The sequence below is a fragment of the Rhodobacter sp. 4.3.4 genome (genome assembly GCF_058724655.1).
Genome location: NZ_CM178967.1, coordinates 3,454,185 through 3,497,710 on the forward strand (window position 1 = coordinate 3,454,185; position 43,526 = coordinate 3,497,710).

A 43,526-nucleotide genomic window follows, 5' to 3' on the forward strand; every position below is an offset into this window, starting at 1 on the left:
GAGGTGCTCGGTCTGGGGTCGACGGCGCGGTTCGACGAGGCGTTCCAGACCCTCTCGACCTGGGACCCGGCGCAGTTCGACGCGCTGAAGCAATCCGCAACCAGCGATCTGGCCGCCCAGCTGGGCAGGGTCCCGGATGACACGCTGTTCGTCGAGACGTTTTTCCGGCATCGCGACCAGATCCCCCCGTCCGTGCTGGCCCCCGGCGTGCAGGTCGCGCTGGCTGATCGGCTCGCGGCGACGGGGTTCTGGCAATCGGCGCGCGACATCCTTTCTGCCGAGACCCGGCGCAGCCCGCCGGGCCGTCTCGCCCTGGCGCGGGCGGCGCTGGCCGGTCGGGATGCGGCGGCGGCCTATTCCTATCTGGGCGATCTGCCCGGCGAAGAGGCCGCAAAACTGCGCGGCGAGGCGATGAGCATGCTGGGCCAGCACAGCACCGCCGAAGGGGAATTCGCCGAGGCCGGGCAGACCCAGGCACAGCTTGACGCCGCCTGGCGTGCGGGGAACTGGACGCTGGTCGCGCAAAAGGGGTCGGAGACGCAGAAACGTTTTGTCGAACTCTTCGCGCCGGAAACGGCCCCGCCCGCGGAGCCGCAGGATGCCGTTCCGCCGGGGCCGTTGTCACAGGCGCAGCAGCTGATCAGCCAGAGCCAATCCGAGCGGGAGGCCTTCGAGAAGCTAATGGAGGAGCTGAAGACCCCGTGATCCGCACCGCGCGGCCCCGGGGCGGATCGAATTGCCGCGCCCGGCCCTGTTGATCACCTCCGGCCTTTCGGTCGCGACGGCTCTGCGCTAGCTCTGCGGGGACCGAAGCCGACCGGAGGGACCGCGATGACGGCCATCACCCCAGAGCAGATCCGCACCGCCCGCGCCCGCAAGCCGCGGATCTATGCCCGCGATTTCGCCGATACGCTTGGCATCCCCGAAGCCGCGCTCTGCGCCGCCTTCGTCGGCACCACCGCGACGCGGATTTCCGCCGATCCGAACCGGATCCTGCCGGGCCTTGCCGCGCTGGGTCAGGTGATGGCGCTGACCCGCAATGACAGTTGCGTGCTGGAAAAGGTCGGCTGCTACGACCGTTATCAGCCCGGCGAGGTCGCCCGGATCGTCAACCCGCCGATTGATCTGACGCTGCTTTGCGCAAAGTGGCAGCATGGCTTCGCGCTGGACGAGGCGGGGCCGAAGGGGCCGAAGCGCTCGATCCAGATCTTCGATGCGGCGGGCGAGGCGGTGCACAAGATCCATCTGCGCGACGAGTCGACTGCCGAGGCCTGGGCGCCGCTGATTGATGCGCTGCGGCTGGCGGATCAGGACCAGAGCTTCACGCCCGCCGCGACCGATCCGGCAGCCGATCTCTGGGCGGATCTGAGCCGGGTCTCCCCCCTGCGCGAGGGTCGCGTCCCGGCGCGTCGGCTGACCAAAGGCGCGATCGAACGGCTGATGGGTCGCGCCGCCGAAACCGGCGTGCCGGTGGATTTCGCGGTCGGCAACCCCGGCTGCATCGAACGGCATTCCGGCGTGATCGTCCGGGTGCTGGAGGCCGGGCCCTGGATCAATGTCCTCGATCCGGGGCTGGAGCTGCATCTGCGCATGGATCACATGGCCGAGGTCTGGGCGCATCCCGATGGCACGGTGGATGCTTTCGGCGCGGCCGGTCAGCTGATCGTGCGGATGTCGGGGGCAGAGGGCTGGGCCGATCTTCTGGCGGCCGAGGGCGATGTCCAGCCCTGAGCCTCAGGGCATCAGCGCGCGAATCACCGCATTGAGCACCGCGCGCCCCTGTGCGGTGGCGCGGATGCGCCCGGCGTCGCGCGCGATCATCCCCATCGCCTCCAGATCTGCCAGGGCCTGCGCGGGCAGCGCCTGCCCCGAGAGACGTTCATACCGAAGCGGGTCGATCCCCTCGGCCAGCCGCAGCCCGAAAAGCAGGAATTCGGTCGCCTGTTCCTGCCGCGCAAGCGGCTCTCGCGGCATCTCGCCAGTGCCCAGACGCTCGACCCGGTCCAGCCAGTCAGCGGGGGCTTTCGGCGCCTCGGTCGCGTGACGGATACCGCCCAGCGTCAGCCGCCCATGCGCGCCGGGGCCGATCCCGGCATAATCGCCATAGCGCCAGTAAACAAGGTTGTGCCGACATTCGGCCCCGGGCCGGGCATGGTTCGACACCTCATAGGCAGGCAGCCCGGCCGCATCGCAGATTTCTTGCGTTTTCAGATACATGTCGGCAGCCAGATCATCTTCGGGCAGATCCCGCAGCTTGCCCGCCGCGAAAAGCCGCCCGAAGGCTGTGCCGTCCTCGATCGTCAGCTGGTAAAGCGAGAAGTGATCGACCGCCATCGAGAGCGCCGTGCGGAGTTCCCGCGCCCAATCGTCCAGGCTTTGCCCCTGCCGGGCATAGATCAGATCGAAGCTGACACGCGGAAAATGCGCCCGGGCGATATCGAACGCCGCCCGCCCCTCGGCCGCGCTATGCATCCGGCCCAGGCGGCGCAGGCTGTCATCGTCCATCGCCTGCATTCCCATCGACAGCCGGGTCACGCCCGCCTGCGCAAAGGAGCGGAACTTGCCCGCGTCGATGCTGGTCGGATTGGCCTCAAGCGTGATTTCCAGATCATTCGCCGTGGGCCAGGTGGCGCGGATCCGGTCAATCACCGCCGCCACCGTCTCGGGCGCCATCAGGGACGGCGTGCCACCGCCGAAAAACACCGTATTGAGCACGCGACCCTGCGTTTCGGCACCGATCCGGTCGATTTCCGCCAGGTAAGCCCGCAGCCAGCGGTCGTGATCGATCGCGGCGGCCACATGGCTGTTGAAGTCGCAATAGGGGCATTTGGCGGCACAAAAGGGCCAGTGGAGGTAAAGGCCAAAGCCCCCGTGCCGCCAGTCGTCGCTCATCCCTTGAAGGCCGTGACTTCGATCTCGATCTTCATCGCGGGGTTCACCAGCCCGGCCACGATCATCGTCGCCGCCGGACGGATCTCGCCAAAGGTCGCCGACAGCGCCGGGATGATCTCTTCCATATAGGCGGCATCGGTGATGATGTAATTCGCCCGCACGACGTTTTCGAGCGAGAAGCCCGCGCCTTCCAGCACCGATTTGATCGTCGCAAGCGTGTTTTGCGCCTGTTCCAGAACCGAGTCGGGGAAGGTCTTCGTCACCGGATCGACGCCGGTCGTGCCCGCGACAAAGCACCAGTCGCCCTGCACCACGGCGCGGGAATAGCCCAGTTTCGGCTCATACGGCGAGCCGCCCGAAATATTGACACGAGTCATTTTGCCTCCATGACCTTGACGAATTTGCGGAACGCATCCGCACGGTGGGAAATCTCGTTCTTTTGCGAGGGCTCCATTTCCGCGAAGGTCACCTCGAACCCCTCGGGCTGGAACATCGGATCATAGCCGTGCCCCTGCGCACCGCGCATCGGCCAGACCAGCTGCCCTTCGGCCTTGCCCTCGAACACCTCGTCATGCCCGTCGGGCCAGGCCAGAACCAGGGTCGAGCGGAACCGGGCCTTGCGCGGAAACGGCGCATTCTTCGCCTCGCATTCGGCCCAGGTCCGGGTCATCGCCAGCACGAAATCGCGCCCGTTCGGCGTTTCCGCCCAATCGGCGGTGTAAACCCCCGGGGCACCACCCAATGCGTCAACCTCGATGCCACTGTCATCGGACAGCGCGGGCAGGCCGGTCGCCTTGGCCGCCGCATGCGCCTTGATCCGGGCATTGCCGACAAAGGTCGTCTCGGTTTCCGCCGGTTCGGGCAGGTTCAGCTCGGCCGCGCCGACCACCTCGACCCCGTAAGGGGCCAGAAGATCGCGCATTTCCGCCAGCTTGCCCTTGTTGTGGGTCGCCACCAGCAGCCGCTTTTCGGTGAAAGCCCTCATGCGATCGCCGCCTTTTGCGCCGCCACCAGCTGCGCCACCCCGGCCTCGGCCAGATCGAGCAATTTCGTCATCTCCTCGCGCGAGAAGGTCGAACCCTCGGCGGTCATCTGCACCTCGACCAGACGGCCGCGCCCGGTCAGGATGAAGTTGCCGTCAACGCCGGCCTCAGAATCCTCGGCATAATCCAGATCGGCGATCGGCTGGCCCGCATAGATGCCGCAGGAAATCGCCGCCACATGATCGATGATCGGATCGGACGCGATCAGCCCCGATTTCAGAAGCTTGTTCACCGCCAGACGCAGCGCCACCCAACCGCCGGTGATCGAGGCACAGCGGGTGCCGCCATCGGCCTGCAGCACGTCGCAATCCACCACGATCTGCCGCTCGCCCAGCGCGGAGCGGTCGATCCCCGCCCGCAAAGCCCGGCCGATCAGCCGCTGGATCTCCTGCGTGCGGCCCGATTGCTTGCCCGCCGCCGCCTCGCGCCGGTTGCGCGAATTCGTCGCACGCGGCAGCATCCCGTATTCCGCCGTCACCCAGCCCAGGCCCGAGCCCTTGAGGAACGAGGGCGCCTTGTCCTCGATCGTCGCGGTGCACAGAACATGGGTGTCGCCCATCTTGATCAGCACCGAACCTTCGGCATGTTTCGTCACACCGGTTTCGATGGAAATGGAACGGATATCGGCAAGATTGCGGCCAGAGGGGCGCATGGGCTGTCCTTTCGCTGGATTTGACCCCATTTGAAACGGCAGAAGACCCGATGCAACCCCGAAGGCACGATTGACGGAAAAGCTTTCACGGCAATAATGCAAAGCGTGGCCATGACGAACCAGACCCAGTTGATCTCGGACTTGAACGACCGCTCCCGCGAAGTGTTTCGCCGGGTGGTTGAAGGCTATCTGGAAACCGGCGATCCGGTCGGCTCGCGCACGCTGACCCGGCTGATGAGCGAGAAGCTCTCGGCGGCGACGATCCGCAACGTGATGCAGGATCTGGAATATCTGGGGCTTCTGGGCAGCCCGCATGTCTCCGCAGGGCGGGTGCCGACGCAGATGGGGCTGCGGATGTTCGTCGATGGCTTCATGGAGGTGAGCGAGGTTCAGGCGACCGACCGTGCCGCGCTGGAGGCCACGGTGGGCGCGGCGGAACCTGACGTGGGATCGCTGCTCGACCGGGTGGGCTCGGCGCTCTCGGGGCTGACGCATGGGGCCAGCCTGGTGCTGGCGCCGAAGACCGAGGCGCCGATCCGGCATATCGAATTCGTCTCGCTGGCCCCGGACCGGGCGCTGGTGGTGCTGGTTCTGGCCGATGGTCAGGTGGAAAACCGCGTCTTCACCCCGCCCGTGGGGCAGACGCCGTCGTCGATGCGCGAGGCGGCGAATTTTCTCAACGCGCTCGCCGAGGGCAAGACGCTGTCCGATCTGCGCCGCGAAATCGCCGCAGAGATTTCCGCGCGGCGGCAGGAACTTGATGCGCTCGCCGCCGAGATGGTCGAAAGCGGTCTGGCGCAATGGGCCGATCAGGGCGAGCCGTGGGAGCGGCTGATCGTGCGCGGCCAGTCAAATCTGCTGGAGCCCGAGGGCGATCTGGACCGGATCCGCACGCTTTTCGACGATCTGGAACGCAAACGCGACATTGCCGAATTCCTTGATCTGACCGAAGACGGCGAGGGCGTGCGCATTTTTATCGGCTCGGAGAACAAACTCTTCTCACTTTCGGGTTCCTCTTTGGTGGTCTCTCCCTATATGAACGCGGATCGAAAGATCATCGGCGCGGTGGGGGTCATCGGCCCCACCCGGCTCAACTACGGGCGGATCGTGCCGATCGTGGATTATACGGCGCAACTGGTCGGGCGGATGCTCGCTGGCCGGGGCAAAGGGTGAAACGGATGACCGAGAAGAAGGACGAAATGGCAGAGGATCAGGCGCAGCTGGACGAGGCACTGGCCGCGGCTCTGGGTGACGAGCAGGACGAGCTGGAAATGCTGCGCGCCGAACGCGACGAGCTGCGCGACCGCTTCATGCGGGCGCTGGCCGATGCCGAAAACGCGCGCAAGCGGGCGGACCGCGACCGGCGTGAGGCCGAGCAATATGGCGGCTCGAAACTGTCGCGCGACATGCTGCCGGTGTTCGATGCGCTCAAGCGCGCGCTGGATGCGGCGGGCGAAGAGGTCCGCGCGGCGGCACCCGCGCTGATCGAAGGGGTCGAGCTGACCCAGCGCGAGCTGCTGAACGTCTTCGCGCGGCACGGGATCGTGGCGATCCAGCCGAAGGTGGGCGACAAGTTCGACCCGCTGCTGCATGAGGCGATGTTCGAAGCGCCGCTGCCGGGCACGGTGGCGGGCGACATCATTCAGGTGATGGACGACGGCTTCCTGTTGCACGACCGTCTGCTGCGCCCGGCGAAAGTCGGCGTCAGCTCGATGCCGAAAGCCTGAGGCAAGCCGGGGGCTTTGCCCCCGGACCCCCAGGATATTTTCAGCAAGATGAAGGTCAGTCCTTGAGAAGGGCGCGCAGCGCGTAAAGCGCGTCCATCGCTTCCCGGGGCGTCATCTCGTCGGGATGCAGGCCGCGCAACAGGTCTTCAACCGCGGATTTCGCCGGCGGGGCCGCGGGCGCGGGCGGCGGGGCCAGCGCGAAAAGCGGCAGATCGTCGATGATCGCCTGTTTCTTGCCGCCCTCGCGTTCGCCCTTTTCCAGCGCCTCCAGCACGACCCGGGCGCGGGCGACGACGCTTTCGGGCAGGCCCGCCAGTTTCGCCACCTGCACACCATAGGAGCGGTCGGCCGCGCCTTTCTTCACCTCGTGCAGGAAGATCACCTCGCCGTGCCATTCCTTGACCGCGACGGTCGCGTTTTCGACGCCCTCGAGCTTGGCCGAAAGCGCGGTCATTTCGTGGTAGTGCGTGGCGAAAAGCGCGCGGCAGCGGTTCACCCCGTGCAAATGTTCGAGCACCGCCCAGGCGATGGAAAGCCCGTCATAAGTCGCCGTACCGCGGCCGATTTCGTCCAAAATCACCAGCGCCCGGTCATCGGCCTGATTGAGGATGGCGGCGGTTTCGACCATCTCGACCATGAAGGTCGACCGGCCGCGCGCCAGATCGTCGGCGGCGCCGACGCGGCTGAAAAGCTGGCTGACAAGGCCGATATGGGCCCGCCGCGCGGGCACGAAACTGCCCGCCTGTGCGAGCAGCGCGATCAGCGCATTCTGCCGCAGGAAGGTCGATTTGCCCGCCATGTTCGGGCCGGTCAGCAGCCAGATCGCCGGGGTGGCGCCCGCGGTCAGGGCGCAGTCATTGGCGATGAAGGGCTCGCCCTGCCGTTTCAGCGCCGCCTCGACCACCGGATGACGGCCGCCCTCGATCTCGAAAGCGTGGCTTTGATCGACGGTGGGTTCCACCCAGTCCTCAGCCGCGGCCAGATCGGCAAAAGCGGCGGTCAGGTCGATTTCGGCCAAGCCGCGCGCGGTTTCGGAAATCGGCCCTGCGGCGGCCAGAATAACGCCTTTCAGGCTGTCATAGAGCCGCTTTTCGATCTCCAGCGCGTGATTGCCCGCGTTCAGAATCCGGGTTTCCAGCTCGCTCAATTCCAGCGTCGTGAAGCGGACCTGATTGGCCGTCGTCTGCCGGTGAATGAAGCGCGCGGAAAGCGGCGGGGCGAGCATCTTTTCGGCATGGGTCGAGGTCGTCTCGATGAAATAGCCCAGCACGTTGTTGTGCTTGATCTTCAGCGACGAAATCCCGGTTTCGCTGATGTAATCGGCCTGCATCCGGGCGATGACACCGCGGCCCTCGTCACGCAGCTGCCGGGTCTCGTCCAGTTCCGGCTCGTAGCCCGTCGCGATGAAGCCGCCATCGCGAGCCAGAAGCGGCGGTTCCGCCACCAAAGCGGCATCCAGCAGCGCCACAAGGTCGTCGTGGCCCAGAAGTCGCTGCCCGGCCTCGGCCAGAAGTGGCGGCGCCTCGGTCTCGGCCAGACGATCCGCGATGCGGCCCGCCTGCTCCAGACCGTTGCGGATCGCCGCCAGATCGCGGGGGCCGCCGCGGTCAAGCGCAAGGCGGCTCAGCGCCCGGTCGATATCGGGGCAGCGGCGCAAGGCCTCGCGCAGGTCTTCGGCAAATCGACCCTGTTCCAGCAGAAACCGCACCGCATCATGGCGCGCATGGATCTGCGCGAGGTCGCGCGAGGGGGCCGAAATGCGCCGTTCCAGAAGCCGCGCCCCCGCCGCCGTCACGGTGCGGTCGATCGAGGCCAGAAGCGAGCCCTCGCGCCCGCCCGACAAAGCCTGCGTCAGCTCCAGATTGCGCCGGGTCGCGGCGTCGATCTGCACAAGGCTGCCGGCCTCTTCCCGCAAAGGACGCGCCAGAAGCGGCAGTTTCCCCCGCTGCGTCAGGTCAAGATAATCGACCAAGGCCCCCATCGCCGAGATTTCGGCGCGCGAAAACGCCCCAAAAGCATCAAGCGAGCCCACCGCGAAAAGATCGCACAGCCGCTTTTCCGCGCCCTGACTGTCGAAACTCGACCGGGCGAGCGGGGTCAGCGACGCGCGCAAATCAGAGACTATTCCGGCACAATCCGCCTCTTTCGCCTCGCTGACCAGCACTTCGCGGGGGGCCAGCCGGGCCAGCTCGGGGCCAAGACGGGAGAGCGGACAGGGCATCACCCGGAATTCGCCCGTGGAAATATCGGCCCAGGCGAGCGCGCCTTCGTCGCGCAGCTCGGCCCAGGCGGCCAGGTAGTTGTGCCGCCGCGCCTCCAGCAGGCTTTCCTCGGTCAGCGTGCCGGGCGTGACGAGCCGCACCACGTCGCGCCGCACCACCGATTTCGAGCCGCGTTTTTTCGCCTCGGCCGGGTCTTCCAGCTGCTCGGCGATCGCCACCCGAAAGCCCTTGCGGATCAGCGTCAGCAGATAGCCCTCGGCGGCATGGATCGGCACGCCGCACATCGGGATTTCCTCGCCCAGATGCAGGCCGCGTTTGGTCAGCGCGATATCCAGCGCCGCCGCCGCCGCGACGGCATCGTCAAAGAACATCTCGTAGAAATCGCCCATCCGGTAGAACAGTAGCGCCCCCGGATTCGCCTGCTTGATCGCCAGATATTGCGCCATCATCGGCGTCACGGTTTCGTTTGCCATGCTTTCCCCCTGCCCGGCGCAACTTATTAAACGCCGCACCCCCGTGCAAACCGATTGAGGCAGCGCCGCAAGGGGGATAAGGAAAAAGCGCCCACTGGAGGAGTTCGGCCCATGTCCACCAAGAACCGCGTCACGCCCGAAGAGGCGCTGGCCTATCACCTCGACCCCGTGCCGGGGAAATATGAGGTCGTCGCCTCGAAGCCGATGACCACGCAGAGGGATCTGAGCCTGGCCTATTCCCCCGGCGTTGCGGTTCCGGTCGAAGCCATCGCCGAACGCCCCGAAACCGCCTATGATTACACCAACAAGGGCAATATGGTGGCGGTGATCTCGAACGGCACGGCGATCCTTGGCCTGGGCAACCTTGGCGCGCTGGCATCGAAGCCGGTGATGGAAGGCAAGGCGGTGCTGTTCAAGCGCTTTGCCGATGTGAACGCGATCGACATCGAGCTGGCCACCGAAGACCCCGAGGAAATCATCAAGGCGGTCAGCCTGATGGGCCCGACCTTCGGCGGCATCAACCTTGAGGACATCAAGGCCCCCGAGTGCTTCATCATCGAGCAGCGGCTGAAAGAGATGATGGACATTCCGGTGTTCCATGACGATCAGCACGGCACGGCGGTGATCTGCGCGGCGGGCTTGCTGAACGCGCTCGAAATCTCGGGCAAGAAGATCGAAGACTGCAAGATCGTGCTCAATGGCGCGGGGGCGGCCGGGATCGCCTGTCTTGAGCTGATCAAGACCATGGGCGCGCGGCATGACAACTGCATCATGTGCGACACCAAGGGCGTGATCTATCAGGGCCGCACCGAGGGCATGAACCAGTGGAAATCGGCGCATGCGGCCAATACCGAGGCGCGCACGCTGGAAGAAGCGATGGTGGGCGCGGACGTGTTCCTGGGCGTTTCGGCCAAGGGGGCAGTGACGCCGGAGATGGTCGCCTCGATGGCGGACAATCCGGTGATCTTCGCGATGGCGAACCCGGACCCGGAAATCACCCCGGAAGAAGCGCATTCGGTCCGCCCCGATGCGATCGTCGCCACCGGCCGGTCGGACTATCCGAACCAGGTCAACAACGTGCTGGGCTTCCCCTATCTGTTCCGCGGCGCGCTGGATATCCATGCCCGCGCGATCAATGACGAGATGAAGATCGCCTGCGCCAGGGCGCTGGCCGCGCTGGCGCGCGAGGATGTGCCCGACGAGGTGGCGATGGCTTATGGCCGCAAGCTGACCTTCGGGCGCGACTACATCATTCCGACGCCCTTTGACCCGCGGCTCATTCATGTGATCCCGCCCGCCGTGGCCAAGGCCGGGATGGATACCGGCGTCGCCCGGCGTCCGATCATCGACATGGAGGGCTATGCGCAAAGCCTCAAGGCGCGGATGGACCCGACGGCGGCGATCTTGCAGGGCATCCATGCCCGGGCGCGGCAGGCGCAGGCGCGGATGATCTTTGCCGAGGGCGACGATCCGCGGGTGCTGCGCGCGGCGGTCGCCTATCAGCGCGGCGGCATGGGCACGGCGCTGGTCGTCGGCCGCGATTCGGATGTGAAGGAACAGCTGGAAGCAGCCGGGATCGGCGATGCCTTCCGCGAATTGCAGATCGTCAATTCGTCGAATTGCAAGCACATGGATACCTACAAGGACTTCCTGTACCGCCGTCTGCAACGGCAGGGGATGGACCGGGAAGATGCGCACAAGCTGGCCACCCGCGACCGGCATGTCTTCGCCGCGCTGATGCTGGTGCATGGGCATGGCGACGGCATGATCACCGGGGCGACGCGGAAATCGGCGCATGTGCTGGAACTGATCAACAAGGTGATCGACGCCAAGCCCTCGGATGGCGCCGTGGGGATCACCGCGCTGCTGCACAAAGGCAAGGTCGTCTTCATCGGCGATACGCTGGTGCATGAATGGCCCGACGAGAACGACCTGGCCGATATCGCCATGGCGGGCGCGCGGGTGGCGCGCGGTCTGGGCATCGATCCGCGGGTCGCTTTTGCCTCGTTCTCGACCTTTGGCTATCCGGTGTCGGAACGCGCGATGAAGATGCATGTGGCGCCGCAGGTGCTGGATGAACGCGGCGTCGATTTCGAATATGACGGCGAGATGGCCGTCGATGTCGCGCTGAACCCCGAGATGATGAAGCATTACCCGTTCTGCCGTCTGACCGGGCCGGCGAACATCCTTGTGGTGCCCGCGCGGCATTCGGCCTCGATCTCGGTGAAGCTGATGCAGGAAATGGCCGGGGCGACGGTGATCGGCCCGATCCTGACCGGCATCCAGCATTCGGTGCAGATCTGCTCGAACCGCGCGACGGTGAACGACATCCTGCATATGGCGGCGCTCTCGGCCAGCCGTCTGGGGCTGAAACGCTGAAAACGCTTCCGGGCCGGGGCGTCTCGGCCCGGGTCGAGCCCCCCGGCCCGGAGAAACCCGATGACCATCTTCAACCTCGGCTCGATCAATGCCGACCACTTTTACCGCCTGCCACATCTGACCCAGCCCGGTGAGACGCTGGCCGCGACCGCCTATGACCGGGGGCTGGGCGGCAAGGGGGCGAACCAGTCGGTGGCGGCGGCGCGGGCCGGGGCTGTCGTGCGCCACATCGGCGCGACCGGGGCGGATGGCGCCTGGATGCGGGCGGAACTGGCCGCTGCGGGCGTCGATTGCGCCCATGTGGCGGCGGTCGATCTGGCCTCGGGCCATGCGATCATCATGGTCGATGCCGCGGGGGAAAATTCGATCGTGCTGTTTCCGGGCGCCAACCGGGCGGTGCCGCTGACGGTGCTGGAAGAGGCATTGGCCACGGCCCAGGCGGGCGACTGGCTGCTGCTGCAAAACGAGACCTCGGCCCAGCTTGAGGCGGTGGCTTTGGCAAAGGCCCGCGGCGTCCAGATCGCCTATTCCGCCGCGCCCTTCGAGGCGGAAGCGGTGCGCAAGGTGCTGGCCGATCTGGATTTGCTGCTTCTGAACGCGGTCGAGGCGGCGCAGCTGTGCGAAGCGCTCGGCACGACGCTGGACGCCCTGCCGGTCAAGGCAGTCTGCGTGACCCATGGTGCCAAGGGGGCGGTCTGGCACGATCTGGAAGCCCGGACCGCGCAGGAGCAACCGGCTTTCAAGGTCACGCCCGTCGATACCACCGCCGCGGGGGATACGTTCGCGGGCTATCTGGTCGCCGGTCTGGCCGAGGGGATGAGCCCGCCCGAAGCCCTGCGGCTGGCCGCCGCCGCCTCGGCGCTGAAAGTGACGCGGGCCGGAACGGCCGCCGCCATCCCGACCCGCGCCGAGGTCGATGCTTTTCTGCAGGGCCGCTGATCAGCCGAGGCTGTAGCCGGTGCCGCGCACGGTGCGCACCGGATCGGCGCCGCCATTCACCATCAGCGCCTTGCGCAGCCGCCCCACATGCACGTCGATGGTGCGGGTGTCGACATAGATGTCGCGCCCCCAGACCCGGTCAAGCAGCTGATCGCGGGTCCAGACCCGGCCCGGCTTTTCCATCAGCGTCGACAGAAGCCGGAACTCGGTCGGACCCAGTTTCAGCGGCTGACCGTCGCGGAAGACCCGGTGCTCGGCGGCATCCAGAATGATGTCGTCAAAGACCAGCCGCTCGCCCATCGTGGCCGGGCGCGTCCGGCGCAGCTGCGTGCGCAGCCGGGCCATCAGCTCCACCACCGAATAGGGCTTCACCACGTAATCATCGGCGCCGGTTTCCAGCCCCCGCACCCGGTCGCTTTCCTCGGACCGGGCCGAAAGCATGATGATCGGGATCGAGCGGGTTTCCGGATTGGCCTTGACCCGGCGGCAGATCTCGATGCCCGAGACATTCGGCAGCATCCAGTCGAGCACGACAAGATCGGGCTTTTCCTCGCGCAGGAACAACAACGCCTCGTCGCCATTGACCGCCATCACCACCCGGAAGCCCTCGGCCTCCAGGTTGTATTGCAGAACTTCGCGTTGCGCCGATTCGTCCTCGACCACCAGCACGCAGGGCTGTTGCGCAGGACTCATCGATCAACTCTCCAACGGTTTGACGGCCACCACGCCATCGGATTTCGGCCGCGGCTCCTCGGGCATCTGGCCGGTCACCAGATAGGTCACCTGCTCGGCGATCGAGGTGCACAGATCGCCCATCCGCTCGATGTTCTTGGCGATGAAATGCAGATGCATGCAGGGCGTGATGTTGCGCGGATCTTCCATCATGTAGGTCAGGAATTCGCGAAACAGCGCATTGTACATCTGGTCGATGGCGACATCGCGGGCGCGGACATCGGCGGCCAGTTTCGCATCGCGCTGGATGAAACTGTCGATCGAATCCTTCAGCATCCCCTCGACCTCGGCGGCCATGCGCCGGATCGCCCCGGAAGAGCCGTTGATCGAGGGCAGGTCCGCAATCACCTTGGACCGCTTGGCGATATTCTTCGAATAATCGCCGACGCGCTCCAGATGGCCCGCGATCTTGATCACCGTCAGCGCGATGCGCAGATCGGTGGCATGCGGCGCCCGCAGCGCGATCAGCCGCGCGGCTTCGGTGTTGATCTGCTCTTCCAGCGCATCCACCTGCTTGTCGCGCAGACGCACGGTCTCGGCCAGATCCTCGTCGCGTTCTTCCAGCGCCTGGGCGGCATCGAGAACCTGGGTTTCGACAAGCCCCCCCATCTTGACGACCATCGCCTGAACCGACTCGAGATCCCGGTCAAAGGATGAAACGATATGCTGTGACATGGGGTCTTTCCTCAACCGATGCGGCCGGTGATGTAGCTTTCCGTGCGGGGATCGCGCGGATTGGTGAAGATCTGCCCAGTCTCGCCGAACTCGACCAGATTTCCAAGGTGGAAGAAGGCCGTGCGCTGGCTGACCCGGGCGGCCTGCTGCATCGAATGGGTGACGATGACGACCGAGAAATTGGTGCGCAGCTCGTCGATCAGCTCTTCGACCTGGGCGGTGGCGATCGGGTCAAGCGCCGAGCAGGGTTCGTCCATCAAGAGCACCTCGGGCGAGGTGGCGACGGCGCGGGCGATGCACAGGCGTTGCTGTTGCCCGCCCGAAAGCCCGGTGCCGGGGGCGCCCAGACGGTCCTTGACCTCGTTCCAGAGCGCGGCCTTGCGCAAAGCACTTTCGACGACCTCGTCCAGCTCGGCCTTGTTGCGGACCAGACCGTGGATCTTCGGCCCGTAAGCCACGTTATCATAGATCGATTTCGGGAACGGGTTCGGCTTCTGGAACACCATCCCCACCCGGGCGCGCAGCTGCACCGGATCGACCTTCTTGTCGTAGATATCCTCGCCATCCAGCTGGATCGCGCCTTCGACGCGGCAGATGTCGATGGTGTCGTTCATCCGGTTCAGACAGCGCAGGAAGGTCGATTTCCCGCAGCCCGAGGGGCCGATGAACGCCGTCACCGTCTTGTCGAGGATGTCGATGTCCACATCCTTGATCGCATGCGAGGCGCCATAATAGACCTGCACCTTGCGGGCGGTGAATTTCGTCACATCGGTGGTCACGGCTCTCTCCGTCAGTCGCATGTTGTTCATTTCTTACCACCGCCGTTCGAATTTGCGCCGCAAGATCACGGCAAGGGAGTTCATCACCAGAAGGAAGACCAGCAGCACGATGATCGCCCCCGAAGCCCGTTCGACAAAGGCCGGGTCGGCGCGCTGCGTCCAGTTGTAGATCTGCACCGGGATTGCCGAGGCCGGATCGAGGATACCCTCGGGCGGGGCGGCCGGATAATCTTTCACGAAGGCGACCATGCCGATCAGCAGAAGCGGCGCGGTCTCGCCCAAGGCCTGCGCCAGGCCGATGATCGCCCCGGTCAGAATGCCGGGCACAGCGAGCGGCAGGACATGGTGGAAGATCGTCTGCGTCTTCGAAGCGCCGACCCCCAGCGCGGCCTCGCGGATCGAGGGCGGCACGGCATTCAGCGCAGCCCGGGTCGGAATGATGATCCGCGGCAGGGTCATCAGCGTCAGCACCAGCGCGCCGACGAGCGGCGAGCTTTGCGGCATGCCGGCGAAGTTGATGAAGGCGGCAAGGCCAAGGATACCGTAGACGATCGAGGGCACGGCGGCGAGATTGGCCACGTTCACCTCGATCAGGTCGGTGAAACGGTTCTTCGGCGCGAATTCCTCGAGATAGATCGAGGCGGCAACCCCGATCGGCAGCGCCAGGCACAGCACCAGCACCATCATGTAGAGCGAGCCGAGGATGGCAACGCCAAGGCCCGCGGATTCGGGCCGCAGTTCCGAGGCATCCGGGTTGGTCAGGAAGCCGGTGTTGAAGGCCAGTTTCAAAAGCCCCGCGTCGCGCAGCTTTTCGGCCAGTTGCAGCTGTTCGGGGGTGATGTTGCTATCCAGCGCGGCGCTTTCCATCGTCACCCGGCCCTTGAAGAAGCCATCGACCCGGCCCGAGGCCAGCACGTCATAGGTGATCGTGGTGCCGACCAGATCGGGATTGGCCAGAACCCTATCGCGCAGCCCGGCGGGCGCCTCCTTGGAGACCAGCGCACCGATGTCCTTGGTCTTCATGCCCGGGGCCAGGTTCTTTTCGATCACTGCGGCTTCCAGCGCCTTGGTGATCAGCTTGCCATAGGTGACGGTCGTCGCCTTGGCCATCTCGGCCGGGTCGCGGTTGCCCTTGGGATCAAGCATCTTGGCGTCAAGCGTGATCGGCAGGCTCAGCACGGTCTGCCGGAAGGCGCCCAGACCCGAGCCAAGCACCGAGGAGAGCAGAACCACCAGCGCCAGCAGGCCGATGACGACGGCGGTAATGCCATAGATGCGGAAGCGCTTTTCGGCGGCATTGCGGGCCTTGGTGCGGGCATCGGCGGTGTAAAGCGACCGCGGCGCGGAAGTCTCGACCATGGTCATTCGTATTGCTCCCGGTATTTGCGCACGATCACCAGCGCAAGGACGTTCAGCACCAGCGTGAAGATGAACAGCGTCAGCCCCAGCGCGAAGGCGACAAGAGTTTCAGGCGAGGCGAATTCGGTGTCGCCGGTCAGCTGGCTGACGATCTTCACCGTGACGGTGGTCATCGCCTCGAACGGGTTCATCGAGAGTTTCGCGGCGGCGCCAGCGCCCAGAACCACGATCATCGTTTCGCCGATGGCCCGCGAGGCGGCCAGCAACACGGCGCCGACGATGCCGGGCAGCGCCGCGGGCAGGATCACCTGTTTCACCGTCTCGGATTGTGTCGCGCCCATGGCGAAGGAGCCGTCCCGCAGCGACTGCGGCACCGCGTTGATGATGTCATCGGACAGCGAGGAGACGAAGGGAATGATCATCACCCCCATCACCAGACCGGCCGTCATCACCGAGGAGGAGGAAGAGCCAAGCCCCAGCGGTTGGGCGACCCAGTCGCGCAGCAGCGGCCCGACGGTGATCAGCGCGAAAAGCCCGTAAACGATGGTCGGGATGCCCGCCAGCACCTCCAGAAGCGGCTTGGCGATGGAGCGCACCTGTTTCGAGGCATATTCGGCCAGATAGATCGCCGCGAAAAGCCCCACCGGCACCGCCACGGCCAGCGCGATGAAGGAGACGTAAAGCGTGCCCCAGACCAGCGGCCAGATCGACAGATCGGACCCGCCGCCGAATTTCGGGTTCCAGCTCAGCGAGAAGAAGAAGTCCCGGAACGGATAGAGCTGGAAGAAATGCACGGTCTGGAAGACCAGCGACAGCACGATGCCGACCGTGGTGCCGATCGCCACCAGCGAGGCGGCGATGAGCAGCCAGCGCAGGAAGGTTTCAGAGACGTTGCGGGCGCGGAACTCGGGACGGATGCGCAGGATCGCGAAGGCAAAGCCGCCGAGCGACGCGGCCAGCGTCAGCGCCGTCATCGCGAGGCGCCCGAAACCGGTCAGATGGCGCCAGTCCTTGGCGGCCTCGAAGATCGAGGGCTGCACATGCGCGCCCAGCGCGACGCCGACATCGGCCATGCGCGAGCGGATGTCGCTGAAATCGGCACGCATGTCGCGCAGATCGGCCTCGGTCAGGGTTCCGCTGGCCAGCATCAGATCGATGCCCCCGGCGATGCGGCGCACATCGGCCATGACAAGATCGCGGCTGGAGCCCTGCGGCAGATCGGCGGCAGGGATCATCGCGGAAATCCGGCTGTCGATCACCACCGGCTGCGCCAGCAGCCAGGCCGCCATCAGCGCCAGGGCGGGCACGGCGGTGAACAGCGCCACCGTCTGGCCATAGTAACCGGGCAGGGAATGCAACAGGCGCAGATCCTTGCCGACCAGTTGCAACGCCCGAAAGCGGCCCAGAAAAAAGCCGCCGCAGGCAAGGGCGAGCACGATCAGCGCAAGAAGACCGGGGGTCATGTGTTCATCCGCTACAAGGGAAGGGAGGCGCCCGCAGGCGCCCCCCGATATCAGATTATTTCAGCGGCGCCATCGGGGTTTCCGCCTCGACCATCGCCTGGGTCGCGGCCAGTTCCGGGTCCGACACAAGGCCGTAAGCGGCGAGCGGGCCTTCCGGGCCGGCCATCTCGTCCGAGACGAAGAAGGTGATGAATTCCTTCAGGCCGGGGATCACGCCCAGATGCGCCTTCTTGACGTAGAAGTAGAGCGGACGCGACACCGGATAGTCGCCCTTGGCGATGCTCTCGGTCGAGGGGACGACGCCATTGATGGTGGCGACGCGCAGCTTGTCGGTGTTGTTCTGATAGAACGACAGTCCAAAGACACCGATGGCGTTCTTGTTGGCGTCGATGCGCGACAGCGTCTCGGTGTAGTCGCCGTCGATGTCCACGGCCACGCCATCGGTGCGCAGCGCGCCGCATTTCTTCACGACATCTTTCTTCTTCGCATCCTCGTCGGCGCCTTCGGCCGTCGCCATGTAAAGATCATAGGCGCCGGTGGCCTTGCAGCCTTCTTCCAGCACTTCGATGTCGAAGACCTCGCGGGTGCCATGTTTGGTGCCCGGGATGAAGGTCAGGATGTCCTGCGCGGGCAGCTTGGCGTTCACCTCGGCCCAGGTCTTGGCGGTGTTGTCGACAAGCTTGCCGTCCTTGACCACCTTGGCCGAGAGCGCGCCGAAGATGTCGGCGGGGGTGAAGGCGAAGTCCGGGCCTTTGATGTCGCTGGCGAAGACGATGCCGTCATAGCCGATGCGGACTTCCATGATCTCTTCGACGCCGTTCGACTTGCAGGTGTCGATGTCGGATTGCTTGATGCGCGACGAGGAGTTGGCGATGTCGATGGTGTTTTCGCCCACGCCTTCGCACAGCTTCTTGCGGCCAGCGCCCGACCCGCCGCCTTCGACGACCGGGGTCTTGAAGTCGAAGTTTTCGCCGAAGGCTTCGGCGACGATGGTGGCATAGGGCAGGACGGTCGAGGACCCGGCCGCCTGAATCTGGTCACGCGCGGCGGCACCGGTGGCCGAGGCGGCAACGATGGCAAGCGCCGAGACGCCGAATTTCACGAAAGTCATGGATCACTCCTGAAGATCTGGAAGGGCCGTTAAGACCTTGGCAACCCCTCTAGGCTCGGGTCGTGACGCTTATGCAAAAGATATATGACAGCTGTGTGACAAACGCTCTCAGGCGCGGCGCAGCGCGGCGGCGATCAGATCGGCGACCTCGGGCCGTTCGCCGATGGCGGGCAGCAGGCGGCCGCGAAACCCCGCCAGGGCAAGCGCTTCGGGAATGTCCTGCGCGACATGACCGGCGCGCAGGGCGAAAAAGGGCAGACAGATCGCCTCGGGATGCTGCGCCGCAATGTCGCGCAGATGCGGATCTTCCTCGAGAAAGGCCGCCGCGATGCGCCGCACGGGCAGATGCGCGCCGATTCGCTCCGCCATCGCCATCGTCGCCATCCGCGAGCTGCGCGCCACCTGCGAGCCATGCGCGCAAAGGATCAGATCGCCCGGACCGGCCTCGGCCACGGTCTTGATCACCAGCGCGGGCAGGCCGGGATCGGCCCCGAAGGGCGAGAGGATCTCGGCCCGGCTGCCCAGATCGGCCAGCCGTCGCGGCAATTGCCGCGAGGTGAACCAGCCCTCGGCCATGAAGAACGGATAGATCCGCGCCCGGGGCAGGGTTTCCAGCACGCGGGCCAGCGCCCCGGGTTTCGCCAGCGTCGCCGCAAGCACCCGCCCCCCGGGCAGGCGCGCGCCGACCTGTTGCGCCAGCGCGGCCAGCGCGGCCTCGGCCGGATCGGGGTTCGAGGGGAAGCCATGGGCGACGAGGATGAAATCGGACATGGGTGAGAGCTAGCGCGAAAGCCCTCCCTGACAAGGCTGCCCCCCAACGCCACCCCCGCACCGGCCCGACAGGGTTAACCAATCCCCGCGAACAAGCCCCTGAACTTGCATCGAATTGTTCGGACTGCGCGATTGCGGGGAATCACCCGTTCCCCTAGAAAGGGTGTAACGGCCAGTATGGCCAGGACCCGAATACAGTTTCACGTGTGGTGCGTAGGGGAGCACGTGGGGTGAAGGAGGGTCCTGGTAGGGGTGCCGGGACCCTCCGGTTTTTTCGGGGGGCGTTTGCGTTTTTGGCCGGAGGATCGCGGCCCGCTCCGCTCAGGGGTCAACCCCGCCCAACTCGCAGATGATCTTCCATTCCTCTTCCGTCACCGGCTGCACCGAGAGCCGCATCGAGGTCACCAGCGCCATCTGCGCCAGCCGCGGATCGGCCTTGACCGTGGCCAGCGTCACAGGCCGGGCCAGCGGCCGCACGGCGCGGATATCGACGCAATCCCAGCGCGGGTCATCGGTGGTCGAATCGGGGTGGCTCAGCGCGCAAACCTCGACGATGCCGACGACTTCCTTGCCGATGTTGGAATGGTAGAAGAACCCCTGATCCCCCAGCTGCATCGCCCGCATATTGTTGCGCGCCAGATAGTTGCGCACCCCATGCCACTCTTCACCCTCCGCGCCCTTGGCCACCTGCATGTCCCAGGACCAGACATCGGGCTCGGATTTGAAGAGCCATTTCGCCATCAGCCGACCACCTTCTTCCATTCGGTGACGCTGACGCTTTCGAACAGCCCGGCTGCCGCATAGGGATCGCCCGCGGCCCAGGCCCGCGCGGCGTCAAGGCTGTCACAGTCCAGAATCACCAAAGATCCGCACATCTGCCCTTCCTCCAGAAACGGCCCGGCCATCTTCACGATTCCGGTCGCCTCGATATAGGCCAGATGCGCGGCGCGGGTGTCGAGCCGCGTTTGCAGCGCCCCGGGCTTGTCCTTGCAGATCACGGCGTAAAGCATTCATTCCTCCTTCAGCGGGCGAGAGAGCAGCGCCGTAACGGCGTCGGCAACGGAAATCTTTTGCGCGCAAAGCGCGGCGATCATCGCGGCAATCGGCATCTCGAGGCCGTGGTCCCGCGCCAGTCCGGTAACGGCCCGCGCCGTGGCGGCACCTTCGACCGTCACGCCCGGATCAAAGGCCGAGCCGCTGCCCAGCGCGATTCCGTAACGAAAATTGCGCGATTGCAGAGAGGTGCAGGTCAGCACCAGATCGCCGAAACCGGAAAGCCCCATCAGCGTCTCGGGCCGGGCGCCCAGTTTCATCGCCAGCCGGTTCATCTCGGCAAAGCCGCGCGTCATCAGCGCGGCACGGGCGGAATCACCCAAATCCGCCCCGATCACCACCCCGGCCGCAATGGCGATGACATTCTTCAAGGCTCCGCCCAGTTCGGCGCCGATCGTGTCGGTGGTGCGATAGAGCCGCAAGGTCGGGGTCGAAAGCTGCGCCTGCAGATCGGGCGAATCCCTCCGGCAGGCCAGCGTCAGCGCCGTGGGCAGGCCGCGGGCGATATCGGCGGCGAAACTTGGTCCGGTCAGAACGGCGGCCGAAGCGCCCGGACAGGCCGCCTCGATCAGCGCCACCGAGCCGCGCCCACTCGCCAGATCGATCCCTTTCGAGCAGGAGACCAGCACCTTGCCGTCAAGCAACCCGGCGTTTTCGCGCAAAAACCCGCCCATCTTCTGCATCGGCACGCCGAGCAGCACGATATCGCAGCCCGCGGCATCCTCGATCCGGTCGGTGACGGTCAGGCTGTCGGGCAGCACGGCCCCGGGCAGACGGCGCTCATTGCGGCGGCTTTCCCGCATCTCGCGCACATGGGCGGCATCGCGGGCCCAAAGCAGCACCGGCCCGCGTTGGGCCAGCGAAATCGCCAGCGCCGTGCCGAAAGCGCCCGCCCCCAAAACCGCAATCGTCATGCCTTGGCCCCCTTCTTGCCCGAGCCAAGCATCGCCGGCGCCGCAGCATCAAGCGGCCAGCGCGGCCGGGCGATCAGATCGGCCTCGGTCGCAATCCCCAGCCGGAACCGCTCGATCCCCGCCCAGGCGATCATCGCCGCATTGTCGGTGCAAAGCCGCAGGGGCGGCGCGGTGAAGCGCACGCCCTGCACGGCACAGACCTGTTCCAGCGCCGCGCGAATCGCCTTGTTCGCCGCCACCCCCCCGGCCACGGCCAAAGCGGGCTGATCGGGCGCGGTCTCCAGATAAACCGCCAGCGCACGGCGGGTTTTCTCGGCCAGAACATCGGCAATCGCCTGCTGAAACCCGGCACAAAGATCGGCGCGGGTTTGCCGGTAAAGCCCGCCATGGGCGGCAATTTCCGTATCGCGGGCGCGCAGAAGCGCGGTCTTCAGCCCGGAAAACGACAGATCGCAGCCGGGACGGTCGAGCAGCGGACGCGGAAACCGGAAAGTTTTCGGATTGCCCTTGGCGGCTTCCGCCTCGACCGCGGGGCCACCGGGTTGCGGCAGGCCGAGAAGCTTCGCCGCCTTGTCGAAAGCCTCGCCCGGGGCATCGTCGATCGTGCCGCCAAGGCGGGAAAAACTGTCCGGCCCGCGCACCAGCAGAAACTGGCAATGCCCGCCGGAAACGAGCAGCATCAGATAGGGGAAGGCGAGCCCGTCGGTCAGCCGCGGCGTCAGCGCATGGCCCGCCAGATGGTTCACCCCCACCAGCGGTAGCCCGGTCCCGGCCGCCAGCCCCCGCGCGCACATCACCCCCGACATCACCCCGCCGATCAGCCCCGGCCCCGAGGTCACGGCAATGCCATCCAGATCGGCGAACGAAAGCCTGGCCTCGGCCAGGGCCTCCTCGACACAGCTGTCCAGCTTTTCGGCATGGGCGCGCGCGGCAATCTCGGGCACGACGCCGCCAAAGGGCGCATGCAGGGCTGTCTGACCGGCCACGACCGAGGCCAGAACCGTGCCGTCCCCACGCACCACCGCGGCGGCCGTGTCGTCGCAGCTCGATTCAAGACCAAGGAAAGTCAGGGAGCCAAGGAAAGTCAGGGGTCTGGTCATGCCGATGTCGTTGCGCGGGGTCCTTCCTGCAGGTAACACCGGCTCAGGCATCGTACAACCCGAGGCTCCGATGAGCACAGTTTCCCGTCCGCCGCTTTTGCTGACCCGTCCCCGCGCCGGGTCCGAACGATTCGCCGCGCAGTTCCGGGCCCGGATGGGCGCCGACTGGCCGGTTCTGATCGCCCCCCTGCTGGAAACCGAGCCGACGGGCGCCGATCTGCCTGCGGCGGATGCGCTTGTGCTGACCTCGGAACAGGCGGTCGGCCCGGTCGCCGCAAGCGCCCTTGCGGGCCATCCGGCCTTTTGCGTCGGCGAACGCACCGCAGAGGTGGCACGCAAGGCGGGCTTTTCGATTCTGGGCATTGCCCCCGATGCGGTGCATCTGCTCGAGCTGATCCTCGCCGCGCCCGATCCGGGCCAGATCCTGCATGCGCGCGGCAATGAGGCGGCCATGCCGGTTGCCGAACGGCTGACGGCGGCGGGGCGGCGCGCGGCCGAGGTGATCGTCTATGCCCAGGTCCCGCGCCCGCCCAGCGCGGAGATGCGCGCGCTTCTGGCGACGCCCGGCCCGGTTCTGGTGCCGATCTTTTCGCCCAACAGCGGCAAGCTTCTGGCCGCGGCGGCACGGGAGGCGCGCGCCGAGCTGCGGCTGGTGGCGATTTCCGAAAATGCGGCGCAGACCTGCTCCGGCCTTGCTGCGACAAAGCTGCAGATTGCAGAGCGCCCCGATGCCGAGGCGCTGCTGGACGCACTTGTCGCACAGGCCTGAGAGCAGTTGAGGTTGAGCAGCACCGAGCCGCTCAATAGACTGCGGCAAAATGAAGACATCGCGCCGCGTTGCGCGACTTGGAGGAGTGTCCATGGCGAACCCGGACGAGACGGAGCGTGACAGCACCGCAGAAACCGCTGCGCAAACCCCTGAAATGTCTGACAAAGACGCAGGCGGCCCGGAGGCGGACGTGACCGGGGCCAAGACCGAGGCCGCAGCGCAGGCGGCGCCCGCACCGGCGCCGAAGCCCGCGACCGAATCAGCCCCGGCGAAGCCGAAACCCGTGCAGCCACCGCCGCGCGGGGGCATGTCGGTGGTCTGGGGGGGCATCATCGCCGCGGTGATCGGCTCGGTGGGTACGCTGGTCGTGCTGCCGAAACTGCCGCCGGAGCTGCGCGACAAGGTGCTGCCGGGCGCGCAAAGCGCGGTGGAAAAGGATCTTGCCGAGCAGGCAGCGAAACTTGAGGCCGTGGTGAAGACGATGGCCGAGCTGCAGGCGGGCAATGCCGGCGTCGCGGCGCTGCAAACCGCGGTGGGCGAGCTTTCCGGCAAGGTCCAGGCGCTGGAAGCGCAGGGCGGCACCGCCCCCGCCGCGCCGGTCGATCTGTCCGGCGTGCAGGGGCAGATCGACGCGCTCAAGGCGATGGTCGAGAAGAGCCCGGCCTTTGCCTCGCAGCAGCAGCTTGAGGTGGCGACCGTCGAAGCCAAGGCGAAGATCGCCGCGGCCGAGGCCGAAACCGCGAAGCTCCGCGCCGAATCGGAGGCCGCGGCGAAAAAGGCGATCGCCCAGGCGGCGGTGGCCCGGTTGTTGGCGGCCTTTGAAACCGATGCGCCGATCGATGGCGCGCTGGGCGATGTGGCGGCGGCGGGCGTTTCGGTGCCCGCGGCGCTGAAGGGCGATCTGCCCTCGGTCGCGGCCCTCAAAGCGGCCTTCCCCGAGGCGGCGCGCAAGGCCCTGACCACGGCGCGCAAGGTCACGGCGGGGGAAACCATGGCCGACAAGCTTGGCTCGTTCCTCTTGGCGCAGACCGGGGCCCGGTCACTGACGGCGAAGGACGGCAGCGGCCCGGATGCGGTGCTGTCGCGGGCGCAAACCGCGGTCGATGCGGCGCAATTCGACGCGGCTCTGGCCGAAATCGCGGCCCTGCCCGAGGCGGCGCAGGCCGATCTGCAATCCTGGAAGGACATGGTGGCCCGGCGCGCAGCCGCGCGGACCGCCATCGCCGACCTGACGCAATCCGTGCAATGAGGGGACGGCGATGATCTGGTCTTTCATTAAAATCTCGCTGTTCGTCGCCGTCGTGGTCGGGCTCGCCTTTGGCGCCGCCTGGCTGTCGGATCTGGGCGAAACCATCCGAATCATCGCTTTCGGGATCGAGCTGAACCTGGGCGCGCTGCAGGCGGTGATCCTGATCGGGCTGGCCATCCTGACGATCTGGCTGGCGCTGAAGGTGCTGGGCTTTGTCTTTGCCTTCATCCGCTTCGTGACCGGCGATGAAACCGCGATCAGCCGCTATTTCGACCGCAACCGCGAGCGCAAGGGCTACGAGGCGCTGGCCGAGGGGATGCTGGCCGTCGCCTCGGGCGAATCGAAGCTGGCAGCCTCGAAGGCGAGCAAGGCCGAGCGGTATCTGCGCCGTCCCGAGCTGACCAACCTTCTGACCGCGCAGGCGGCGATGATGAACGGCGACACCCGCAAGGCCGAAGAGGTCTATCGCAAGCTTCTGGCCGATCAGCGCACCCGGTTTGTCGGCGTGCAGGGGCTGTTGTCGCAGAAACTGGCCGAGGGCGACACCGATACCGCGGTGAAGCTGGCGCAAAAGGCCTTTGCGCTCAATCCGAAGAACCTCGAGGTGCAGAACACGCTGTTCAAGCTCCAGACCGAGGTCGGCGACTGGAAAGGCGCGCGCGACGTGCTTTTGGCGAAGATGCGTCAGGGGCAGCTGCCGAAGGACGTTCACAAGCGTCGCGACGCCGTTCTGGCGCTGCAGGAGGCCAAGGCGGTGCTGGATGGCGGCACCTCGATCGAGGCGCAGGAAGCGGCGATTGCCGCGGCCAAGGCCTCGCCCGACCTGATCCCGGCGGCGGCGATGGCGGCCAAGGCGCATTACGACAAGGGCGATGCGAAATCGGCGACCCGCGTGCTGCTGAAAGCCTGGGAGGCGCAGCCGCACCCGGATCTGGCCGCCGTCTTCGCCTCGATGGTGCCGGGCGAATCAGCGGCCGAGCGGCTCAAGCGCTTTGAAAAGCTGCTCTCGCTGCGCCCCGATCACGAGGAAACCCGGCTTTTGCGCGCCGAGCTTTGCATCGCGGCCGAGGATTTCCCGGCGGCGCGGCGGGCATTGGGCAATCTGGTCGAGGACAACCCGACCTCGCGCGTGCTGACGCTGATGGCGGCGATCGAACGCGGCGAGGGCGAAGATGACGCGGTGGTCCGCGGCTGGCTGGCCAAGGCGCTGACGGCGCCGCGCGGCAAACAATGGTGCTGCGACAAATGCCAGAACATCCAGTCGCAATGGGGGCCGGTCTGCGACAATTGCGGCGGTTTCGACACGCTGAGCTGGCGCGAACCGGCGCATAACAACATGCCCCTGCCCAATGGCGCCGAGATGCTGCCGCTGATCGTGGCCAAGGGCACGAAAGCCAATGCGGGCGCAACCCTTGAAGGAACCGCACGCGCTTTGAGCGAACGCGAAAAATAGGGCTACACATCCCCGCAAGGGCGTGCTATCCGCGCGCCACAGTGCCGGTGTAGCTCAGCTGGTAGAGCACGTCATTCGTAATGATGGGGTCGGGGGTTCGAGTCCCTTCACCGGCACCACTGAACAGAAAAGGCTGGCAACCCCGCGGTTGCCAGCCTTTTCTTTTGCCAGGTCGGAACGGCTCAGTTCGAATCCTGCCGGGCGATGTCCGAGATCAGCACGTTCAGCACCAGATCGCCCAGAACGCTCTGCGAAGCTTCGGTCAGGGCGCGGCGCAGATCGGTCATGTTGGCCGTATCGGTGAAGGAGCCCTCGAAGCCGCCCGCATTGGCGTGATCGAACAGCACCTGCAGCAGCACATCGCGCAGCTTCGGCTCCGCGGCATAGACCTTTTCGGTGCTGCCCACCGTCACCTCAAGGCTGAGCGACATGACGACGAGCGAGGCGACCGCGCCCTTCTTGATCACCGGAATGACGAACTGGTTGTTCAGCTTGACATATTCGATGGTCGGAGCGGCCTCTTCGCCCTCGGCGGCTTCGCCCTCGGCGGCCTTCTCGGGCGCGGCCTTCGGGGGTGCGGGCTTGGCCGGGGCGGCTTCGCCCTCGGCTCCGGCTTCGGTCGCGACCTCCTCGGGCGGCGGCGGCGGCGGGCGCAGGAAATACCCCGCCGCCCCGCCTCCGGCGAGACCGATCACGGCAAGCACAACGGGAAGAATGATCTTCAGCATGGCACCCTCAGAACGGAAGAAGGATATCGGAGACCTGCTGGCCGTAGCGCGGCTGCTGCACGTCGGTGATCTGGCCGCGGCCGCCATAGGAAATCCGCGCCCCGGCGATCTTGTCGTAGGTGATCTCGTTCTGGCGGCTGACATCCTCGGGCCGCACGAAGCCGGTGACGATCAGCTCGCGCACTTCGAAATTGACCCGGACTTCCTGGCTGCCCTGGATCCGCAGCACCCCGTTCGGCAGCCGGTCCAGCACCGTGGCCGCCACCCGCAACGTCAGCTTTTCCTTGCGCGCCACCGAGCCGTCGCCCTTGTAGGACGAGGACGAGCCGGTTTCAAAGGCATCGGCCATGGTGGCGCCTTTGGGCAATTGCGCGTCCAGCCGCTGCGGAATGCCGAACAGCGACGGAATCCCCATCGTGTCCGAGCTTTTCCGCGACCGGCCCGAGGTGTTCGAAATCTCGGCCTTGTCGTCGATCTCGATCACCACCGTCAGGATGTCCCCGCGCGTCGCCGCCCGCCGATCACCCAGAAGCGAGCCACGGTTGCCCGACCAGAGCGAGGCTTCCTGCGCATCGGTCCGGCGCAGCGCATCTTCGGGCAGCGGCGGGCTGCTCATCGCGAAAAACTCGTCGCTGCCTTCGACGGTGTTGAAATCCGGGGCCTTGCCGACCTGTTCGAGCCGACCGCAGGCCGCCAGCGAAAGGGCGATGAAAACGAAAAGGAGGGAACGCATGAGACAGGCTTTCAGTGAGGTTGGACGTAGGCGACGCCATCGGCGCCGAGCTGGGCGAACAGCGTCGCCTTGGACGTGACGTTCATCACCCGGATCGTGTCGCCCACGGCGCCGCGATCAAGCGCGCGGCCCTCGGTGAGAATCGAGAGGCTGCCGTCGCGATAGGCCAGCGGCACCATCTGGTTGCGTTCGATCACCGCGGGGGGGGCCAGATCTGCGGCGCTGATCGGCTGCTGCGGATAGATCGCGGTCCGGGTCTCAAGGCCGATCGCCGCGCGCGGATCGCTGAGCGCCCCGGGCACGGTCTCTTCGGAGAGCGCCAGATCCGATTCGGTGATCACGGTCTGCGCCCGCAGGGTGCGCGCGGCGACGACCGAACCGGCCTCGGCAAGGGCGGGCAGCGTCGCCAGAACAAGGGCAAGGGTCAGCCGGATCATCAGCGCACCTGTGTCGTCGCTTGCAGCATCTCGTCGGCGGCGGTGATCACCTTGGCGTTCATCTCGTAGCCGCGCTGCGCCTTGATCAGTTCGGTGATCTCGCGCACCGCATCGACCGAGCTTTCCTCAAGATAGCCCTGCTTGATCACCCCAAGCCCGTCGACGCCCGGCGTGGACACGGTCGGCGCGCCCGAGGCTTCGGTTTCCAGAAACAGGTTCGAGCCGATCGCCTCGAGCCCTTTTTCATTGGTGAACCCGGCCAGCGTGATCTGTCCCAGCAGCTGCGGCTGCACCTGGTTGGTGAAATAAGCGTAAACCTCGCCCGCGGCATTGATCGAAATCGTCGTCGCATCATCGGGCAGGGTGATCCCCGGCACCACCGGATAGCCGTCCGAGGTGACGATCTGCCCGTCGGCCGAGCGTTTGAGACCGCCGTCACGGGTATAGGCAGAGGCCCCCGAGGGCAGGGTCACTTCAAGGAAGCCATAGCCGTCGATCGCCAGATCGAGATCGCCGCCGGTGGAGGCCAGCGGCCCCTGCGCCAGGGTGATGCTGACCGCGGTCGGGCGCACGCCCAGACCGATCTGCACACCCGCGGGAACGATGGTGCCGTCGTTGGCGGTGATCGTGCCGGGGCGGGTCGCCTGCTGATACATCAGATCGGCGAATTCGGCGCGGCGGGCGTTGTAGCCCGTCGTCGACATGTTGGCGAGGTTGTTCGAGATGACTTCGACCCGCATCTGCTGGGCGCTCATCCCGGTGGCGGCAATCTGCAGGGCGCGCATCGGGTGTTTCCTTTACTTCAGCGTCGAGATGACGCTGCGAATCCGTTCGTCCTCGCGGTCGAGGAAGGTTTGGCCCAGTTCATAGGCCCGCTGCACTTCGACCATCCGGGCGATTTCCCGCACCGGATCGACGTTCGACTGTTCGACCACGCCCTGCATGACCCGGGCGTTTTCGGCCGGAACGGTGCCCTCCGGCACGGCGAATCGGGTGCCCGCCTGCAGGCTGATCGTGGTGGAATTCTGCGGCTCATAGAGGCCAAGCTGCGCCAGCGGCTGGCCCTTGGCGGAAAGCGTGCCATCCTCGCCGACGGCGATCGGGCCCTGATCGGCGGGCAGGAAGATCGCCGAACCGCCGTTGTCGAGCACGCGGAAGCCTTCGGGCGTGACCAGCTCCCCCTCGGGCGAGCGCAGGAAACTGCCCGCGCGGGTCAGCTGATTGCCCTCGGGCGTCTCGACCATGAAGTAGCCCTTGCCCTGGATGGCGAAATCGAGCTGGTTTCCGGTCGAGGCGATCGCCCCATCCTCGAAATCGATGGTGCGGCCGCTGGCATGGGCCATCGAAAGCGAGGCTTCGTTCCCGTCGAGGGAATCGACATATTCCGAAAACACCACCCCCTCGCGGCGGAAGCCGGTGGTGTTGACGTTGGCCATGTTGTTGGCGACGACCTGCATTTCCTGCATCAGGCCGGATTGGCGCGCCAGGGCGGCATAGATCGTGTTGTCCATGGCTCAGCTTCCGACGATGAGCGGGATGATCCCGGAGGTGAAGAAATCGACGAGGGTTTCGGACATGAAGGACATCGACACCCAGTAGACGACCAGCATGGCGCCCACCTTCGGCACGAAGGTCAGGGTCATTTCCTGAACCGAGGTAAGCGCCTGGAAGAGACCGATGGCGACCCCGGCGACGAGTGCCACGACGAGCATCGGCGCCGAGATCATCACTGCTATCCAGAGCCCTTCCCGCATCGCGTCGAAAAAGACGAGATCGGGCATCTTACACCGGCATCCGGAGGATTTCCTGATAGGCCTCGACGACCTTGTTGCGCACCGTCACCGCGGTCTCGACCGCAAGTTCGGTCTGGGCGAGCGCCTGCACGAGCGTATGCGGATCGGCATTGCCGAGCATGGCGGCTTTCGCCGTATCCTCGCTTTGCTGCATCGTCTCGAGGAAGCTCGTGGCGATCTTGCCCAGCCCCCCATCCCGATCCGCGTTGGAATTTCCGGCAAGCGGATTGGCCGCCGAACGCGCCTGGGCATAGCCCTGGGTCGCAAGAGAAGTCTTGATGTCCATTCTGGACCTCCGTCTTCAGGTTTCAACGACGCAGCAGCTCCATCAGCGCCGACGACATCTGCCGGGTCTGATCGAACATTCTGAGGTTCGCCTCGTAACTGCGCTGCGCTTGACGCGCGTCTGCAATTTCGACCACCAGATCGACATTCGAGCCGTCGTAGTAGCCGTTCTCGTCGGCCAGCGGGCTGCCCGGGTCATAGATCCGGGCGAGTTCCTTCTGGTCGAGTTCGACAGGACCGAGTTCGACCCCGGTTGCCCCGCCGTCCTTCTGCGCCGCAAGCTCCTCGAATCGGACCACCTTGCGGTGGTAGCCGGGGGTGTCGGCGTTCGCGATGTTCTCCGAGACATGGCGCAGGCGCATCGATTGCGCCTTCAGGCCGGATGCGGAGACCGAAAGAGTGGAAGTGAAATCGCCCATGATCAGCTCCGGCCAAGGCTGGCGCGCAGCACGTTGAGGGAGGATTTGTAGATCGCAAGGGCGCGGTCATGCTGCCGCTTCACGTCGACGGCCTTGACCATCTCATCCTCGATCGACACCCCGTTGCCATCGGGCGAGGTGGAATCGGGGGCCGGATCCTTGATCACGGAGACGGTATAGGCACCATTGGCGCCGATATGGCCGGGCCGGGTCGCCCGCATCGGCTGCGCATGTTCCGTCCGGTAGCTGTCGGCGAAGGACACCACGTCCCTGGCCCGGTAACCGGGAGTATCGGCGTTGGCGATATTGGTCGCGACCGCCCCTTCACGCAGGGCCGCATGGCGGGCCATGGCCTGCGACATCTGGAAGACTTCGAGTTTTTCGAACATCGGGGTTTCTCCTCCGAGCTATCAACCAAGGCTTAAGAGAGAATCGTTTAGAAAACGTTTCGAGAACACCGAACCGAAGACACGGGGGCCAGAATGGCGTTGAACGGACTCGAACGGCTGCAGGCGGAAATCGCGGATCTGGGGGCAGTGCACCCGGTCGGGCGGGTCTTCGAAGTGGGCAAGGGCACGATCGAGGTCAGCGGCCTGACGGCGCGGGCGGCGCTGGGCGACAGGGCGCGAATCCATGCCCAGTCCGGTCCGGTCTTCGGGGCCGAGGTGATCGCGCTGCGCCGGGGCGCAGTGACGCTTCTGGCCGATTGCGCCGTTGAGGGCGTCGCCATCGGTGACCGGGTCGAGGTGCTGGGCCAGACCGGCATCGCCCCGGATGACAGCTGGGTCGGGCGCATCGTCGACCCTTTCGGACGACCGCTGGATGGCCGCCCGCTGCTGCGCGGCGGCGAGGACCGCAACATCCGCGCCACCCCGCCGCCCGCCGCCTTCCGCCGCCGTCTGGGCGAGCGTGTGGAGACAGGCCTTGATGCGTTCAACACCCTGTTGCCGCTGGTGCGCGGGCAGCGTATCGGCCTCTTTGCGGGCTCGGGCGTCGGAAAATCCTCACTGCTGGCGAAATTCGCCAAGGGGGTGGCGGCCGATGTGGTGGTGATCGCCCTGATCGGCGAGCGCGGCCGCGAGTTGCGCGAATTCGTCGAGAAGACGCTGGGGCCGGAGGGCATGGCGCGGTCGGTGATTGTCGCCGCGACCTCGGACCAGTCGCCGCTGGTGCGCCGTCGCTGTGGCTGGGCGGCGATGACGGTGGCCGAATACTTCCGCGACCAGGGCAAGCATGTGCTGTTTCTGGCCGACAGCGTGACCCGCTTTGCCGAGGCGCATCGCGAAGTGGCGCTGGCGGCGGGGGAACCGCCCAGCCTGCGCGGCTATCCGCCCTCGACCTCGCATCAGATCATGTCGCTTGCGGAACGCTCCGGTCCCGGGATGGAGGGGGCTGGTGACATCACCGCGGTTTTTTCGGTGCTGGTGGCGGGATCGGACATGGAGGAGCCGGTGGCCGACATCCTGCGCGGCACGCTTGACGGCCACGTGGTTCTGGATCGCGGCATCGCGGAACGTGGCCGATTCCCGGCCATCGATCTGCTGCGCTCGGTCTCGCGGTCGCTGCCCGATGCCGCGACCCCGACCGAGAACGAGCTTATCGCCAAGGCGCGCAAGCTTCTGGGCGCTTATGACCGGGCCGAGATGATGATTCAGGCGGGTCTTTATGCGGCAGGCAGCGATCCGGTGATCGACGCTGCGATCAAGGTCTGGCCCGCGCTGGACGGTTTTCTGGCCCGCGATGCGGAGGATGGCACGCGCTCGAGCTTTTCGCGACTCAGCCTCGCGCTGGCACCTGCCGGGTGATATCCCCGGCAGCGGCGCGCTCAGACGCGTTTCGACAGCAGGGAGGTGACGGAGCCGCCTGCCTGCATCAATTGCAGGGCGACGCTGCCGGAGGTCGTGGCGCTGTTCGTCTCGAGCTGCGAGCGCACCAGATAAAGCCGGATGGTCTTTTCCATCACCGCGCTGTCCGACAAGGCGGAAAATTCGGAACTGCCCAGCACGGATTTCGCCTTCTGGGTATAGATCACCAGTTGCTGATCGACATTGAGCGCGCTCACGCTCTCGGGCAGGCCAAGGGCCGTGCGCATCACCGTGCTGAGCGACTTCGAGCCGATCACCGAATACCATTTTGAATTGTTGGAGCCGGACGAGGCGACCAGTTCCTTCAGATCGCGCTGCGCCGCCATCGCAAGGCGATAGCTGTCGTCACTCTCGCCGACGGCGGCTTCGAACTGCCGGGTCTCGTATTTGCTCAGGATCTCGTCGGCAAAACCTTTCGCCTGCGTGCGCGGCGCGTCGGGCTTGTCGCCGAAACCGAAGGCGGTGGCCAGTTTGAGATAGGTCTTGTCGGCCAGCTTGTTGGCCAGCCCGGACTTGTCCTCCGCGGCGGTTTCCAGCACCTTGCGGATGAAGAACTTGTTGTTGAGATCCGAGTCGAGACCGAAGGCGCCCAACGCGACTTTCAGCAGCCGCCGATCGGCGACCAGATCCTCGGCTGTCTTGACCGAGCCGATCTTGGCGCGAAAATAATCTTCGTCGCGCTTGATGTCGGCAGAGGCGGCAAAGGCCGCCTTCTGCTTTTCCATGGTCCGGTTCAGAAGCTTCCAACCCGCATAACCGCTGGCCGGAATCACCGGCGTGTAGCTCATGCGCTGCCGGCGGCGAGGAGCCGCTCCTCCCGTGGCAAGAGCGCCCGCAGCGATTTCAGCGCCTGATAGTGCTGGTCTTCCAGCACGGCGGCCGTCGCTTGCGTCAGATGGGCCCGGCTGTCATGATCGGTCAGAACCTGGCTGAGCTGTTCGATGCCGCGCAAAAGCTGCATCCGCGCTTCCGAGGATTCGGCGTCTCCGGAGAGGACAAGCTGCGCGATGTAGCAGACGCGCCGCACCGGGGTATTGACCTCCTCGGGGTGGATCGCATCACGCAGGCGCAGGATATGCGCATTGGGCGTCATGATCGCAAGACGGGAGCGGCGATCACCATTTTCAATGACGGCCCCGTTGATCAGGACACGTTCCTTCGGGGCAAGTTTCAGGACAAGACCGGTCATTCGGCACCGCCCTCGCGACGCAGACCGCGCATGATCGCCGTGTTGATGTCGATCAGCACGTCGACCGTGGCTGCGCCCTTGAGAACCTTGGCGCTATGGGTCTGAGTGAACTGGTTGAGATAGAAGATACGCGCGCGGAGCGTATCGGGAAGTTCGTTGTCGGGCAGGGCGACATCGACCGCAAGCGTCGTCCACAGACGACGGTTGTCATAAAGGGCACGCACAAGCGCGGGAAAGTTCGATTTTTCCAGACCGGCCGCCTGTTTCAGGCGGTGTGTCACGCGCGCGAAGATTTCATATTCGGTGCCGCGCAGGGTGCGGGTGGGCTGACCGGGGTTTGCATAGGCCGTTTTGGCCAGGGTCGTAGCGTTCACGGGAACACCTTCCAGTGGCGAATGGGGTCAGGCCGCGGCTTTGCCGCGGGGGGAAGGGGGCGCCTGTGCGACGCCCCCGGGCGCCGTTACTTGAACAGCGACAGGATCGATTGCGGTTGCTGGTTGGCGATCGACAGCGCCTGGATGCCCAGCTGCTGCTGGGTTTGCAGCGCCTGCAGACGGGCCGAAGCCTCTTCCATGTCGGCGTCGACGAGCGAGCCGATCCCCGATTTCATCGCCGCGCTCAGATCGTCGACGAAGGACGCCTGGCTTTCCAGACGGCTTTCGACCGCACCGAAGGCCGCAGCGGCATCAACCGCCGAGTTGATCATCTTCTCGATATCCGCCAGCGCCGTGCCACCGGTCACGGAGAAGCTGTTCAGAGCCGCAAGCTGGCCCCCGGTGGCGCTGGTGATCCCGACCGTCACGCTCAGGTTCGCACCCGTCTCGTTGTTGATCGTCAACTTGCCGGCCGAAGCCTGATCGTAGGACGCCGTCAGACCGGTGATGCCGGCATTGTTGATCTGGTCACGCAGGTTGTTCACCGCGATGTCGTTCGGCGAGTTGCCCGAAGCCGCATCGGCGGCCGTCACGGTGTAGCTGAAGGTCCGGTCGCCCAAGGTCAGCGAAACGACATCATTGGCAACGGCACCGCTGAGCGTGAAGTCAGCCGTGCCCGTCGTCGCGACCGCACCGCCCGCAGATTGGTTGTCGGTCGCCGCCGTAAGACCGGTCACTGCGGTCATGGTCGCCGTCGCAGTCCCCGAGGTGGTGCTCAGGTTTTGCTTGGTGACGGTGATCGGGTTGACCGAGACAGCCGCCCCGTTACGGTCCAGCGAGCCCACGATATCCTCGGTGCCCGTGGCGTTGATCAGGTTGATGCCGTTGAACTGCGCACCGCTGATCTTCGATTTGATCATATTGATGATTTCGGTGGTTTCATTCCCCAGCTTGACGACATCAGCCGAGGGGTCCTTCGCCGCAATGACCTTTTGCTTGATCGACTTCAGGTCGTTGGCGATCGACTCGGTCGCGGTCCGCGCCACCGACACCATCGATTGACCGGTCGCCAGGTTGGTCGAGACGGATTCAAAACCGGCCACGTCCGATTCCATCACTTTCGAGATGGCCCAGATTGCCGAGTTGTCCTTCGCCGAGGCCACGCTCTTGCCGGTCGAGATTTCCGACTGGGTCTTGGCGAGGTTCGAGTTGATGCCCTTGAGGGTCTGCAGCGCGACCATCGCGCTGGTGTTGGTGTTGATGCTGGACATGTCAGGTCCTTCGTCTTTGGCGCTTTGCGCCGGGTTTCACTTGCCGTCGGTAAAACGGCGCCTACGGCTTTCTGACCCGTGCGGCCGCATCGCTACGGAACCGCGCCACCCCTCTGGATGCAGGGCAACATTGGCATGCGAAGACCTAACGAAGTGCTAAGGCCGCCCTTTCGGACGGCCCTGGATAGTTCGGATTTTCGAAGAATGGTTTACGCACGGCGTTCGACCGAACCGCCCTCCGGGCTGATCCTGCGGGCCTTTCCGTGCTGGTCATAGCTGGTATAGCTTTTCGACGCCTCGCGGATCTCGGCCAGACGCGCCTGCACCGACCGCACCCCCCTGATCGCCGCATCCAGCAGACGCTGGTTCTCATTCGCCATCTCCTGCGCCGCCAGCAGCAAACGCGCCGGGGTGCCCTTCAGCTCCTCCATCAACACCTCCTTGCGGGCGACCAGATCCGGCAAGGCCGCGAATTCGGCATTGCGGATCACGTCTTTCTCAAGGCGCAACAGGTCGATCAGCCGGGCGATCCGGTCCTCGGTTTCATTCTGCATGTTCCGCTCCTTTCTGCAGCGACTGGAAAATGCTCTCGGCAAGACCGATGCCACCGGACTTGACCATCATGCTGGCGTATTCATCGACGAGAAACGAGGCGAACTGCTCTTCTCCGACGCCGCCGTTGAAACCTTCCTGCGTCTTGCCAAGGCCGGTGTGCTTCAACATTTCGGCCAGAAAACTGGCCTCAAGCTCCTGCGCCTTCAGACGCAGGGTCTTTTCATCTGCGGCCTTGCGATCGGGCGCGGCCTGCTTGGGGGAGGCCATCAGAGGCCGGGTATCCATGGGAATCGCTCCAATTGAACCGATTTCGTTTTGTTCTCCCACAACGAGGTAAAGAAGCAGTAACCTCCTGCTGCCATTCTGCCCGGGTCACAGGCAGAAGTCGTGAGGTCATGAAAACACTCGCTCTCTCGGACCAGATCCCGTTCCTTTCCCCGATGTCGTCAGCAGAGGGGGGCGGCCCTGCGCGGGCCGCCGATGCCCGTCTCCTGCCCGAGGGCCAGGAGACCTTCGAGACGATCCTGGCCGAATCGTCCCCGCTTCCGAAGGGCCCTGCCGATCCGGAGGCAGAGAAGTCGGCGCCCCGGCCGGACACCGCGCAGGACTGTGAAGCCGCCGCGGCCATGCAGGATCTGGCCCGCCCGACGGCCGAGGCCGCCGTCGTCGCCAGCCTGCAAGGCGCCTTGCCGATCCCGCCGGTCACAGCCGACCCGGCCACCGCGTCGCAAGCCGATTCCGACCTGTCCCGCGCCCTTTCCGCCGACACAACCACGGCGGAAACGACAGGCGCCCCGGATCTGCCGTATCGGCAGAAGCTTTCCGCCGCCGACCCGGCAGGAGCCGCCGCGATCACCACCGGGAAAGATGCATCGGACGGCCCGGCGAAAGAGCCAGGCGCCGCCGACACCTCTGCGCCCGCGGAAAAGACCCCTCCGGCAACGGATGGCGCGGAGACCGCGGCGATGCCTGTGCCGCTCGGCGAGGCGTCTACGGTCAGTCTCTCTGCCGAGAACGACTCGCGCACGAAGGCCGCCCAGGCTTTCGCCAGCATGGCCTCGATCAGCGCGGCGACACCGCCCGCCGGTCCGACGCAGATAATCCCGCCCGAAACCCTGCCGGGCACCGGCCCGGTCAGAATCGCCCAGACGCAGCAGGCGGCCCCGGAGAAGGCGGCGGCCGAGAGCGGCGCCGTGTCCCGGACCGAGGCGCTGCGCCCGACCGCGGGCGAAACCGGCGGGACGGATGCGCCCCGACAGGAATCGAAGGCGGCAACCGCGCCCTCTGACGGGCCGACGAAGGCCGTTCTCAACGCGGAATTGCCGCCCGGCCCGGTCGTTGCGCCAGTGACGGCGCCGCACCTGTCGCGCGCCACCGGCGCCCGACCCGCGCAGGCCGCGGAAGTGACCGGCATGGCCGGGACGCAACAGCCGCGGCTCAAGGCCGAGGCGGCGCAAAGCGGTCCGCGCAAGACATTCCCTGTCGCCGATACCTCTGCGCCCGGACCCGCGCAGGGCATCGAACAGGCCAAGGCGAAGGCGGCCGAAGCGACCCAGCCGCCCGGCGCCACCGCGGTCACGGTTCAGACCGTCGCGACCGCGCAAGGGCCGGTGCCTGCCGCCATCCCGATGACCGCCTCGCTTGCCGAATCGCGGATCAAGGCGGCGCTGGCATCCGTGCCGACCGAGACCGGGGCCAGCCCGGAGCCGGTCGCAGCAGGTGCAGCGACGCCTGCTGCGGACAAGGCGGGAGCAGCGGCGCCGATCGCGGCAGCTGTGCCGCAACCGGCCCCCGGCCCCGGCGACGACACACCGCCGCGCGCGGCACGGCTGCGCGAGACCGCGGAGGCCGCGCCGGGTCGCGACCGCGCGCCCGCCGCGGCGCAAGCCCCTGTCGCGGAAGCGGCCGCCAAGGTGACAGAAACCGCTGCCGCCCCGGCAACCGCTGCGCCGGAGGGCTCTGCCCCGACAACCTCCGTCAGCGCGCCGCTGTCCTTCTCCGCCCCCTTGGGAGCCGAGCGGGCGGGGCAACTGACGGGTGGCAACGAGGCGGCGGCGGCACATCGGGCCGCCAGCCCGCATGCCATCGCGCATCAGATGTCGCAGGCGCTGGCCGATGCCGGGAACCGCACCGTTGAACTGACGCTGTCGCCTGAGGAACTCGGCAAGGTGCGGATGACCCTGACCAGCAACGATGGCGCGATCACCGTCGCCGTGCAGGCCGAACGTCCCGAAACCCTGGACCTGATGCGCCGCAACATCGAAAGCCTGGCCCGCGATTTCCGCGACATGGGCTATTCGAACATCGGCTTCGATTTCGGCCAGCAGACCGATCAGCGCCCCTCGGCGCAGGAACGCGCCGCCGAATCGGCGTTGCAACCGGCCGCGCCGGAGCGTGACGGCCCGACCCGATTCGAGTCCTTCCCCCCCCCCCTGCAAGCCCCGCCCGGCACCGCTTCGGGCGGACTTGACCTGCGAATCTGAAAGAGACCCCCATGACCACCGTTTCCAACGCCAATACCTCCTCGAACACCAGCGGCACGGGCAACACCAGCGGAACGAGCGGGACGAGCACCTCGCGCAAGTCCTCCTCGGCCGCGACCAGTGTCAGTTCCGATTACCAGATGTTCCTGAAGCTGCTGACCACGCAGATGACGAACCAGGACCCGACCAGCCCGATGGACAGCGCCGATTACGCGGTGCAGCTGGCCACCTTCTCGCAGGTGGAACAGCAGGTGAAGACGAACACCCTGCTCACCAGCCTCGCCACGCAGATGGGCATGATGGGGATGAGCGAATATGCCAACTGGGTGGGCATGGAGGCCCGTTCGGACGCGCCGGGCTATTTCGACGGCACCCATCCGGTGACGATCTCGCCGAACCCGGTCAAGGGCGCCGATGCCACCACGGTGGTGGTCAGCGATGCCGCGGGCAAGGAGGTGTCGCGCTACACGATTCCGGTCTCGAGCGATTCGCTCGAATGGAAAGGCACCGATGCCAAGGGCAACCCGCTGCCGGCCGGCAACTACACGTTCAAGCTGGAAAACTACGACAACGGCAAGCTGGTTTCGACCGACAAGATCGAGACTTACAACCGCGTCCTCGAAGCCCAGGGCACCCCAAACGGCGCGGTTCTGGTTCTGGCCGGGGGCGGCACGGTCTCTACCGGGTCGGTCTCGGCGCTGCGCCAGCCTGACTGATCAGATCAGCAGGCCCAGCGCCACCCCCGCCACCAGAATCAGCACCGCGCTGACTGCACCAAGCGCCTGAGCCGATTTCGGCTCGGGCTTGGCTTCGGGCTGCACCTGACGCTCCAGCGCCTTCTGCATCAGCTCGGGCAGTTGCGGCCCGAACCGGCCCAGCACCCGCGCCGTGCGGGTCAGATCGCGCAAAAGACCGCGCGGCCCCAGATTCTCGCGAATGTAGCTCTCCACCACCGGCTTCGCGGTTTCCCACATGTTGATCCCGGGGTTGAGCGAACGCGCCACCCCCTCGACCACGACCATCGTGCGTTGCAGCAAGATCAGCTCGGTCCGCGTCGCCATGCCGAAACGCTCGGTCACCTCGAACAGATAGGCCAGAAGCCGCGCCATCGAGATCTGCTTGGCGTTCATCCCGAAGATCGGCTCGCCCACCGCCCGCAGGGCAAGGGCGAATTGCACCACGTCCTGATCGGGCGGGATGTAGCCCGCCTCGAAATGCACCTCGGCCACGCGGCGGTAATCGCGGTGGATGAAGCCCATCAGGATTTCGGCATAGACATGCCGGGTGTAGGGGTCGATCTGGCCCATGATGCCGAAATCGAAGGCGATGATATCGCCGTTTTCCGCCACCTTCAGGTTGCCCTGATGCATGTCGCCATGGAAATAACCGTCGCGCAGCGCATGGGACAGGAACAGCTGCAACACCCGGGTGCCGATCGCGGTGACATCATGGCCCGCGGCCTTCAGCGCCTCGGGGTCGCCCATCGGCAGGCCCTCGGCCCAGTCGATCACCATCACCCGGCGGCTCGACAGCTGCCAGACCGGCAGCGGCACGCGGAAACCTTCGTCCTTTTCGATATTGGCGGCGAATTGCGAGGCTGCCGCCGCTTCCAGCCGCAGATCCAGCTCCCCGGCCACAAGGTCTTCGAAATGCTTGATCACATCCGAAGGCCGCAGCCGCCGCGAAGCGGGCGAGAGCCGCTCGATCATGTCGGCAGCGAAATGGAAGGCGTCGATGTCGCGCCTGAAGGCCTTTTCGATCCCCGGACGCAGCACCTTGACCGCGACCTTCTCGCCGGTCTCGATGAGCCGCGCCGAATGCACCTGCGCGATCGAGGCCGCCGCGACGGGCTCGGAAAACTCGAAGAAAATCTCCTCGACCGGACGCCCGTATTCCTCGGCGAGCGTCGCCTTGGCCAGCGCAATGTCAAACGGCGGCAGACGGTCCTGCAACACCCGCAGCTGATCGGCCAGCTCCTCGCCCACCACATCGGGACGGGTCGAAAGCACCTGACCCAGCTTGATATAGGCCGGGCCCAGCGCGGTGATCGCCCGCGTCACCGGCGGCAAGGACGGATCGCCCGCATAGCCCAGCCATTTGAACGGCCAGCCCATGATCCGCGCGACAAGGCGCAGCCGCGGCGGCGCCTCCATCGCTTCCAGCGCCACGCGCATGGCGCCGGTCCGCTCGAAGGTCGCCCCCGTGCGGATCAGCCGCCACAGATTGTGCGGGCCGCGCATATTACACCTTCCAGCCCGAGTGCAGCGCCGCGATGCCCATGGAAAGATTGCGATATTTCACCTGGCTGAAACCAGCTTCGCGGATCATCGAAGCGAAGAGCTCCTGGTTCGGGAACTTGCGGATCGACTCGACCAGATACTGGTAGCTGTCGCGGTCATTCGCCACGACCTGCCCCATCACCGGGATCACGTTGAAGGAATAGGCGTCATAGACCGCCTGCATCAGATCGTTCGGGATCTGGCTGAATTCCAGCACCATCAGCCGCCCGCCCGGTTTCAGCACCCGGTAGGCTTCTTTCAGCGCATCGGGAATGCGGGTGACGTTCCGGATCCCGAAGGAAATCGTGTAAACGTCGAAGCTGTTGCTCTCGAACGGCAGATCCATCGCATCGCCGACGACCCAGTTCAGCCGCGAGGCCATGTTCTCGGCATCGGCGCGTTTCTGCCCCTCGATCAGCATCGATTCCGTCATGTCACAGACGGTCGCGGTCGAGCCCTTGGCGCGTTTGAGGAACCGGAACGCGATATCGCCGGTGCCGCCTGCCACATCGAGCAGCTTCTGCTCGGGGCGCGGCGCCAGCCAGTCCATCATCGCATTCTTCCAGATCCGATGGATGCCCATGCTCATCAGATCGTTCATGATGTCGTATTTCGAGGCCACCCGCGAAAAGACGCCATGGACCATGCCGGCCTTGGCCTCTTCGTTCACCGTCTGGAACCCGAAATGAGTCGTCTTGGTCTGATCCGTGCTCATCTGCCCTTGCCGATCCTGAACTGTCCCCCTCCTTATAGGGTCGGTTTCAGCCATGACAATGCGACAGGAGCGAAAATGCCCGAACTGCCCGAGGTCGAGACGGTCCGACGCGGCCTTGCCCCCGCGATGGAGGGGCGGGTGATCGACCGGGCCGAGGTGAACCGCCCCGATCTGCGCTGGCCCCTGCCCGAGGCCATGGCCGAGCGGCTGACCGGGGCGCGGGTGGACCGGCTGCGGCGGCGCTCGAAATACATTCTGGCGGATCTTTCGACCGGGGAAAGCCTGCTCATTCATCTGGGCATGTCGGGACGGATGCTGGTGTCGGGCGTGATGCTGGGCGATTTTCACCTCGATCATCCGGCGGCGCAAAAGCATGACCATGTGGTGCTGCACATGGCGGGAGGCGCCCGGGTGACCTTCAACGACGCGCGGCGATTCGGGGCGATGGATCTGGTGCGCACCGACCGGGAAGCCGCGCATTGGCTGCTGGCCGGGCTGGGGCCGGAGCCCTTTGGCAATGATTTCCACGAAGCCTATCTGGTCGAGGCGCTGAAGAGCCGCAAAAGCCCGATCAAGACCGCGCTTCTGGATCAGCATGTCGTGGCGGGACTGGGCAATATCTATGTCTCGGAAGTGCTGTTCCGGGCGGGCATCGACCCGCGCCGGGCGGCAAACCGGATCGCGGCGGCGCGGCTGGCGGGGCTCGTGCCGCTCATTCGCGAGGTTCTGGCCGAGGCGATCGAAGCGGGCGGATCGTCCTTGCGCGATCATCGGCAGGCGGATGGCGAGCTGGGCTATTTCCAGCACAGCTTCCGCGTCTATGACCGCGAGGACGACCCCTGCCCCAGCTGCGGCACGCCGATCAAGCGCATCGTGCAATCGGGGCGCTCCAGCTATTTCTGCCCCGCCTGCCAGAAGTGACGCAGCGGCAATTGCGCCACGCCCGGTTGAGTTTCGCCCCTCGGCTGATACCTCTTTGCCATCACCAGCAAAGGAAATCCCATGTCTTACCAGACCCTGATCGTGGAGATCGCCGACGGCGTGGCGCTGATCCGGCTCAACCGGCCCGAGGCGCTGAACGCGCTCAACTCGCAGCTTCTGGGCGAACTGGCCGGGGCGCTGAGCGCGCTTGACGCCGATCCGGCGGTGCGCTGCTTCGTGCTGACGGGCTCGGACAAGGCCTTTGCCGCGGGCGCCGACATCAAGGAAATGGCGGACAAGAGCTTTGTCGACATGCTCAAGCTCGATTTCTTCGGCACCGAGGGCGATGCGATCTTGCGCACGCGCAAACCGATCATCGCGGCGGTGGCGGGCTATGCCTTGGGCGGCGGCTGCGAACTGGCGATGATGTGCGACTTCATCCTCTGTGCCGACAACGCGAAATTCGGCCAGCCCGAGATCAATCTGGGCGTCGTCGCGGGGATCGGCGGCACGCAAAGGCTGACCCGCTTCGTCGGCAAGTCGAAATCGATGGAGATGCATCTGACCGGCCGGTTCATGGACGCGGCCGAGGCGGAACGGGCGGGCCTTGTCAGCCGCGTGCTGCCGCTGGCCGATCTTCTGCCCGAGGCGCTGGCCACCGCGCGCAAGATCGCGGCGAAATCGGCGATCGCCACGATGGTCGCCAAGGATTGCGTCAACCGCGCCTATGAAACCACGCTGCGCGAAGGCGTGCTTTACGAACGCCGGGTGTTCCATGCGCTTTTCGCCACCGACGACCAGAAGGAAGGCATGGCCGCCTTTGCCGAAAAACGTCCGGCGAAATTCACCGACAGCTAAGGCCGAAAGGGGCTTTCCTTCGCGCCCCTTTTGCCCTAAGGACCGCCGTTACATGCGCGTGAAGCCCGCTCAGGCTAGAATCATCCGGTTCGCTGGGACGACCGGGCTTTGCGTTATATATATTCGCTTCAGCCCGGGAATAGGGAAACATGGCCAACACGCCCCAGTCCAAGAAACGCGCTCGTCAGAACGAGCGTCGCAACGACATCAACAAAGCCCGCCGTTCGCGCATCCGCACCTTCCTGCGCAAGGTCGAAGAAGCGATCGCCTCGGGCGATGCCGCTGTCGCCAAGGCCGCGCTTGAAGCCGCGCAACCCGAACTGGCCCGCGGCATCACCAAAGGCGTGCTGCACAAGAACACCGTGGCCCGCAAGATGTCGCGTCTCTCGTCGCGCGTGAAGGCCCTGTCGAACTGATTTTCCGATCCCGGAAATTAATCTTCATGAACGGCGCCCCATTTTCGGGGCGCCGTTTTATTTCTTTTATTTCAGCGCCTTAGCAATAGCATTGCCGCCCCGGGAGGGGGAGACAGATTCGATTTGGGGAAAGTGGGCGTCAAGCGCGAAGTTCGGTTGCAGAAGCCCTCGCCGCCTTGCTAGCGTCACAGGGCGATTCACGTCGTCTTGGGGGACAAGACGCATCCGACGGTCGAAGCGGGGTCCTGTGCTGCCGCGCGATAAGAAGCCGTAAGCTTCGAACGGGGATGTGATCCGTTTCAAATGGGAGCAGATGCTCCGGTTTGGCAGGTGATGCCGACACCGGTTCAGCCGGGCGTTCGGCATGTCTTCATTCCCGACCCCGCCGCAAGGCCGGGGGGCTAAGTGCTGTGTGGCAAGTGTCGGTACAAAACGCTGATGGAAAAAGAC

Annotated in this window: 48 protein-coding genes and 1 tRNA gene (1 of these 49 only partly in view); 16 read left to right on the forward strand and 33 right to left on the reverse strand. The window is 65.7% G+C overall.

The features are described 5' to 3' along the window. Window positions 1-705, forward strand: the 3' portion of a protein-coding gene (locus AC4PTB_RS17120) for a hypothetical protein (RefSeq protein ID WP_492191053.1). It extends 1,545 nt beyond the left edge of the window; 705 of the gene's 2,250 nt are visible here — the last part of the coding sequence; the start codon falls outside the window, past its left edge; the stop codon is at window positions 703-705. A 126-nt stretch (window positions 706-831) separates the two neighbouring features. Then, window positions 832-1,731, forward strand: a complete 900-nt coding sequence (locus AC4PTB_RS17125; protein WP_492191054.1) for a ChuX/HutX family heme-like substrate-binding protein — start codon at window positions 832-834, stop codon at window positions 1,729-1,731. Between the two features lie 3 nt (window positions 1,732-1,734). On the opposite strand, the gene hemW is transcribed toward AC4PTB_RS17125, so the two are convergent. The 4 genes from hemW to rph are packed head-to-tail and all read right to left on the reverse strand — an operon-like array spanning window position 1,735 to window position 4,587. Then, a complete protein-coding gene (hemW, locus tag AC4PTB_RS17130; RefSeq protein WP_492191055.1) occupies window positions 1,735-2,892 on the reverse strand; it encodes a radical SAM family heme chaperone HemW in 1,158 nt (385 codons plus the stop codon). Continuing rightward, on the reverse strand, window positions 2,889-3,269 hold the full coding sequence (locus AC4PTB_RS17135; protein WP_492191056.1) for a RidA family protein: 381 nt from the start codon (window positions 3,267-3,269) through the stop codon (window positions 2,889-2,891). The genes hemW and AC4PTB_RS17135 overlap by 4 nt, the downstream gene beginning before the upstream one ends. Continuing rightward, window positions 3,266-3,877: an RdgB/HAM1 family non-canonical purine NTP pyrophosphatase gene (rdgB, locus tag AC4PTB_RS17140; RefSeq protein ID WP_492191057.1), complete on the reverse strand. Its 612-nt coding sequence runs from the start codon at window positions 3,875-3,877 to the stop codon at window positions 3,266-3,268. Before rdgB ends, AC4PTB_RS17135 begins: the two co-directional genes overlap by 4 nt. Further along, window positions 3,874-4,587 carry a ribonuclease PH gene (rph, locus tag AC4PTB_RS17145; RefSeq protein WP_492191058.1) on the reverse strand — a complete coding sequence of 238 codons (714 nt, stop codon included), beginning with the start codon at window positions 4,585-4,587 and terminating at the stop codon, window positions 3,874-3,876. Before rph ends, rdgB begins: the two co-directional genes overlap by 4 nt. A 111-nt stretch (window positions 4,588-4,698) precedes the next feature. Here rph and hrcA point away from each other — a divergent pair, with 111 nt between their 5' ends. Both hrcA and AC4PTB_RS17155 read left to right on the forward strand, forming a co-directional pair. Continuing rightward, window positions 4,699-5,760: a heat-inducible transcriptional repressor HrcA gene (hrcA, locus tag AC4PTB_RS17150; RefSeq protein ID WP_492191059.1), complete on the forward strand. Its 1,062-nt coding sequence runs from the start codon at window positions 4,699-4,701 to the stop codon at window positions 5,758-5,760. Window positions 5,761-5,765: 5 nt separating this feature from the next. Continuing rightward, a complete protein-coding gene (locus tag AC4PTB_RS17155) occupies window positions 5,766-6,314 on the forward strand; it encodes a nucleotide exchange factor GrpE (protein WP_492191060.1) in 549 nt (182 codons plus the stop codon). Window positions 6,315-6,369: 55 nt separating this feature from the next. Here the strand turns inward: AC4PTB_RS17155 and mutS are convergent, their stop codons facing one another. Beyond that, on the reverse strand, window positions 6,370-9,009 hold the full coding sequence (gene mutS, locus AC4PTB_RS17160; protein ID WP_492191061.1) for a DNA mismatch repair protein MutS: 2,640 nt from the start codon (window positions 9,007-9,009) through the stop codon (window positions 6,370-6,372). A 111-nt stretch (window positions 9,010-9,120) separates the two neighbouring features. Between mutS and AC4PTB_RS17165 the strand changes: the two genes are divergently transcribed. Both AC4PTB_RS17165 and AC4PTB_RS17170 read left to right on the forward strand, forming a co-directional pair. Next, a complete protein-coding gene (locus tag AC4PTB_RS17165) occupies window positions 9,121-11,388 on the forward strand; it encodes an NADP-dependent malic enzyme (RefSeq protein WP_492191062.1) in 2,268 nt (755 codons plus the stop codon). A gap of 60 nt (window positions 11,389-11,448) precedes the next feature. After that, window positions 11,449-12,327 (forward strand): PfkB family carbohydrate kinase, encoded by an 879-nt coding sequence (locus tag AC4PTB_RS17170; RefSeq protein ID WP_492191063.1) that lies wholly within the window; start codon window positions 11,449-11,451, stop codon window positions 12,325-12,327. Here the strand turns inward: AC4PTB_RS17170 and phoB are convergent, their stop codons facing one another. From phoB to tsaD, 11 genes are all read right to left on the reverse strand, one after another. Continuing rightward, a complete protein-coding gene (phoB, locus tag AC4PTB_RS17175) occupies window positions 12,328-13,020 on the reverse strand; it encodes a phosphate regulon transcriptional regulator PhoB (protein WP_013069194.1) in 693 nt (230 codons plus the stop codon). Window positions 13,021-13,023: 3 nt separating this feature from the next. Continuing rightward, complete coding sequence (gene phoU / locus AC4PTB_RS17180) at window positions 13,024-13,734, reverse strand: phosphate signaling complex protein PhoU (protein ID WP_492191064.1); 711 nt, start codon at window positions 13,732-13,734, stop codon at window positions 13,024-13,026. A gap of 11 nt (window positions 13,735-13,745) precedes the next feature. Continuing rightward, window positions 13,746-14,534 (reverse strand): phosphate ABC transporter ATP-binding protein PstB, encoded by a 789-nt coding sequence (gene pstB / locus AC4PTB_RS17185; protein WP_492191065.1) that lies wholly within the window; start codon window positions 14,532-14,534, stop codon window positions 13,746-13,748. 12 nt (window positions 14,535-14,546) lie between these two features. Then, window positions 14,547-15,878 (reverse strand): phosphate ABC transporter permease PstA, encoded by a 1,332-nt coding sequence (gene pstA, locus AC4PTB_RS17190; RefSeq protein WP_492191066.1) that lies wholly within the window; start codon window positions 15,876-15,878, stop codon window positions 14,547-14,549. Beyond that, window positions 15,875-17,335 carry a phosphate ABC transporter permease subunit PstC gene (gene pstC / locus AC4PTB_RS17195; RefSeq protein ID WP_492191067.1) on the reverse strand — a complete coding sequence of 487 codons (1,461 nt, stop codon included), beginning with the start codon at window positions 17,333-17,335 and terminating at the stop codon, window positions 15,875-15,877. Before pstC ends, pstA begins: the two co-directional genes overlap by 4 nt. A 55-nt stretch (window positions 17,336-17,390) precedes the next feature. Further along, on the reverse strand, window positions 17,391-18,446 hold the full coding sequence (locus AC4PTB_RS17200; protein ID WP_492191068.1) for a substrate-binding domain-containing protein: 1,056 nt from the start codon (window positions 18,444-18,446) through the stop codon (window positions 17,391-17,393). 108 nt (window positions 18,447-18,554) lie between these two features. Continuing rightward, window positions 18,555-19,217, reverse strand: a complete 663-nt coding sequence (locus tag AC4PTB_RS17205; RefSeq protein WP_492191069.1) for a CbiX/SirB N-terminal domain-containing protein — start codon at window positions 19,215-19,217, stop codon at window positions 18,555-18,557. A gap of 321 nt (window positions 19,218-19,538) precedes the next feature. Then, window positions 19,539-19,958 (reverse strand): EVE domain-containing protein, encoded by a 420-nt coding sequence (locus AC4PTB_RS17210; protein ID WP_492191070.1) that lies wholly within the window; start codon window positions 19,956-19,958, stop codon window positions 19,539-19,541. Continuing rightward, on the reverse strand, window positions 19,958-20,227 hold the full coding sequence (locus tag AC4PTB_RS17215; RefSeq protein WP_492191071.1) for a YciI family protein: 270 nt from the start codon (window positions 20,225-20,227) through the stop codon (window positions 19,958-19,960). The genes AC4PTB_RS17210 and AC4PTB_RS17215 overlap by 1 nt, the downstream gene beginning before the upstream one ends. Next, entirely contained in the window at window positions 20,228-21,184 is a 957-nt protein-coding gene (locus AC4PTB_RS17220; RefSeq protein ID WP_492191072.1) for an NAD(P)H-dependent glycerol-3-phosphate dehydrogenase, read from the reverse strand. After that, window positions 21,181-22,284 (reverse strand): tRNA (adenosine(37)-N6)-threonylcarbamoyltransferase complex transferase subunit TsaD, encoded by a 1,104-nt coding sequence (gene tsaD / locus AC4PTB_RS17225; RefSeq protein ID WP_492191073.1) that lies wholly within the window; start codon window positions 22,282-22,284, stop codon window positions 21,181-21,183. The genes AC4PTB_RS17220 and tsaD overlap by 4 nt, the downstream gene beginning before the upstream one ends. Window positions 22,285-22,354: 70 nt before the next feature. Here tsaD and AC4PTB_RS17230 point away from each other — a divergent pair, with 70 nt between their 5' ends. The 4 genes from AC4PTB_RS17230 (at window position 22,355) to AC4PTB_RS17245 (ending at window position 25,874) form a co-directional block, all read left to right on the forward strand. Next, window positions 22,355-23,053 carry a uroporphyrinogen-III synthase gene (locus AC4PTB_RS17230; RefSeq protein ID WP_492191074.1) on the forward strand — a complete coding sequence of 233 codons (699 nt, stop codon included), beginning with the start codon at window positions 22,355-22,357 and terminating at the stop codon, window positions 23,051-23,053. Window positions 23,054-23,207: 154 nt separating this feature from the next. Continuing rightward, window positions 23,208-24,302, forward strand: coding sequence for a COG4223 family protein (locus AC4PTB_RS17235; RefSeq protein ID WP_492191075.1), 1,095 nt, complete (start codon window positions 23,208-23,210; stop codon window positions 24,300-24,302). Window positions 24,303-24,312: 10 nt separating this feature from the next. Next, window positions 24,313-25,755: a heme biosynthesis protein HemY gene (locus tag AC4PTB_RS17240; protein WP_492191076.1), complete on the forward strand. Its 1,443-nt coding sequence runs from the start codon at window positions 24,313-24,315 to the stop codon at window positions 25,753-25,755. Window positions 25,756-25,798: 43 nt separating this feature from the next. Continuing rightward, a tRNA-Thr gene (locus AC4PTB_RS17245) sits at window positions 25,799-25,874 on the forward strand. A gap of 63 nt (window positions 25,875-25,937) precedes the next feature. Here the strand turns inward: AC4PTB_RS17245 and AC4PTB_RS17250 are convergent. Genes AC4PTB_RS17250 through AC4PTB_RS17290 form a run of 9 tightly spaced genes read right to left on the reverse strand, consistent with a single transcriptional unit; the run spans window position 25,938 to window position 30,539 of the window. Continuing rightward, on the reverse strand, window positions 25,938-26,483 hold the full coding sequence (locus AC4PTB_RS17250) for a flagellar basal body-associated FliL family protein (RefSeq protein WP_492191077.1): 546 nt from the start codon (window positions 26,481-26,483) through the stop codon (window positions 25,938-25,940). Between the two features lie 7 nt (window positions 26,484-26,490). Next, window positions 26,491-27,216 (reverse strand): flagellar basal body L-ring protein FlgH, encoded by a 726-nt coding sequence (gene flgH, locus AC4PTB_RS17255; protein ID WP_492191078.1) that lies wholly within the window; start codon window positions 27,214-27,216, stop codon window positions 26,491-26,493. A gap of 11 nt (window positions 27,217-27,227) precedes the next feature. Continuing rightward, window positions 27,228-27,653: a flagellar basal body P-ring formation chaperone FlgA gene (gene flgA / locus AC4PTB_RS17260; protein WP_492191079.1), complete on the reverse strand. Its 426-nt coding sequence runs from the start codon at window positions 27,651-27,653 to the stop codon at window positions 27,228-27,230. After that, a complete protein-coding gene (gene flgG / locus AC4PTB_RS17265) occupies window positions 27,653-28,438 on the reverse strand; it encodes a flagellar basal-body rod protein FlgG (protein WP_492191080.1) in 786 nt (261 codons plus the stop codon). Before flgG ends, flgA begins: the two co-directional genes overlap by 1 nt. Before the next feature lie 12 nt (window positions 28,439-28,450). Continuing rightward, window positions 28,451-29,164 carry a flagellar hook-basal body complex protein gene (locus tag AC4PTB_RS17270; protein WP_492191081.1) on the reverse strand — a complete coding sequence of 238 codons (714 nt, stop codon included), beginning with the start codon at window positions 29,162-29,164 and terminating at the stop codon, window positions 28,451-28,453. A 3-nt stretch (window positions 29,165-29,167) separates the two neighbouring features. After that, the gene (locus AC4PTB_RS17275; protein WP_013069213.1) at window positions 29,168-29,434 is read right to left on the reverse strand and encodes a flagellar biosynthetic protein FliQ; all 267 of its coding nucleotides are present in this window, start codon (window positions 29,432-29,434) and stop codon (window positions 29,168-29,170) included. A 1-nt stretch (window position 29,435) separates the two neighbouring features. Continuing rightward, a complete protein-coding gene (fliE, locus tag AC4PTB_RS17280) occupies window positions 29,436-29,732 on the reverse strand; it encodes a flagellar hook-basal body complex protein FliE (RefSeq protein WP_492191082.1) in 297 nt (98 codons plus the stop codon). A gap of 22 nt (window positions 29,733-29,754) precedes the next feature. After that, complete coding sequence (gene flgC / locus AC4PTB_RS17285) at window positions 29,755-30,150, reverse strand: flagellar basal body rod protein FlgC (RefSeq protein ID WP_013069215.1); 396 nt, start codon at window positions 30,148-30,150, stop codon at window positions 29,755-29,757. Window positions 30,151-30,152: 2 nt separating this feature from the next. Beyond that, window positions 30,153-30,539, reverse strand: a complete 387-nt coding sequence (locus tag AC4PTB_RS17290) for a FlgB family protein (protein ID WP_492191083.1) — start codon at window positions 30,537-30,539, stop codon at window positions 30,153-30,155. A 93-nt stretch (window positions 30,540-30,632) separates the two neighbouring features. On the opposite strand from AC4PTB_RS17290, the gene AC4PTB_RS17295 reads away from it, so the two are divergent. Further along, a complete protein-coding gene (locus AC4PTB_RS17295) occupies window positions 30,633-31,955 on the forward strand; it encodes a FliI/YscN family ATPase (protein WP_492191084.1) in 1,323 nt (440 codons plus the stop codon). A 20-nt stretch (window positions 31,956-31,975) separates the two neighbouring features. On the opposite strand, the gene AC4PTB_RS17300 is transcribed toward AC4PTB_RS17295, so the two are convergent. From AC4PTB_RS17300 to AC4PTB_RS17325, 6 genes are all read right to left on the reverse strand, one after another. Then, window positions 31,976-32,803 carry a DUF1217 domain-containing protein gene (locus AC4PTB_RS17300; protein WP_492191085.1) on the reverse strand — a complete coding sequence of 276 codons (828 nt, stop codon included), beginning with the start codon at window positions 32,801-32,803 and terminating at the stop codon, window positions 31,976-31,978. Next, window positions 32,800-33,204, reverse strand: a complete 405-nt coding sequence (flbT, locus tag AC4PTB_RS17305) for a flagellar biosynthesis repressor FlbT (RefSeq protein ID WP_055210282.1) — start codon at window positions 33,202-33,204, stop codon at window positions 32,800-32,802. The genes AC4PTB_RS17300 and flbT overlap by 4 nt, the downstream gene beginning before the upstream one ends. Continuing rightward, window positions 33,201-33,578 (reverse strand): flagellar biosynthesis regulator FlaF, encoded by a 378-nt coding sequence (flaF, locus tag AC4PTB_RS17310; protein ID WP_492191086.1) that lies wholly within the window; start codon window positions 33,576-33,578, stop codon window positions 33,201-33,203. The genes flbT and flaF overlap by 4 nt, the downstream gene beginning before the upstream one ends. 86 nt (window positions 33,579-33,664) lie before the next feature. Beyond that, window positions 33,665-34,849: a flagellin N-terminal helical domain-containing protein gene (locus AC4PTB_RS17315; RefSeq protein WP_492191087.1), complete on the reverse strand. Its 1,185-nt coding sequence runs from the start codon at window positions 34,847-34,849 to the stop codon at window positions 33,665-33,667. A 209-nt stretch (window positions 34,850-35,058) separates the two neighbouring features. Then, complete coding sequence (locus tag AC4PTB_RS17320; RefSeq protein WP_492191088.1) at window positions 35,059-35,403, reverse strand: hypothetical protein; 345 nt, start codon at window positions 35,401-35,403, stop codon at window positions 35,059-35,061. Next, window positions 35,393-35,671, reverse strand: a complete 279-nt coding sequence (locus tag AC4PTB_RS17325) for a rod-binding protein (RefSeq protein WP_492191089.1) — start codon at window positions 35,669-35,671, stop codon at window positions 35,393-35,395. Before AC4PTB_RS17325 ends, AC4PTB_RS17320 begins: the two co-directional genes overlap by 11 nt. Before the next feature lie 128 nt (window positions 35,672-35,799). Here AC4PTB_RS17325 and fliK point away from each other — a divergent pair, with 128 nt between their 5' ends. Both fliK and AC4PTB_RS17335 read left to right on the forward strand, forming a co-directional pair. Continuing rightward, window positions 35,800-37,887, forward strand: coding sequence for a flagellar hook-length control protein FliK (gene fliK / locus AC4PTB_RS17330; protein ID WP_492191090.1), 2,088 nt, complete (start codon window positions 35,800-35,802; stop codon window positions 37,885-37,887). Between the two features lie 11 nt (window positions 37,888-37,898). Beyond that, the gene (locus AC4PTB_RS17335; RefSeq protein ID WP_492191091.1) at window positions 37,899-38,603 is read left to right on the forward strand and encodes a flagellar hook capping FlgD N-terminal domain-containing protein; all 705 of its coding nucleotides are present in this window, start codon (window positions 37,899-37,901) and stop codon (window positions 38,601-38,603) included. Here AC4PTB_RS17335 and ubiB read toward each other — a convergent pair whose 3' ends face one another. Further along, window positions 38,604-40,127, reverse strand: a complete 1,524-nt coding sequence (gene ubiB / locus AC4PTB_RS17340; protein WP_492191092.1) for a 2-polyprenylphenol 6-hydroxylase — start codon at window positions 40,125-40,127, stop codon at window positions 38,604-38,606. Window position 40,128: 1 nt separating this feature from the next. Next, a complete protein-coding gene (ubiE, locus tag AC4PTB_RS17345) occupies window positions 40,129-40,881 on the reverse strand; it encodes a bifunctional demethylmenaquinone methyltransferase/2-methoxy-6-polyprenyl-1,4-benzoquinol methylase UbiE (RefSeq protein ID WP_013069227.1) in 753 nt (250 codons plus the stop codon). 75 nt (window positions 40,882-40,956) lie between these two features. Between ubiE and mutM the strand changes: the two genes are divergently transcribed. The 3 genes from mutM to rpsT all read left to right on the forward strand — a co-directional run bounded on the left by mutM (window position 40,957) and on the right by rpsT (window position 43,076). After that, entirely contained in the window at window positions 40,957-41,802 is an 846-nt protein-coding gene (mutM, locus tag AC4PTB_RS17350; RefSeq protein ID WP_492191093.1) for a bifunctional DNA-formamidopyrimidine glycosylase/DNA-(apurinic or apyrimidinic site) lyase, read from the forward strand. A gap of 81 nt (window positions 41,803-41,883) precedes the next feature. After that, window positions 41,884-42,660: an enoyl-CoA hydratase gene (locus tag AC4PTB_RS17355; protein ID WP_492191094.1), complete on the forward strand. Its 777-nt coding sequence runs from the start codon at window positions 41,884-41,886 to the stop codon at window positions 42,658-42,660. A gap of 149 nt (window positions 42,661-42,809) precedes the next feature. Continuing rightward, window positions 42,810-43,076 carry a 30S ribosomal protein S20 gene (gene rpsT, locus AC4PTB_RS17360; RefSeq protein ID WP_492191095.1) on the forward strand — a complete coding sequence of 89 codons (267 nt, stop codon included), beginning with the start codon at window positions 42,810-42,812 and terminating at the stop codon, window positions 43,074-43,076. Window positions 43,077-43,526 lie beyond the last annotated feature (450 nt).

Bases quoted from the DNA above. Each gene is read 5' to 3' on its own strand.
- AC4PTB_RS17125 (WP_492191054.1), top strand. From the start codon at position 832: ATGACGGCCATCACCCCAGAGCAGATCCGCACCGCCCGCGCCCGCAAG.
- hemW (WP_492191055.1), bottom strand. From the start codon at position 2,892: ATGAGCGACGACTGGCGGCACGGGGGCTTTGGCCTTTACCTCCACTGG.
- AC4PTB_RS17135 (WP_492191056.1), bottom strand. From the start codon at position 3,269: ATGACTCGTGTCAATATTTCGGGCGGCTCGCCGTATGAGCCGAAACTG.
- rdgB (WP_492191057.1), bottom strand. From the start codon at position 3,877: ATGAGGGCTTTCACCGAAAAGCGGCTGCTGGTGGCGACCCACAACAAG.
- rph (WP_492191058.1), bottom strand. From the start codon at position 4,587: ATGCGCCCCTCTGGCCGCAATCTTGCCGATATCCGTTCCATTTCCATC.
- hrcA (WP_492191059.1), top strand. From the start codon at position 4,699: ATGACGAACCAGACCCAGTTGATCTCGGACTTGAACGACCGCTCCCGC.
- AC4PTB_RS17155 (WP_492191060.1), top strand. From the start codon at position 5,766: ATGACCGAGAAGAAGGACGAAATGGCAGAGGATCAGGCGCAGCTGGAC.
- mutS (WP_492191061.1), bottom strand. From the start codon at position 9,009: ATGGCAAACGAAACCGTGACGCCGATGATGGCGCAATATCTGGCGATC.
- AC4PTB_RS17165 (WP_492191062.1), top strand. From the start codon at position 9,121: ATGTCCACCAAGAACCGCGTCACGCCCGAAGAGGCGCTGGCCTATCAC.
- AC4PTB_RS17170 (WP_492191063.1), top strand. From the start codon at position 11,449: ATGACCATCTTCAACCTCGGCTCGATCAATGCCGACCACTTTTACCGC.
- phoB (WP_013069194.1), bottom strand. From the start codon at position 13,020: ATGAGTCCTGCGCAACAGCCCTGCGTGCTGGTGGTCGAGGACGAATCG.
- phoU (WP_492191064.1), bottom strand. From the start codon at position 13,734: ATGTCACAGCATATCGTTTCATCCTTTGACCGGGATCTCGAGTCGGTT.
- pstB (WP_492191065.1), bottom strand. From the start codon at position 14,534: ATGCGACTGACGGAGAGAGCCGTGACCACCGATGTGACGAAATTCACC.
- pstA (WP_492191066.1), bottom strand. From the start codon at position 15,878: ATGACCATGGTCGAGACTTCCGCGCCGCGGTCGCTTTACACCGCCGAT.
- pstC (WP_492191067.1), bottom strand. From the start codon at position 17,335: ATGACCCCCGGTCTTCTTGCGCTGATCGTGCTCGCCCTTGCCTGCGGC.
- AC4PTB_RS17200 (WP_492191068.1), bottom strand. From the start codon at position 18,446: ATGACTTTCGTGAAATTCGGCGTCTCGGCGCTTGCCATCGTTGCCGCC.
- AC4PTB_RS17205 (WP_492191069.1), bottom strand. From the start codon at position 19,217: ATGTCCGATTTCATCCTCGTCGCCCATGGCTTCCCCTCGAACCCCGAT.
- AC4PTB_RS17210 (WP_492191070.1), bottom strand. From the start codon at position 19,958: ATGGCGAAATGGCTCTTCAAATCCGAGCCCGATGTCTGGTCCTGGGAC.
- AC4PTB_RS17215 (WP_492191071.1), bottom strand. From the start codon at position 20,227: ATGCTTTACGCCGTGATCTGCAAGGACAAGCCCGGGGCGCTGCAAACG.
- AC4PTB_RS17220 (WP_492191072.1), bottom strand. From the start codon at position 21,184: ATGACGATTGCGGTTTTGGGGGCGGGCGCTTTCGGCACGGCGCTGGCG.
- tsaD (WP_492191073.1), bottom strand. From the start codon at position 22,284: ATGACCAGACCCCTGACTTTCCTTGGCTCCCTGACTTTCCTTGGTCTT.
- AC4PTB_RS17230 (WP_492191074.1), top strand. From the start codon at position 22,355: ATGAGCACAGTTTCCCGTCCGCCGCTTTTGCTGACCCGTCCCCGCGCC.
- AC4PTB_RS17235 (WP_492191075.1), top strand. From the start codon at position 23,208: ATGTCTGACAAAGACGCAGGCGGCCCGGAGGCGGACGTGACCGGGGCC.
- AC4PTB_RS17240 (WP_492191076.1), top strand. From the start codon at position 24,313: ATGATCTGGTCTTTCATTAAAATCTCGCTGTTCGTCGCCGTCGTGGTC.
- AC4PTB_RS17250 (WP_492191077.1), bottom strand. From the start codon at position 26,483: ATGCTGAAGATCATTCTTCCCGTTGTGCTTGCCGTGATCGGTCTCGCC.
- flgH (WP_492191078.1), bottom strand. From the start codon at position 27,216: ATGCGTTCCCTCCTTTTCGTTTTCATCGCCCTTTCGCTGGCGGCCTGC.
- flgA (WP_492191079.1), bottom strand. From the start codon at position 27,653: ATGATCCGGCTGACCCTTGCCCTTGTTCTGGCGACGCTGCCCGCCCTT.
- flgG (WP_492191080.1), bottom strand. From the start codon at position 28,438: ATGCGCGCCCTGCAGATTGCCGCCACCGGGATGAGCGCCCAGCAGATG.
- AC4PTB_RS17270 (WP_492191081.1), bottom strand. From the start codon at position 29,164: ATGGACAACACGATCTATGCCGCCCTGGCGCGCCAATCCGGCCTGATG.
- AC4PTB_RS17275 (WP_013069213.1), bottom strand. From the start codon at position 29,434: ATGCCCGATCTCGTCTTTTTCGACGCGATGCGGGAAGGGCTCTGGATA.
- fliE (WP_492191082.1), bottom strand. From the start codon at position 29,732: ATGGACATCAAGACTTCTCTTGCGACCCAGGGCTATGCCCAGGCGCGT.
- flgC (WP_013069215.1), bottom strand. From the start codon at position 30,150: ATGGGCGATTTCACTTCCACTCTTTCGGTCTCCGCATCCGGCCTGAAG.
- AC4PTB_RS17290 (WP_492191083.1), bottom strand. From the start codon at position 30,539: ATGTTCGAAAAACTCGAAGTCTTCCAGATGTCGCAGGCCATGGCCCGC.
- AC4PTB_RS17295 (WP_492191084.1), top strand. From the start codon at position 30,633: ATGGCGTTGAACGGACTCGAACGGCTGCAGGCGGAAATCGCGGATCTG.
- AC4PTB_RS17300 (WP_492191085.1), bottom strand. From the start codon at position 32,803: ATGAGCTACACGCCGGTGATTCCGGCCAGCGGTTATGCGGGTTGGAAG.
- flbT (WP_055210282.1), bottom strand. From the start codon at position 33,204: ATGACCGGTCTTGTCCTGAAACTTGCCCCGAAGGAACGTGTCCTGATC.
- AC4PTB_RS17315 (WP_492191087.1), bottom strand. From the start codon at position 34,849: ATGTCCAGCATCAACACCAACACCAGCGCGATGGTCGCGCTGCAGACC.
- AC4PTB_RS17320 (WP_492191088.1), bottom strand. From the start codon at position 35,403: ATGCAGAATGAAACCGAGGACCGGATCGCCCGGCTGATCGACCTGTTG.
- AC4PTB_RS17325 (WP_492191089.1), bottom strand. From the start codon at position 35,671: ATGGCCTCCCCCAAGCAGGCCGCGCCCGATCGCAAGGCCGCAGATGAA.
- fliK (WP_492191090.1), top strand. From the start codon at position 35,800: ATGAAAACACTCGCTCTCTCGGACCAGATCCCGTTCCTTTCCCCGATG.
- AC4PTB_RS17335 (WP_492191091.1), top strand. From the start codon at position 37,899: ATGACCACCGTTTCCAACGCCAATACCTCCTCGAACACCAGCGGCACG.
- ubiB (WP_492191092.1), bottom strand. From the start codon at position 40,127: ATGCGCGGCCCGCACAATCTGTGGCGGCTGATCCGCACGGGGGCGACC.
- ubiE (WP_013069227.1), bottom strand. From the start codon at position 40,881: ATGAGCACGGATCAGACCAAGACGACTCATTTCGGGTTCCAGACGGTG.
- mutM (WP_492191093.1), top strand. From the start codon at position 40,957: ATGCCCGAACTGCCCGAGGTCGAGACGGTCCGACGCGGCCTTGCCCCC.
- AC4PTB_RS17355 (WP_492191094.1), top strand. From the start codon at position 41,884: ATGTCTTACCAGACCCTGATCGTGGAGATCGCCGACGGCGTGGCGCTG.
- rpsT (WP_492191095.1), top strand. From the start codon at position 42,810: ATGGCCAACACGCCCCAGTCCAAGAAACGCGCTCGTCAGAACGAGCGT.